Here is a 55543-nt window from a genome sequence, read left to right as displayed (position 1 = left end):
GACACCCCGAGCTCACTCCCCGCCTCCATCTCGATCGGCGCGGCACCGTCGTACTCGCCGGAGAAGGTGAGGCTCACGTACGGGTCGGTGACCCCGCCGCCGTCGCTCGCCCACGAGCCGCTGACCGTGAGCCCGCTGCCCAGGAGGAACTCCTCGATCTCTGCCGGGGTCCCCTCGTAGCAGGTGAGGTCGAAGACCGAGCCGCCGATCTCGTCACCCACGACGGCGTCGGGGCCGGAATCGGGGTCGGAGCCAGAGCCGCCGCCGAGGGCGCCGAGCCCCTCACCGAAGCCCTCGATTTCGACGTTCTTGGAAGGCTCCTCGCGCGTGGCGGGGTCACCCGCGCTACCGCCCGACGAACTGCCCATGAAGAGCACCGCCACCACAATGAGGGCAACCACCACGAAGCCGGCGACGATGATGCCGACGATCGCCCCGGTTCCGAGCCCCTTCTTGGGCTTGCCGCCCTCCTGGAACGGGCTCTGGGCCGACCCTTCGGGCCACTCCTGGGGCGGGACCTCGGTCACGGGCTCACCCCAGGATTCGGGCGGCTCAGGCGCGGAGACGGGTGAGGCAGGCTCGGGCGCCGGCTCGGGCTCGGGCTCGGGCTCGGGCTCGGAAACATCCTCGGACGCGGGCGTAGGCTCGACCTCGGGCTCGGGCGTAGGCTCGACCTCGGGCTCCGAGACGGTCGGGGCCTCGGTCTGAGGCGCCTCCTCGGCGGGAGGCTCGGGGTCCTGCTCGCGAACGGTCCAGGTGACGTCGGTCAGAGACGCCCCGCACTGGCTGCAGAACTTGGCACTGTCATCGTTTCGGGCGCCGCATCTCGTGCAGAACATCGCCCCTCCCTCCGCGTTCTTCTCGCCCGCTTGGCGAGATTTCTGAAAAGACGCTAGCACACGCAACGAACGCCGGAGGGCGAGAAGCCCCTTTTCTCCCCCGACCGGTCGCCCTATCATCGGTCGGAAGGCCAAGGAAGGGGACGCGATGCCACGAGAGACCAAGCAGGCCAAGGTCGAGCGGGCCGTTGAGGTCTGCCGACGCCTTGACGAGAAGTACGGGCCGGTCGAGTGCTTCCTCGACCACGCGAACCCGTTTCGCCTGACGATCGCCGTCCTGCTCTCGGCACAGACGACCGACGCTCAGGTCAACAAGGTGACGCCCGCGCTCTTCGAGCGCTTCCCCACGCCGGAGGCCATGGCGGCCGCCTCGCCCGAGGAGGTCTCCGAGTACATCCACAGCCTGGGCTTCTACAAGTCCAAGGCGCGGCACTGCGTGGAGTGCGCGCAGATGATCGTCTCCGATTTTGGCGGGGAGGTCCCGCACACGATGGAGGAGCTCACGCGTCTGCCCGGCGTGGGGCGCAAGACGGCCAACATCGTGATGAACGTGGGGTTTGGCATCGTGGAGGGCATCGCGGTGGACACGCACGTCAACCGCATCGCGCACCGGCTGGCGCTCTCGCCCAAGACGCACGAGAAGGAGCCGCTCAAGACCGAGCAGGACCTGCTGCACCTGCTGCCGCGCGAGCTCTGGGGACCGGTGAACCACCAGTGGATCAAGCACGGGCGCGACACCTGCGTGGCGCGCGGCCCGCGCTGTGACGGCTGCGTCCTCGAGGACATCTGCCCCAGCGCCCACCGCTGCTGAGTCGTGAGACAAAGGGGACGGGTTCATTTGTCTCACAGGTAGCGGCCGGTGACGCTGTCGGAGCAGGCGGCAACCTCCTCGGGAGTGCCGGCGCACACGATGCGGCCGCCCGCCTCGCCGCCGCCGGGGCCCATGTCGATCACGTAGTCCGCGTTGCGAATGACGTCCAGGTCGTGCTCGATCACGATGACGGTGGCGCCGGCATCCACGAGCCGCTGGAACACCGCGAGCAGCGTCTGCACGTCGAGCGGGTGCAGACCGATCGTGGGCTCGTCAAAGACGAAGACGGCGTCATCCTGCGCGCGGCCCATCTCGCTCGCGAGCTTGAGACGCTGCGCCTCGCCGCCGGAGAGTGCCGGCGTGGCCTCGCCGAGCGTGAGGTATCCCAGGCCAAGGTCATGCAGCACCTGCAGCCGTGTGGCAACGCGACGCAGGTCAGAGCAGGCGTCGAGCGCCTCGTCCACGGAGAGCGCCATGAGCTGCGGGAGCGTGAGGCCCGTGTCCGTCGGCTCGCCCTTGCGCGGGCGGTGCACGCCGTCCGCCGCCGCAGCGTAGCGCGACCCGCGGCAGTCCGGGCACGGGATGTCCACGTCCGGGAGGAACTGCACGTCGAGCGAGACCTCGCCCGTGCCGTCGCAGGTGGGGCAGCGCAGGCGCCCGGTGTTGTACGAGAAGTCCCCGGCCTTGTAGCCGGCGGCGCGCGCCTCGTCGGTGCGGGCATAGGCGCGCCGCAGCTCGTCGTGGACGCCGGCGTACGTCGCCACCGTGGAACGCACGTTGATCCCGATCGGCGTCGCGTCGATGAGGTTCGCGCGCCGCACGCCCTCGGCGTCCACCCAGCGCACGTGCGCGGGCAGCGTCTCCCCCGCCGCCGCAGCGGCGAGCGCCGGCACCAGCGTCTCCAGCACGAGCGTCGTCTTGCCCGAGCCCGAGACGCCCGTCACCACCACGAGCCGCCCGCGCGGGACCTCCACGTGGAGCGGGCGCACCGTATGCAGCGCCTCGGTCTCCATCGAGATGGTGCCGAGGTCGAACATCTCGTCCGCAGCGGCGCGCGGCCGAGAGAGCACGTCCTTCTCGCCCGTGAGGAAGCCGCCGACGCGCGATGCGGGATCGGCCGCCACCTCGGCGACGGTACCCTGGCAGATCACGCGCCCGCCGTCCGCCCCCGCGCCGGGGCCCAGCTCGATGAGGTGGTCCGTCTCGGCGAGAATGCGTGCGTCGTGATCCACCATCACGACGGAGTTGCCGTCGGCCAAAAGGTCGCGCATGACGCCGAGAAGACCATCCACGTTGGCGGGGTGCAGGCCGATGGACGGCTCGTCGAGCACGTAGAGCACGCCCGTCGTGCGGTTGCGGACCGCGCGGGCCAGCTGCACGCGCTGGCGCTCGCCCGTGGAGAGCGTGGCGGCCGCACGGTTGAGCGAGAGGTAGCCAAGGCCCAGGTCAAGCAGGCGCTGCGCCGTGTGACGGAAGGAGTCGCAGATGCTCTGAGCCATGGGACGAAGCTCCTCGGTCAGGCTCGCGGGGACCGCGGCGACCCAGGCAACGACGTCGTCGAGCGTCATCGCCGTGGCGTCGGCGAGACCGATTCCCGCCACGCGCGGGGCACGCGCCGCCTCGGAGAGGCGCGTGCCGCCGCAGTCGGGGCAGGACCCCTCGGTGAGGAAGCGGCTCACGCGCTTGAGGCCCTTCTCGTCCTTGACCTTGGCGAGCGCGTTCTCCACGGTGTAGACCGCGTTGAAGTAGGTGAAGTCCAGCTCGGCGAAGTCGTCGCCCTTCTTGGGGTGGTAGAGAATGTGCTTCTTGACGGCGGGGCCATAGAAGACGATGTCGCGCTCCTCGGGCGTGAGCTCGCAGAAGGGTACGTTGGTGCGCACGCCCATGGCGCCGCAGACCTGCTTCATGAGGTCCCACATGAGGCTGCCCCAGGGCAGCACCGCCCCGTCGTCGATGGAGATGGACTCGTCGGGCACGAGCGATGCCTCGTTCACCGTGCGCACGATACCCGTGCCGCCGCAGGCAGGACACGCGCCGGTGCTGTTGAACGCCAGGTCCTCGGCACCGGGGCCAAAGAACTCTTGCCCGCAGGTAGGGCAGGTGATGGGCTGGTCCGTCGCCACCGCCATCGAGGGCGGGGCGTAGGCGCCACAGTGCGGGCACCGATGGCTCGCCACGCGCGAGAAGAGCAGACGTAGGCTGTTGAGCAGCTCGGACATGGTGCCAAAGGTACTACGCACGCCCGGCACCGCCGGACGCTGGTGAAGCGCCAGGGCCGCTGGCACGTAACGCACGTCATCCACCGCGGCGTGGCTCGCCTGCGTCATGCGGCGACGCGTGTACGTGGAGAGCGACTCCAGATAGCGACGACTACCCTCGGCGTAGAGTACGCCCAGGGCGAGCGAGCTCTTGCCAGAGCCGGAGACCCCGGCCACGCCCACGAGCTCGTTCAGCGGGATGTCGACGTCGACGTTCTTGAGGTTGTGCACGCGGGCGCCGCGCACCTCGATATGGTCGGGCGCCGCGGCACCGCCGCGCGCGGGCATGCTAGACCAGCTTGCCCTTGCAGTGGTCGGCCATGTGCTGGATCATCTGCGCCGTCCAGCCCGTGTAGTCGCGACGACGCGGCCTGAGCTCGCCGTCCACCAGCTCGTCGAAGGACACCTTGATCTTGGCAAAGCGCGTGATGCGCACCGGCTCCTCGTGGGTGAGGCAGCTCTCCTCGACCTTGGCCGCGGCAAAGCCCGCGAGCACTTTGGGGTTGTACATCACGTGCGGCTGGCCGTTGTCGTCCTGGTACACGACGACGGCCTTGGTCACGCCGATCTGGTTGGCGGCGAGGCAGACGGCATCGTCGATGGAGGCGAGGGTGTCGATGAGGTCCTGCGCCAGGTCGGCGTCCTCGGCGGTGGCGGGCTCGCACGGGGTGGAGAGGATGGCCTCGTCGTGGACCAGTTCCTTGATCATGGGGTTCCCTTCAAAAGTCGCCGTTTGTTGCACCCACATAGTATAGCGGGCCCCGCAGAATCGTCTCTGGTGCATAAAACGCTCTCTCGTGCGGCATTATCTGAGTATGGTGCATAAAAGTGACTCTCGTGCTGCGTCATTTTTCGCCAAAAGACGCTGGATAATGTCTTGTATTATTTTTCACCTGCGGAAACGTGACTCGGGACATTGTAATTTGAATCAGATGCGCCACAGAGCCAAAATCCGTGTTGCACGAGCGAGCATTTTGATCTGAAAGTCGTCAGAATGTAGCACGAGACGCCGTTTTATGCGGCGTCAACCCGCTTCTGGAGACAATTCTCGCGACAGGGCTTGCATCATGTTCAACGTCGTGCTGGTGGCACCGGAGATTCCGGCCAACACAGGCAATATCGGGCGCACCTGCGTCGTCACGGGCTCGCGGCTGCACCTCGTGGGACCGCTCGGCTTCTCGCTGGACGAGAAGAGCCTGCATCGCGCGGGGCTCGGCTACTGGGAGAGCCTGGATGTCACGGTCCACGAGAACTGGGAAGCGTTTCTTGTCGCGGCGGGTCCCAAAGCCCGCCTGCACCTCCTCACCAAGAAGGCACGGCGCACCTATGCCGAGGCGCACTATCAAGACGGTGACTACCTCGTCTTTGGCTGCGAGAGCGTGGGGCTGCCGGAGGAGCTGCTCGCCGCACACGCGAACCTCTGCGAACGCATTCCCATGCTGCCGGACGCCGCGTCGCTCAAAAACGCCTCGACCTGGGGCTCGTCGGGCAACCATGACACCATCTTGGCTCAGGACGTCTGCGGCAACTTCGTGAACCCGGACGATTACCGAATCAGCGCGCTCAACCTTTCCAATGCAGCCGCCGTCGTGCTCTACGAAGCCCTGCGCCAGACCGACTTCAAGGGAATGTGAGGCCTCATGGCAAGCCTCAGCACCGTTTCCGACCGTACACCCGAGCTCATCGAGCGGCTCGTGGCCGTGTGGGAGCGCTCCGTGCGCGCTACCCACGAGTTTCTCTCCGAGGCAGAAATCGCCGAGATCAAGCCCTTTGTCCCCCAGGCGGTCGCGGGCGTGGAGACGCTCGTCGTGGCAGAGCGCGACGACGAGCCCGTGGGCTTCATGGGCGTACAGGACGGCCGTCTCGAGATGCTCCTCCTCGACCCGGAGGCGCGCGGGCGCGGCCTCGGCCGCCAGCTTCTCGAGCACGGCATCTCGCACCTCGACGTGACCGAGCTCACCGTCAACGAGCAGAATCCGCAGGCGGTGGGGTTCTACGAGCATCTGGGCTTCAAGACGTATCGCCGCACCGAGCTCGACGAGGAGGGGCGCCCCTATCCACTGCTCTACATGCGGCTCTAGAACAGAATTTATGTCAACAATTTACTTGAATCAGTCGTCGGTCAGAACAGCGTCGAGGGAGACAAGGCCCGCGGCGAGGCGCTCGGTCACGTGCTGCATGTGACTGCCTGGCCCCAACGCCACGTCCACCTCGCAGCCGCGGTCGCGGAGGATCTCCGCGCAGGCGGCGAGGTCCTCCTCCACGTGACGAAACGGCAGGCCCGCGCGCTTCTCTTTCTTCCCAACCGAGAGGTACGCGTAGCGCCCAGCGCAGTCTGGTGCGTTATTGCGCAGCCAGTCGACCCAGCCCTCGTACCAGACCGAGCCAGAGAGACATGCGCAAGCCGCGAGGCGCGGCTCCCGCACGAACGCATAGAGCGCGAAGAGCCCGCCGAGCGAATAGCCGCAGATGGCATGGGGTCCAGGAGCTTGGTCGAGCGCGGCGGCGAGCAAAGCGAGCGTCTCGTCCGCATGCCCACCGAAGTCCCGCTCTCCCGGACGCAGCGCAGGGGCGGGCCACGGCGTGAGCGCATCGCCCCACCCGGCCACCGGTACGCTCACCACGCGTGAGCGCAGCCCCTTCGCGGCCGGCACCACGTCGAGCGGGTGTTCCTGCGAGTCAACGACGTAGATCATGTGACCTCCCCTCGTAGATTCTCGCACGAACGCACGCGAAGCGACCCGAGCCGTCGACCGAAGGGGCGTCATTCGCGCGGCGGGCGCCTCGGCACAATGGGCCACGACAAGCTCACGAGAAGGGAGCCCCTGATGCTCGACCACCTGATCATCCACGTGTCCGACCCCGAGGTCATGGTCCCCTACTACGAGCGCGTCATGGCAACGCTCGGCTACCACAAGGGCGTCGAGTACCCCGGCTACTACGCGTGCTTCGCCCTGGACCCCGAGGGCAACAACATCGAGGCCGTGCTCCACGACTACGAGGGTTAGCCACACGAAAAGGGGGCGGCAGCCGCACGGCCGCCGCCCCCGCTCAGAGCGATGTGCGTGAGGAGCTAGAACGTCACCTTGAGGATCGGGGCGCCCGCCTCGACCTTCTCACTGAAGCCCGCGGTGAGCTCCACACCAGCCAGCTCGTCGGAGTTGGAGATGGCGAGGACGACGCAGTCCTGGTAGCCCGCCTCGTTGATGACCTTGCGGTCCATCTTGATGATGGGCTGGCCCGCCACCACGCGGTCGCCGTCGGAGACGAAGTTGGTGAAACCCTTGCCCTTGAGGTTGACGGTGTTGACGCCCACGTGGACGAGGACCTCGGCGCCGCCGTCGGACTTGATGGTCACGACATGACCCATCGCGGTGCCGACCCAGCCGCTCGCCGGGGCGTAGACGACGTCGCTGTCCGGCCAGAGCGCGCAGCCCTTGCCGAGGACCTCGGTGCTAAAGACCTTGTCGGGGACGTCGGTCATGCGGATGACGCGGCCGGAGACCGGGGCGTAGCCGATGCCGGGCCGAGCGTCGATCTCAAGGCTCTCGGGGGTTTCGACCGGGGTGTCCTTCTTGGTGAACTTGTCGAAGATTGCCATTGCGCGTGGCTCCTCTCGTCTTGTTCCGATCTTTGTACGCGCCGATTGTATATTACTGAAATCGTTCTCACTTCGTTGTGCTAGGATGGCGCCACGCGACCATCGGAGGTTCTCCATGGATATCCTGTCCATCGTGCTCGGCGCGCTGTCCCTCGTAACGGCCTTCACGCCGCTCATCTGGCTCCAGGTCGTCGGCGGCTTCGTGGGCATCGCCGGCATCGTGCTGGCGCGGCGCGCGAAGAAGGCCGACTACCGCAAGAGCCTCACCACCGCGATCGGCATGCTGTGCTCGATCACGGGAACGCTGCTGTGCTTTCTCACGCCGGCGCTCTCGCTCCTGAGCAACATCGCGCTGTTCTTCATGACTCGATAGCAGCACTTCTGGGTATCCTAGTTAGTGACGTTACGTCACCTATTGGAAGGAGACCCTCATGAGCACGCTGGTAGCCTACTTCTCCGCAACCGGAACAACCGCGCGAGCCGCCAAGGCCCTCGCCGAGGCCATCGGTGCGGACCTCTTTGAGATCGCGCCCGAGCATCCCTACTCCTCGGCGGACCTCAACTGGAACGACAAGAACAGCCGCAGCTCGCGTGAGATGGCGGACGAGAAGTGCCGTCCAGCCGTTACGGGCGACGCTCCCGACATGAGCGCCTACGACACCGTCTTCGTGGGCTTCCCGATCTGGTGGTACGTGGAGCCGCGCATCGTCGACACCTTCCTCGAGGCGCACGACTTCTCCGGCAAGACCATCGTGCCGTTTGCCACGAGCGGCGGCTCCGGTCTGGGCAAGGCGCCGCAGCGCATGGCAAGCCTCGCGCCCGGCGCGACGGTAACGGAGGGCCGCCTGCTCAACGGTCGCCTGGACGCCAACGACCTGCGCGCCTGGGCTGAGGGGTCGGCGCGATAGTCTCGCAGGGCGGATTCAAGTTTGAATCCGCCGGCCTTCCGAGAAACGCGCGGGACCGAGAAACCCAAAACCTGTCGTTTGGCGAGACGGCGCTTCATGCAGGCCCGCCGTACAATGGGGCCTCTGGCAACGTGCGAAGGGAGCTCCCCATGAGGCCCATGCGTCGAAGCAAGCAGCAGCTCAACGAGGCCGCGTGCCGCGAGATCCTCGCGCAAGGCCGCGAGTGCGTGCTCGCGCTCGCGGCAAGCGCCTCCACGGACGGCTTCCCGTACGCCGTGCCCGTGAACTATGCGCTGCACGAGGACGCCAGCGGTGCCCTTCACCTGCTCATTCACTGCGCGCCCGCCGGGGCCAAGCTCGATGCGATCTCCGCCGACCCGCGCGTGAGCGTCTGCGTGATCGCGCAGGGAGACGTAGTCCCCGAGGAGTTCACCACACACTTCAAAAGCGTCATCGCCTTTGGGCGGGCATGCCTCGTCGAGGACGTCGAGGCCCGTCACGCCGCGCTGCGCGCCCTCGCAGCCAAGTACTGCCCCGAGCTTCCCGAGGAGTCGACCGAGGCGGAGATCGCTCGCTTCCCGCGCGTTGCGATCATCGATGTGACGCTGGAGCACATCACCGGAAAGCAGTGCGTCGAGCTCCTCTGACTCGCTTTTTCAAGTGGGGCGGACGCCTACCAGATCCCAAGCACGTGCTGCATGCCCAGGCTGACGCACGCAATGGCGACCCAGCAGCAGAGTCCCATGAGGATCGGCTTGCCGCCCGTACGCACGAGCTTGACGAGGTCGGTGTTGAATCCGATGGCTGCCATCGCCATGACGATGAGGAACTTGGAGAGTTCCTTGACGGGCGCGGTCACGGCGGCGGGCAGCGAGAAGACCGTGGTCACCACGCTCGCCAGCACGAAGAAGACGATGAAGGTCGGGAACGCGCGACGCAGACTGAAGGTGCTTCTCGCCTCGCCGCCCGAGCGACGGGCCTGACGCAGCTGCCAGAACGCGAGCGCCAGCGTGATGGGGATGATGGCCAGCGTCCGCGTGAGCTTCACGATGGTGGCCGCGTCGAGCGTGTTGGCGCCGGGATGCATGCCGTCCCAGGCGGCCGCCGCAGCGGTGACGGACGAGGTGTCGTTCACCGCCGTACCCGCGAAGAGGCCAAAGCCCTCGTTGGTGAGGCCGAGCGCGCCGCCCAGCGTGGGGAACACGAGCGCCGCGATCACGTTGAACAGGAAGATCACGCTGATGGCCTGGGCAACCTCCTCGTCGTCCGCCTCGATCACGGGAGCCGTGGCCGCGATGGCCGAGCCACCGCAGATGGAGGACCCCACCCCAATGAGCGTGGAGATCTTGCCCGGGATGTCGAGCGCGCGGCAGAGCGCGTAGGACACCACGAGCGACGTGGTGATGGTCGAGACGATGATCGGCAGCGACGTCATCCCGACCTGCGCGATCTGCGCGAGGTTGAGGCCAAAGCCCAGCAGGATCACCGCGTACTGGAGCACCTTCTTGGACGTGAACCTGACGCCGGCGGCAAGCGGCTCGCCCTTCTCGGCCGGCACCAGCAGGGCGAGCACCATGCCAATGAGGATGGCGAACACCGGGCCGCCCACGACCTCGAACTGCTTGCCCAGAAGCCACGCCGGAACGGCGATGGCCAGCGCAAACAGCACGCCTTTCCACATCTTCCCAAAGTCCTTAACGAGTTCCATTCGCATGAGCCCCTTCGCCGCATTTCATTTCTCATTCAGGCTACTCCCTGCGGTTATAATTGATTCCACCCTATTGCTTATGAAGTCATAAGCGATTCTTTTATCGAGAAGGACGAGGATGCTCGACTACCGCACGCACACGTTCCTCGCCGTGTACCGCACCGGCAGCTTCACGCGCGCCGCCGAGCAGCTGCATGTCACCCAGCCGGCGGTCTCGCAGCACATACGGCAACTCGAGGCACACTACGGCTGCTCGCTCTTCTCGAAGACCGGACGCGGCGTGGAGCCCACGTCGGCGGGGAAACTGCTCTACCGAGCCCTCGACGTGGCGGAGAACGACGAGGCCCGGCTGCGCGAGGAGCTCGTCGCCCTTGGAGGCGAGAAGGACGAGCGGCCTCCCCTGCGCCTCGGCTGCACGAGGACTATCGCCGACTACGTTGCCCCACGTCTGCTTTCCGAGCACCTGAGACGTCACCCGGACGACCACGTCTACCTGCGAACGGGGAACACGGCCGAGCTCGTGGAGCTCATCGAGGCCGGAGGGATCGACCTCGCCCTCGTGGAGGGCTCGTTCGATCGGGAGGTCTTCGAGAGCGAGGTGCTTTCGCGAGAGCCCTTCGTGGCGGTTGCCGCCAACGGGGAGCGCCCCTCGAGCATCACGGATCTTCTCGCCCGACGGCTCGTGCTCCGCGAGCCCGGATCGGGTACCCGAGAAATCCTCGAGCGTCACCTTGCGGCACGCGAGCTGTCCGTCGGCGACTTCGCCGGTGTCATTGAGCTCGCCAGCATACCCACGATCAAGGCCTGCGTCACCGCCGGCGCGGGGATGAGCTTCATGTACCGAGTCGCGGTGGAGTCGGAGCTCGCAGACGGCTCGCTGGCAGACGTCACGCCGGAGGACTTTGCCATAGAGCACGACTTCAGCCTCATCTGGCAGCGGGGGAGCCACTACGCCGCACGCTATCGCGCCCTTCTCTGCGAGTGGAGACGCTAAGACGGATACCATTGCAGGCGTTGGTCCCGATCACGTTACGGAGGGTCATGTCGCACAAGCTGCTCAAGATGGCGTCGCTGACGCTCGGCAACCTGCTCGTGGCGCTTGCCGTCACCTGCTTCATCGTCCCGCACGGCCTCGTACTCGGAGGGTCGACCGGCATCGCGCTGATCGTCACGCACGCCGTGCCCCTGCCCCTGTCGCTCGTGGTGCTCGTCATCAACGCGGCGCTCTTCCTGCTGGGCGCGGCCTTTCTGGGACGGTCGTTCGCGGCGTCGACCATCTTCAGCACGCTCGCCTACCCGCTCGCCATGTCCGTTCTCGAGGCGCTCCCCCTGGGCCAGCTCACCAGCGAGCCCATGCTCGCCGCCCTCTGCGCCGGCGCCCTCATGGGCGCGGGCGCGGGACTCATCCTGCGATCGGGCGGCTCGACGGGCGGAAGCGACGTTATTGCCCTCGTCACGCACAAGTATCTGCACGTCAGCGTCTCGGCACTGCTCTGGATCATCGACGGGTGCGTCATCGCCGGGCAGATCCCCTTCTCCAACTTCGACCAGGTGCTGCTGGGCATACTCACGCTCACCCTGCTCACCATCGTCATGAACCGAGTCATGATCATGGGTAGCTCGCAGGTCCAGCTGCTCATCTTCTCCGCCGAGCACGAGGCGATCCGCGAGAACATCCTGCACGAGCAGGACGCGGGCGTCACCGTGATCCCCGTTGAGCAGGGCTACACGCGCCAGGAGGGCAGGGCGCTGCTCAGCGTGATTCCCAGGCGCAAGCTCTGGTCGATCCGCGAGATGATAACGTCCACCGACCCAACGGCGTTCTGGGTTATCTCCGAGGTGAGCGAGATACGCGAGCGCCAGCTCAGGCGCCGCGCGTAGCCCATCTCCTAACGCCGGCGACCGCCGAAGAGGTTGCGGGTGATCTGGCGCGTGGCCTCGCGGCCGAAGGTGCCCAGAATCTGGCCGGCGAACTTGCTCACGCCCTTCATGAACTGCTGCTGTTGCTTCTCGGCCTCGCGCTCGGCCTTCCTGGCGGCCTTCTCGGCCTCCTTGGCCTTCTCCTTCTCGAGCTTGGCCTTCTCCTTCTCCAGCTCCGCGCGCTCCTCCTCGAGCTTCTTGGCCTCCTCGTCCTGCTTGGTAACCTCGCCCAGCTGCTCGAAGGCGCTCTCGCGGTCCACGGCCTCGCCGTACTTCTTCATGAGGTCGGACTGGGCGTCAAGCGCAGCCTTGAGGTCGGACTCGGGCGCCGCGGCCATGAGGCACTGCGGCGGCAGGATCTTGGCGCGCTCCACGATCTCAGGCTGGCCGTCGTCATTCAGGAACGAGACCAGCGCCTCGCCGGTGCCCAGCTCGAGGATCGCGTCCTCGCTCTTGAACGCCGGGTTCTCGCGGAACGACTGCGCGGCTGCGCGCACCGCCTTCTGCTCGGCCGGCGTGTAGGCGCGAAGGCCGTGCTGCACGCGGTTGGAGAGCTGGGCGAGCACCTCGTCGGGGATGTCGCTCGGGCTCTGGGTGATGAAGTAGACGCCCACGCCCTTGGAGCGGATGAGCTTGACCACCTGAACGATCTTGTCCAGGAGCTCGCTCGGCATGTCGTTGAAGAGCAGGTGCGCCTCGTCAAAGAAGAAGACGAACTTGGGCTTCTCGAGGTCGCCCTCCTCCGGCAGCGTGTCAAAGAGCTCCGAGAGCATCCACAGCAGGAACATCGCGTAGATCTGCGGGCTCTGGATGAGCTTGGCGGCGTTGAGGACGTTCACGTAGCCATGGCCGTTGGAGTCACAGGCAAACCACTCGGAGAGGTCAAGGTCCGGCTCGCCAAAGAAGACGTCGCCGCCCTGGTCCTCCACGGAGATGAGCTGGCGCAGGATCGCGCCCACGGACTGGCTGGAGACCTTGCCGTAGGTGGTCTCGTACTCCTTGGCGTTCTCGGCCACGTAGTTGAGCATCGAGCGCAGGTCCTTGAGGTCAATCAGCAGGAGGTTCTTGTCGTCCGCGATGCGGAAGACGATGTCGAGCACGCCCTCCTGGACCTCGGTGAGCTCGAGCAGGCGAGAGAGCAGCGTGGGGCCCATGTCGGAGACCGTGATGCGCACCGGGATGCCCTGGCCGCCGAGCATGTCCCAGAAGCGGCACGGGCAGCCCTCGTAGGTGAAGCCCTCGAGGCCAAACTTCTTGATGCGCTTCTGCATGTCCTCGGTGTCCTCGCCGGGCGAGCACATGCCGGTGATGTCGCCCTTGACGTCGGCCATGAAGACGGGGACGCCCGCCTTGGAGAAGCCCTCGGCCATGACCTTGAGCGTCACGGTCTTGCCCGTGCCGGACGCGCCGGCGATGAGGCCGTGGCGGTTGGCCTGGTCGAGCAGCAGGCTGACGGGCTTGCTCGTGGGCTCGGCGCCCACGCCCATCCAGATGGCGTTGTCCTTGAGCATGAGTCCCCCTTGCGTGGCGGTTGCGTGGTGAATATCCGCAGCTAGGGATACCAGCCGAGAAGAACGTTCGCCTTCAATCTCCAATTGACCGCGCGTCTGACAGCAAACGCCGAGGCGGAGGATTTGCGGAAAATCGGCCTCCCAGAGCACCTCTTTTCCGCAGTTCCTCCGCCTCGGCGAACGGCTGCCTGATAGAACGGCTAGCGACGGCGCCTCAGGAGGGTGCCAGCAGCCACCGCGGTCGCGCCGGCAAGGGCAGGCGCGGCCGAGAAGAGCGTGTTCGCGTCGCCCGTCGCGGGAATGGCGGCAGCGCCCTTCTCGGGCTCCACGTAGTCCGGGTCCTCGGCGCCACAGGTCACGCAGGTGCCGTCGACGAAGTCGTGGCCGGTCGCGGGGATCTCCGCAGTAGCGGTGGCCTCGTACCTCTCGCCGCCAAGCTCGACCGTTGCGCTGTAGAGCATCGTGCCCGGCTCCGTGCAGGACGGCTCTGCCTGGACGGACGCGGTCGGCTTGGCGGTCAGCACCTCAGTGTGAGTGGGGTCGTTGGCGCAGGTGAACGTCGCCACGAGCTCCGTGTGGTCGTCGCTCCAGCTCCACGCGGGCTCACCCCAGTCGTGGCCCAGGGAATCGCCGCTCGAGAACGTGTCCGTGCCCATCTCGCCGCACGAGCAGGAAAGGTAGTAGCTCGCCGCCTCCGTGCAGGTGGCTCCACTCGCCAGGTGAGCATCGTCCGCAATCTGCTCGGTGAACTCATGGGCATGCGGCGCACAGTGGAAGTAGTTACCGCTGGACGTTCCCAACGTCACCTTTTCCGTGAACGGAGACCCCACGATCTTGTCCGCATCCCCCTCGGCGTCCCCCGACCAAACGTCGATGTGAGCGCCCTGCGGGTCGAGCACAATGCTTCCCGTTGCAACAAGGGCGGGATAGGGGCCGCTCGCCGTAACGTTGGCGGCACCCGCGATGAGGATATCGCCAATCGCGTACACCGCATCGTGACCCGATGAAGTAGCCGTGACGTTGCTGTCCTCAATCTGGATGTCGCCCAGCATGGTAAATAGTGCCATTCCATCGCCGGAGGTTGCGTTTACGCGACTGTTGTTCTTGATATGGATGGTCCCTTCGCTGGGAGTCAGGTCGTTGCCCGCACGAATGCCGAAGTTATACGTAGCAGTCGTGCTGACCTCGACCTTCGAGCCGTCAATGACGACATCACCATCGGAAACGATGACGCCGCTTCCATACGCGCCATCAGCCAGAACACGTGCGCTTACGTTCGAACCTACGATCGAGACCCCTCCGTTGCCAACCACAGGCAGCGTTTCGGACGTTGACCCGGAGACGTCAACTGTCGCCCCGTCAACGATTGAGAGCTGTCCGCCCGCCTGAATTCCCGTGCCAATGAACGGGCTCCGCAGATCAACGTCAACGTCCACATAAGCTCCGGAGATCGTGACGTTACGGGCACCATCGGCGCTACCGATGCCAAAATACACGGCGTCAACCGTCAGGGAGTCGTCCGCTTCTCCCGTAATGGTAAGGCTACCCGCCCCAGCGCTCATGATGCCGCAGGTGGCGGACGTGATGCTGTTCTTACCCACAAGCTCGATGTTCAGGTCTCCATCAAAGCGAATCGCGCCCTTTGTGTTGTCCGTCTCGTCCTGCTGGTAGTTGATCTTGACGTTTTCTAAGGTGAGCGTATTCGTTGCCTTATCGTACGTCGCCTGCCCCTGACCGCAGACAATGGTGTAATCCGACGTGGCCAGGATATCCTGCCCACCCACGAGAATCTCCGTTGGAGTCGCCGCCCGTGCCGTAGCGGGCAGCGCGAACAGCACTGCCGCGAACATGCACGCGATCAGCGCCGCGAACTTCTTCCCCATAGCCCACCGTCCTTCTCGCCATGCCATCCCACCTGAGGGGAAGGCGCACGTAGTAGGGTTATTTTCAGCGAGGGGGGGGGTGGGCGCATCACCCGTTTGCCCGACATTTTGGGTGATGGGGCTCTATCGTCGAGGGCTTATCAACGCAGAGCGTGGCCCCGTCCCTTGAAAACGGGTTGAATCTCGGGTCAAATGGACAGGGCGACGGGAGGGAAACGCATGAGCGACATGACATCGCACGATGACGCAGCCGCGAGGGGCACACCCTTCGCCACCAAAACGCTCATGCCCCTCATGAACACGCCGTTCGCTCCCGGCACGCACCTCCAGGCGATCGAGTCCATGGCTCCGGGCGCCCAGCGCGACATCGCCCAGGCAGAGTATTTCTACTTCAGCGGCCAACCCGAGCAGGCCCTCGCGACCGCCGCCCCCTACCTCAGCTCGCAGGACATCGCCGCGCGGCTCTCCGCCTGCCTGATCTGCGCCTACGCCAACCTGCCCCTCGGCCAGGCGCACGAGGCCAAGGCCCTGCTCGACCAGATGAACGCCATCCTCACCAAGGCCGGCGAGCACTCGCCGCAGCTTGGCGCCGCCTCCGCCTTTGTCTCCGCGGCCGCCGCCGTCCTGCTCCACCTGCCGCTCCCCCAGGAGCTTCCCGACACCGACGCACTCCTGCCGCTTCTGCCCCGTGGCCTGCGCACCTTTGCGCTCTACGTGCAGGCGCACCTGCTCTACCTCAAGGGCGAGTATGCCATCAGCGCCGGCATCGTGGAGGCGACGCTGCTCATGGGCGCCACGGACTACCCCATTCCGACCATCTACCTGCGCCTCGTTGCCGTCATGGACTACATGAGCCTGAAGGACGTCGAGAAGGCGCGCGAGCACCTCCTCGCCGCATGGGAGCTCGCCCGCCCGGACGACCTCATCGAGGCCTTCGGCGAGCACCACGGTCTTCTCGGCGGCATGCTGGAGTCGGTCATCAAGCCGGAGTGGCCGGACGACTTCAGGCGGATCATAGACATAACCTACCGCTTCTCCGCTGGATGGCGTCGCGTGCACAACCCCGTCACCGGCGACGAGGTGGCCGACGACCTCACCACCACGGAGTTTGCCACGGCCATGCTCGCCGCGCGCGGATGGACCAATCAGGAGATCGCCGACCACCTGGACGTCTCGATCAACACGGTGAAGCGCCACCTCGCGCACGCCATGGACAAGCTCGGCGTGACGAGCCGCAAGGAGCTGCAGCGCTACATGCTACGTTAGCGAGAAGAACGTCGGATCGGCGAGGTCACTCGTCGAGCCAACGCTCCTCGACGGGCTTGTCGTGGTCGTACGTGCGCTCGTCCTTCTCTCCGATCTCGCGGAGCACGCGGCACGGGTTGCCCGCGGCCACCACGCCGGCGGGGACGTCGCGCGTGACCACGCTGCCCGCGCCCACGACCGAGCCCGCGCCCACCGTCACGCCAGCCAGCACCACGCAGCCGGCGCCCAGCCACGCGCCCCGGCAAATGCGAACGGGCTTGTTGTACTGCAGGCCTTTTGCGCGCAGGCGCGGCGAGACGGGGTGCGACGCCGTGCAGATGGTGACGTTGGGACCGATCATCACGTCATCCTCGACGAAGATGTCCGCGTCGTCCACCAGCGTGAGGCCCATGTTGGCGTAGACGTTGTTGCCCAGGTGCAGGTTGGCACCACCCCAGTTGGCGTGGAACGGCGGCTCGATCATGCAGCCCTCGCCCGCCTCGGCGACGAGCTGGCGCAGCAGTTCGTCACGCTCCTTCGAGCTGCTGAACGGCAGCGCGTTGTAGGCGTCCAGCACGTCGCGGCAGCGCTCCTGCTCCGCAAAGAGCTCCGGGCTGTTGCAGGTGTAAAGCCTGCCGTCGGCCATGCGCTGCCGCACTTCCGTGAGGTCCATCGAGCCTCCGTCCTTCTCGCTGGATAAGCGAGCGCCCCGCCGCCCTAAAACGATGGGACGCCCAGAGTTTGATTTAAATCTTTATTCCCACTCGATCGTGCCGACAGGCTTGGGAGTCAGATCGTACGTCACGCGGCAGATGCCCGGCACCTCGGCGAGGATGCGGTCGGTGATCTTCTTGAGCAGCGTCCAGTCCAGCTCGGGCACCGTGGCGGTCATGGCGTCGACGGTGTTGACGGCGCGGATGATGGCCGGCCAGTCGTAGGCGCGCTTGCCGTCGCGCACGCCGGTCGCGCGCATGTCGGGCACAACGACGAAGTACTGCCAGACCTTGCCGGCGAGCCCCGCCTCCGCGAACTCCTCACGCAGGATGGCGTCCGCCTCGCGCAGCGCCTCCAGGCGGTTGCGGGTGATGGCGCCGAGGCAGCGCACGCCCAGGCCCGGACCCGGGAACGGCTGACGCTCGACCATGCCCTCGGGCAGCCCGAGCGCGCGACCCACCACGCGGACCTCGTCCTTGAAGAGCAGACGCACGGGCTCGACGAGCTCAAACTGCAGGTCGTCGGGCAGGCCGCCCACGTTGTGGTGCGCCTTCACGCCGTCGGACTCGACGATATCCGGGTAGATGGTGCCCTGCGCCAAGAAGTCGACGTCATCGGCGACCTTGCGGGCCTCCTCCTCGAAGACGCGGATGAACTCGGCACCGATGATCTTGCGCTTGCGCTCGGGCTCGGCCACGCCGGCCAGCAGGTCGAGGAAGCGATCCGTGGCGTCAACGTAGACGAGGTTGGCGTCCATCTGGTTCTGGAAGACGTCGACGACCTGCTCGGACTCGCCCTTGCGCATGAGGCCATGGTTCACGTGCACGCAGATGAGCTGCTTGCCGATGGCCTTGATCAGCAGCGCGGCAACAACGGAGGAGTCGACGCCGCCGGAAAGGGCAAGCAGGACCTTCTTGTCGCCGACCTGCTGGCGGACGAGCTCAACCTGCTCGTCGATGAAAGCCTGCGCAAGCTCGGGGGTGGTGATGCGCGCCGTGTCGTCGGGGCGCTTGTTCGGGAGGTCCATGCGCGGCTCCTTTGAACGGGGGATCGATGCCCCGATTCTACCGTGAGCTGGGCGGCAGGACGATGACGTCGTAGCGGACGGCCTTTCCAGCCAGCGAGTGGCTCGGCTTGACGCCCGCGAGCCATGGGCCCTTGGGCGGCCGCTTGACCACGACCTTGCGCGGGCGCGCGGAGAGCGCGGCGGCAAGCAGCCCCTCCTCGTCCTCGCACGGGCGTTCCAGGTGGTGCAGCAGCTGGAACTTCTTCTTCACCGCAGCGCTCTTCGTGCGCTCGGGGAACATGGGATCGAGGAACACGACGTCGGGCGGGACGCTCAGCTCGCGCAGGCCCGCCACGGAGTCGCCCTCGACGAGCGTCATGCGCTCGACGATGCCTGCGAGCTGTGGTTCGTCTGCCGCACGCTCGAGCGCGTCTCGCAGGAGCGCCGCGATGGCCGAATCTCTCTCGAACATCGTGACGGTGAATCCGGCGGCAGCCAGCAGAAGCGAGTCCTCCCCCAGCCCGGCGGTGGCGTCCACCACGGTCGGAGACTCAGCGCCCCGAACACGCGCCGCGCGCACCAGGAGTTCGCGCGCGAGCCGATCCGGCCGCAGCCGGGGCAGCATCCGCGCGAAATCCGCCCGCAGAACCATACCGTCACCCACGAGCTCGAGACCCTCGTCACCGTGCCGCAGCTCAAGCTCGGCGGGAAGCGCGACCCTGTAATCCGTCTCGGCCATCCCGCTCCTGTCCAAAACTTCCCTCCGTGCTACATTAACGCGATTTTCAAAACAAAAGTCGCGTTCGTGTAGCACGATTTCGCCGTCTTCGGCGCCTGCCGAACCCCGCGCGGAGACATTCTCCCAGATAGTAATATCAATCCAGAAATCTGTTTTCGAAAATCGGCGAAAAATACGCTACACGAACGCGACTTTTGGTCTTCCAAACGCGCTTAATGCTACATGAAAGGCATTTTTATGCATTTCGCAGCGGACGCCCGTCGCGTGAGCTAGCATGACGCTCGGTCAGACGCGGCAAAGCTGAAAAGGAGGCGCCGCATGGTCCAACCGAGCGCAATCGGCACGCCCAAGGTTCCCGTGAGGCTGGGACTCACCGTCATCTGTGCGGGCGGGTTCATGGACGCATACTCGTACCTGCTGCACGACCATGTCTTTGCCACGGGCCAGACGGGCAACATCGTGCTGCTCTGCATGAATCTCTCCGAGGGGGCGTGGCTGGGCGTGGTTCGCTACCTCGTCTCCATCCTCGCGTTCGTGGCCGGCATCATGCTCTCGCGCCACGTGCTGGTACGCGTTCACGGCAGGGCGACGCATCGCATGCAGCGCTGGGTCGCCGTCTTCGAGGCGGTCGCGTTCGCCGCGATAGCGCTGCTCCCCGCGTGGACGCCCGACCTCCTGGTCAACAGCGCCATCTCATTCTGCGCCGCTGTCTCCTACGAGAACTTCCGCCAGTTTGGCACCAAGTCCGCCTACGCCAGCGTTTTCTGCACCGGAAACCTGCGCTCCCTCGGCGAGACGCTCTACGACGGCCTCTTCGAGGGCGACCGTCACGAGCTGCACCGCTCGCAGCGCTACGCCGGCCTCATCCTCTCGTTCTGCGTCGGCGCCGTCGCCTGCAAGCTCCTCATCGACCTGACGGGCCAGTTCGCGTGCCTGGCGATCAGCGCCCTCTTCCTGCTGTCGCTACGTTTCATCGCGGAGCCGACAGCAGCGGCGGCGCGCTAGCGTCACACCCGCGGGGAGCGCGCGTCCGCGAGAAACACCTCGGCCCGGGCGCCAAACTCGTTGCGCAGCACCTCGGCGAGCTCCTCGCACGCGGCCCTGACCTCCGCCTCGTTCTCGTCGATGAAGCCGTCGATGGGAAACGCCACGCGCGTCGCGGCGGGATCGACCTTACCGTTCTCGCTCTGTCGCCAGGTCCAGCGACGCGTGTGGACGAGCTCACCCACGGCATAGACGAGCTCGCCCGGAGCCAGCGTCGGATCCGGCTCTCCCTCACCAAGCGCCACGAAGACGTCCCCCGGTCGCGAGAACCGCAGCTCGAGCACCTCCCCCTCCTCCAGCGCATGGGCGCCGAGGGGGAGGCCGTACTTGATCGAGATGGCGTTGCCCAGGTCCACGACCGGGTTCACGCGCCAGAGCCCCTTGCCCTTGGCGATGCGCCTGAGCAGCGCGATGTTGGACGAGGGGTAGCGACTGGGGCTCATCCCCAGCTCGTGGAAGGCAGCGCGGTAGGGCTGGACGCGCGGGTCGTCGCTGGCGTGGGCGCCGTCGAGGCGCGCCTCGGCGTCTCGGACGGCGGCGTCGAGCATCCCGTCCACGCCGGGATGAGGGCCAGCGCCACGAACCCCCTCCGCCAGGACGACGCCCACGCAGAGCCTCGGCAGGGTCTCGAACACCCGCCCGTCTATCGAGAAGAACAGCATCGCTTCAACCAGGGTCGACTCGCCGCGCCCTACTCGTTGGAGATCTGGTCCATCAGCTGCTTGAGCATGGAGAGCAGCTCCTCCTTGGAGGGCGTGTCCTCCCCCTCATCCTTCTCGATGACGGCGTCGAGCTGCTTGAAGGCCTCGTCGATGATGTTGGCGGCGCGGAAGCAGATCTCCGTGCACTCGTCGCCGACGGTGCCCGGGAAGACCTTGGCGTCGGAGTCGGCGGTGATCTCGAGGCTGTTCACGTCGATGTAGAACTTGAGCCAACGCCAGTTCATGTTGAGCTCGTTCACGATCAGCAGCGCCTTGGGCAGGAGGTCCTGGGACTTGACCTTCGCGAAGTTCTGCACGCAGAAGTGGACGGAGCTCGCGTTGTCGGACTCGTCAAAGTCCACGAAGACGCGGGTGCTCTCGTCCTCGCTGCGCGAGAAGGAGAGAAGGACGACATTCTCCGCCTCGTTGACGACCGTGTACTTCACGTTGTGCTCATCCATGTACCGCTCGAACTCGGTCCTCAGCGTCTCGGTGGTAGCCATGCAAAAGTCCCCTTCCTAGCAGGGCGGGCGGAGTCGCCCGCCGCCTACGCCTGACTCGCGTTGTCGTTCGCGTTCACCTCTGCCTCGCATGCGCGAAGCCTCTCCAGGAATTCTCTCTCGGCCCCGTCGTCCGCGGGACCGGAATCCCCGGTTTTGGGCGAGCTGCCCAATAGTTCGGCGAGCGCCCTCTCCAGGTCCGCCGGATCAGCCTTGCTCATGCGGAGCCTCCTTCTCGCTCAGCTCGTTCCACAGCGCCATTATGCGCTCGCCGGAAATCGTCTGCTCGGCGAGAAGAACTTCGACGAGCCGGTCGAAGACCGGACGATGGGCCTCGATGACCTCCTTGGCCCGCTCGAAGGAGGAGGCCATGACCCGGTTCATCTCGTCCCTCACCTCGCGGGGCAGCTCCACGATCTCCGCCTGGTCGACGGAGGCCCGCGCGTCTCCGACGTACTGCACGTAGCCCGCCGGCGACATGCCGTAACGGGCGACGTAGTCGCGGGCGAGCGCGGTGGCCTGCTGGAGGTCGGACGAGTTGCCCGCCGAGTAGTCTCCGAAGTACAGGCTCTCGGCAGCCATGCCACCCATGAGCTCGGCGATGCGGTTCTCGAAGTGCGACGCGGTGGGCATGGCGGCGCCGCCCGCCTTGTGCTGGACGTAGCCGAGCGACCCGCTCGCCTCCCGCTCCACGGTCACCACGACGATGTTCGTCTCGCCCACGAGCGCGAGCCTGCAGGTCGCATGGCCCATCTCGTGGATGGCGACCCGGCGCAGAGAGTCATCGGAGAAGTCGTCGTCCGGGCTCAGGACCGGCATGGAGACGATCTCGCAGAGGTCCTTGATGGCGGGGACGTCGTGGGCCGTGATCGCGGCGAGGTCGTCAGAGTCGCCCTCCGAGCGCTTGGCGATGACCTCCTGGACCACCTTGTCGACGAAGCGGCCGTTGCCGAAGTTCTCCACGTTGTGGAAGTACTGGAAGATCTTGCGCGTCGCCGCCTTGGCCTCGTCGTCGAGGGAGAAGCCGTAGCCCGCCATCTTCCGCTCGAAGATCTCCTCCAGCTCGTCGGTGTCGTAGTCGTCGAAGTGGAAGGTGTAGCCGACGCGCGAGGCGAGGCCGGGGTTGAGTTCGATGAAGCGCTGCATCTCCGTCTTGTACCCCGCGAACATCACCGACAGCTCGCCCTTGTGGTCCTCCATCGCCTTCACCAGCTGCGCGATGACCTCCGCCCCGTCGTGGGTCTCGAGGAGGCCATATGCCTCGTCGATGAAGAGCACGCCGCCCACAGCCTCCTCGATCTTCTCCTCCGTGGCCCCGGAGCTTCCGCCCACGATCGAGGAGGTGAGGTCCTTGGCCTCCACCTCGACGAAGCGGTTCGTGGGGATGACGCCCACGTTGTAGAGGATCTGGCCGATGATGCGCGCCACGGTGGTCTTGCCCGTGCCCGGGTTGCCGGTGAAGACCATGTGCAGGTTCATGGGCGGCATCCTGAGGCCGGAGCGGTTGCCGCGCTCATGGAACGAGACGACGCGCTCGAACTCGCAGACCCGCTCCTTGAGCTCCTCCATGCCCACGAGCGGCTCGAGGAGCTCCTCGGCGGCCCGCGGCTCCCAGTCCTGGATGTCAAAGAGCTCCTGGCGGGTGGGAATGTCCTCGAGGGAGAGCCTCATGGCGCCCTCCGCCGACGCCCCCTCCCGGGCGGCACGGTCCGCACGCTTGATGATGGCCTTCTGCACGAGGGTGCCCACGAAGCGCCCGTTGCCAAAGCTGCGGAAGCGCCGGTGGTAGTCGAACGTCCTCCTCAGGACCGGGTCCACCTCGTCGCGGTCGTAGTCGAAGCCCGACGCCGCCAGGTTCTTGCGGAAGATCTGGAGGAGCTCGTCGGTGGAGTAGTCCTCGAAGCGGAACTTGTAGCCGATGCGCGACGAGATCCCGGGGTTGGAGTCGATGAAGTCGGCCATCTCCCGCTCGTATCCCGCGAAGATGACGACGAGGTCGTCCCGGTGGTCCTCCATGATCTTGATGAGTTCGGCGACCGCCTCGGCGCCGTAGTCCGCCCCGGTCATCCTCCCCTTGCCGCCGGCGAGGGCGTAGGCCTCGTCGATGAAGAGCACGCCGCCGATGGCCTCGCCGACCACCGCCGCGGTCTTGGGCGCGGTATGCCCCACGTACTCGCCGATGAGGTCCTTGGCGGTGACCTCCTTGAAGAGGTTCTGCTTGGTGATGCCGATCTTGTAGAGCATCGTCGCCACCATGCGGGCCACGGTGGTCTTTCCGGTGCCGGGATTGCCGGTGAAGAGCATGTGGAAGTTCGCGGGCGGGAGCTTGGCGCCGCGACCCTCCGCGGTCTTGCGGAAGACGGCGAAGCGCTCGAGCTTGCGAACCGTCTCCTTCACGTCCTCGAGACCCACGATCTCGTCGAGCATCTCCTCGAGCGACGAGCTCTGATAGCGGCTGCGCGGGAGCTCGAGGCGACCGGCGGCGTTGGACCCCTTGGCGAGGTAGTCCGCGAGCTCGCGCCCCTTGAAGGGCAGCGCGTCGGCGTTGAAGCCAACGAACGAGCAGAACCGCTCCCTGAAGCCCGGGTCGGCCGCGGCCTCGAGGCGCAGCGGCTCGTCGAGGTTGGCGAGGTAGTGCTCGAACACCCGCTCGGACGTCATGTAGCCGAGCTCGATGCAGTTCTGCTCGTAGGTGAAGTGGAAGGCGGCGGAGAGGCCGGCGAAGCGCATGAGCTCGGCGCGCGTGCCCACCAGCAGGACGTAGCGGTCGTTGACGATGCGGCTCAGGCGCTCGACGACGTAGTCCTTGAGCATGCGGGCGCCCTCGTAGGAGACGAAGTCGCCCAGACGGTCGATCACGTAGAGCACGCGCGGCTCGAGGTTCTCGTCGCCCGTCGCCTTGAAGGTGAACTTCTCCTGGTCGACGCGCTGCATCAGCGAGACCGCGCGGACGTGGCGTATCGACCCGCGGTCGATCTTGCCCAGCGCGGCGAGAAGGGCGGCGACGTCGGAGACAAAGTCGGCACGGTACGAGTCGTCGTCGGCAACGACCATGCCGGCGAAGTCGTTCTCCTGCTCGCTCACGAGGAGCCTGAGCGCGCGTTCGGAGTCGACGGTCCGCTCCGACCACTTCTCGACGAACTCCCTGCCGCGCCGCTCCCTGTCGAGCCGGCGCCTCTCCTCGCGCCCGAAGAGCGGCACCTCCCTCTTGGGGAGCAGGGCCTCGTGCAGCGAGAAGCACGCGGCGAGCGCCACAGGGCACACGGAGAAGCCGCAGCTGCGATACGAGCACCTGAGGTCGCGGTGGCCCGATCCCATGACGACGCCGTTGCGGCGTGCGAGCGAGCCGTCGAGCAGGGCGCACTCCCCGAGACGCCTCGAGGCTGCGGCGTCCTTGAGGTGGTAGGCGAACGACCCCGCGGGGGCATCCGACAGCTCGGCGCCGAGGGGCTCGACCTCGCGGGCGCGATGCAGTTCGCATGCCAGCTCGAGGGCCGTCTCGTCGGAGACATCGAGCGACGAGAGGAGCTCCGCGATCTGATTGCCGGTGACAGCCATGACTCGCACCCTCCCATGGACGGGGCAACGCGCCTGTGAACAGCGACTTTTTAACTATATCACAGGCCGCGCGGGCCTCCCGGGCCCTAGCAGCGAGCACGTCTGGCGCGACGACGAGCGGTCGCTGGGTATAGTACCCTCAGCATCGCGAGCATCGAACAGGGGAGCCGCATGACAGATGTCCTCGAGCCATACCGCATGACGTACGGGAAGGTTGCCCTCGACGGGCTGCACAACACCCGCGACCTGGGAGGGCTGCCCGCAGAGGCGGGCCACGTCCTCCCGCGTCGCCTGCTGCGCTCCGGATCACTCGCCTCGGCGACGCCCGGGGACCTCGACGTCCTTCGCAACGCATACGACGTGCGCCTCGTCATCGACCTGCGCACCGACGAGGAGGCCGCGCGCTGGCCCGACCCCATGGACTCCATGCCGGACGCACGTCTCGTCCGCCTGCCCGTGTTCCGCGCGCCCGGCGGGGCTGACGCCCGGGAGGCCATGACGGCGCTGGGCGAGAAGCTCGCGAGCGGCGAGCTCGACGTCGCGGGGCTGTTTGCCGACCTCTACCCGCGCTTCGTGCTCGGCGAGGACGGCGTCGCCGCTTACCGAGGCTTCTTCCGGGAGCTCCTCGAGCTCGAGGAGGGAGCAGCGCTCTGGCACTGCTCCGCCGGCAAGGACCGCTGCGGGATGGCCTCCGTCCTGGTGGAGACGGCGCTCGGCGTCCCCCGCGACCTCGTCGAGCGGGACTATCTCGCCACCAACGAGCTGATCGAGGCCAAGGGGAGCGCCCGGAACATGTTTGACGTCGGGGGCGTCGACGCGCACTACCTCCATGCGGCGCTCGACGCGATCGATGGGGCGTACGGCTCGCTCGACGGCTACCTCGCGAACGCCCTCGGCGTCGACGACGCCGCACGCGCCGAGCTGCGCCACAGGTTCGTCTCGGCCTGAGGCCTCTCGCCCGTTCAGAGGCTCGCCGGCTCTCCCCCCTCAACCGGCGTTATCCCAAACCAAACGCCCACCCCTCCCCGATCAACGATTTATACCCCTATACCTAGCAAACTTCCTACTCCCATTCAGTAATCAAATCGTGCATTTCCGCAGCCTTTCGTCTACGTGGTGCACCACAGTCTTCCCATTTACCGGAATCAAGCAGTTTTCGGATACCTGAGTTGAACTCAACAGAGCCGCTTCTTCTCATTGTCTTGCGGAGTTGGGACCACCGAGTGACGTGTCAATCGGCGTGATACAATAATTTTATTGTGAAAAGCCTCTGGGCTTTTAGCGGTCGCGGGCGCCTGCGCCCTCGACCGCATTTTTGCGGCATCCAGGAGCTTTTCCTACTCGATCTGAAAGGCAGAGTAGGCAAAAGCAGGTCCGAGTAGGTAAGAATAACTTCCTAGTAATCTGCCCCCGCTGAAACGCTCGGTTGCGCCAACCCGAACGTCCGTCCCTCCCCGATCAGCTCCGTCACGTTTTCGTGCACGATGCCGCTACGGTGCTGGATGGGGTCGCTACGCGTGATGACGAACTTGGGCCAGTTGTCACGAATCTGTTCGAGCGGGCGGTACTCGCGGTCCTCGGTCTTCCGGCCACCCATGATGGTCATCGCCACCTGCACGTAGGCGTACCCCATCTCGGGCGAGCGCATGACGAAGTCGCACTCGAGCTTGCCGATGCGCCCCACGCTCACCTCGTAGCCCAGGCTCCGTGCGTAGCTATAGACGATGTTCTCGAGTACGGGCCCGTAGTTGATACGATTGTCGGTGTTGAGCGCAAAATAGAAACTCAAGTCGGCGAGGTAGTACTTCTGCTCGCCCCGAAGCGACTTGCGCGACTTCATGTCGAAGCGCGTGCACCTGCTGATGATCTTGGCATCCTCGAGTATCTGGAGGTAGCGGTTGAGCGTCTCGCGCTTGATGCGCACGCCCTGACGCTCGAGGTCCGAGAGGATGTTCGTGAGCGAGGTCGTCGCCCCGAAGTTGTTGATGACGTAGTCGCGCACCTGGTTGAAGACCGAGGCGTTCTTCACCTTCACGCGCCGGCGGATGTCCTTCTCGAAAATCTCCCTGATGACGGAGCTCACGTAGGCGCGCTTGTCGGCCATCCTGGGGTAGTCGAGCGCCTTGGGGAAGCCCCCCTCGAGGATGTAGCGGTCGAGCTCGGCCACGGGGTTGGGGTCGACCGCCTGCCCGAGGAAGCGCTTCATCTCGCGGTACTCCTTGAAGCTGAGCGTCTGCACCTCGAACTCGACGTAGCGCCCCGTCAGCTTGGTGGCAAGCTCGCCGGAGAGCAGGTAGGAGTTCGAGCCGGTGATGAAGATGGAGAATCCGCCCTCGGCGCGGAACTCGTTCACGACCCCCTCGAACCCCTCGACGTTCTGGACCTCGTCGATGAAGAGGTACTTCATGCCACCGATCTTGAGCGCGGGCTCGATCAGCGCCTCGAGCTGGTCGGGCGTCTTCACCGAGCGGAAGCCGTACCGGTCGAGGTCGAGGTAGATGATGTGGTCCCCCTCAATGCCCTCAGCCCTGAGCTCCTCGGCTATGGTCTGCATGAGGCATGACTTGCCGCACCGGCGGACGCCGGTGAGCACTTTGATCACGCCGTCGTCGTGGTAGAACCCGCGGATCTTCTCGAGGTAGTCCTCGCGCTCGAACAGACGCATACTGGCCCCAATCTCCCGACTGAGGCCAGTATAGCAAATATCATATTTATTGGGGTATTTTTATCAAGACTAACGTCTTATACCCCCATAACTGCCCAAATTCTTACTCCCACTCAGTAATCAGATCGTGCATTCCCATGACCTCTCGTCTACGTGGTGCGTCGTTGTCTCACTCATCGCCGAAATGGCACGAATGTCGAGCCCTCGGATAAACTCAATAATGAACTCAACTATTCCAGACTAGCATCAGATGTCAGGCGCTCTTCCGGAGCAACCTGAGTCACCGTCTTCATCACATTCCGACGCATCAACCAAATCCTGGCTTTGATATTGCACGTTTAGCCAATCTATCACCCATGATTTAAAATGAGAACGCTCAAGCTCACACCTGATTTGTGTTGGGCACATGCCAAGCAGTTGCCATAGTATGACATAGCAAAGCAATGCGGTCCCCATCGTTAGCCGATATAAATAAGATGGATCGACCGCGGCGGCCGCAGACCCATGCGAGTATGTATTTCGAGCAGCCTGTTGTTCAGACACAAACTTATCTATATCAGGGACAAGCCACCCGACAGCATCCTTATGTCTGTCCATAAGTTCATTTATCAGACGCTTTGCGCCTTTTGAATTCTGCCCTATTCGAGACTGGATCCATGCCACAAATTCTTCTGGCATTCCTTCGATTCGCTTCAAGAGCTCTTTTCGATTTTGCTTCAACTCAGCTTTTGGCCAAGATTGTAGGTCGGCTCTGTATCTTGAAATCGCTTCCAAAGCCTGAGATGCGGACACGCACTGCAACTCAACTGGCATTTTCCAGTCATAGGTAAGTATTGAAACAATTAAGTCGCCGGCACGTTTAAGAAGCGGGTAGTCTTCCTTGTCTCTCCTTTCGATGCCATAGTCGAACCAGCTAGAAAGATAGTTGCCGATTTCTCTTTCTAGTGCGCGATAAGGGAATGGCATCGCACGTATAGCATTTTTTGACGGGGCGGGAGAATCGATCAATGGTGCGTAGTATTGAATTGCGCTCTCTTCACCATCAAAATACAAAGTGAGCCTTTGGATGGCTGCATGAAAGCCCATGCACAAGCTAAGGAACTTTGACAGTTTGACAGCGAAATCACGAGCCTCCTCGAGAGCCTTTCCGGCCGAGAAACATACTCTCAAACAGCACTGGTGACGAAAAGTCATCTCGTTTACATTCATCCCGGGAATGATGTACTTGCTGAACAGCGTAATACTGCATTGCCCACTCTCTAGCAAGACCGTGGCCTCGTCATTTTCTTTTTTATATTCGAGCGCTCTGAAGCGCATATTATCTTGATCATCAGACTCAAAAGTCATGCAATAAGCTGATTTCCCGTACCAGTCAGCCAGATTCCTTACCTCGATATCCGTCCTTTTAATTACGCTAGACGGGTCGAATTCACGGCATCCCTTTGCTGCCATAAGATAATCTGCACGGATGGCCTGATGGACCATGCCCGGATAGCGCGTTTCACCGCCACTGTACGCAGCGTTTCCAAGCACCAACGCATACCCGTCTTGAGAGAACCCGTATAAGTACTCCGCAGCAGAGAGCTCTTTTTCACCGTTTATGACAACGCTTGGGGAACCGAACAGCTTTCCGCAGGGGATGTCGAGAACAACACCCTCGTCGCCAAGGTTTGCCGTCCCTTGAACCGCGTTGTCCCCACGCGCCTCTTCCCAGCTCTTTCCCCATACTCCCTGGGTAAAACTTGAAGGAAGCATAGCATGTCCTCCAGTCAATCAACGAAGGCTCTCTCGACCTATCCCCACAGTCCCATGTTCGACATCGCGTACAGTGGGACGTTCCTCATCCAGTCCTGCTCACGATAGCCAGACAGGCTAAAGCGAACGGAATTAATCTCCGGATGGGATTCCTTGAATGCTCGCAGACTCTTGGCACGCAGGTTTTCTTCAGCCTTTACCTCTATGGCATACACTCCATTCGCCTTCTGCACAAGAAAGTCAATCTCTCCCGAAGAGTTTTCAGCGGACCAGTAATACGGTGTGAGCCCGCAATCGGAGACAAGCTGCTGGCAGACGTACTGCTCGGTGAGGGAGCCCTTGAACTCCTCGAAGATATCGCTGCCCCCGACGACCGTCTCCCTGTCGAGCCCCGCCATCGCGCCCAGCAGGCCGACGTCCACCAGAAAGAGCTTGAACGCCGCGTCGTCGGCGTAGGGAGCCAGGGGGATACCGGGCTTCGAGATCCTGCGGACGAGGGTCGTGATGCCAGCCTGCGTGAGCCACGTGATCCCCGCCTGGTAGTTCCGTGCCCGCGCCCCCTGCGCGATGTGGCTGAACACGAACTTTTTGTTTTCTCGACCGAGATGGGACGGGATCGACCGCCACGCGGCGAGCGCGTACTCAGTCTCGACCCTACCGAGGTGCTTCGAGATGTCGCGCTCGTAACCGCGCAGAATATCGAGCTGCACCTCGCGCGCATCCTCCAAGAGACCTCGCTCAAGAAAGGCGCTCACCGCCTCGGGCATGCCCCCGACGTAGTAGTACTGGCGAAGGAGCGGAACGAGTTTGCTTGAGAAGCCGTTGATGAGGCTCGCGCCACCCGTGTCGATGAGGTCGCAGAGCGCCCGATTCCCCGTCGCGACGAGAAACTCCCTAAAGCTGAGGGGATGGAGGTCGAGCGTGTTCACCTTCCCGACGGGGTACCCGCTGCCCTCGTGCACAGTGATGCCCAGCAGCGAGCCGGCCGCAGCCACCGCGTACCCGGGCGCATCCTCGCAGAAGTACTTGAGGGAGGTGAGCGCCTTTGGGCATGCCTGGATCTCGTCGAGGACGATGAGGGTGCCTCCCTCGGACACGACCTGCCCCGTCTCGAACTGGATGGCCGAGACGATGCGGGGGATGTCGTAGCCCAGCTCGAACTGCTCGCACATTTGAGGATTGTCGTCGAGATTCACGTACGCAACGTTCTCGAACTGCGTCCTACCAAACTCCTTGAGCAGCCATGTTTTACCAACCTGACGCGCGCCGTTGAGAATAAGAGGCTTGCGGCGAGGCTTGGTCTTCCAAGCGATGAGCTCGTCCGTAAGGAAGCGTTCCATGCAGTCCCTCCAAAATAGGCTACGGCCTTATTTTCGCATAATATGGCGAAAATAAGGCCGTAAAAAAGCCAAAGCTGGAGAAAATCAGGTGGAAGTTACTCCCACTCGATCGTGGCGGGAGGCTTGGGCGTGACGTCGTAGACCACGCGGTTCACGCCCGGCACCTCGGCCACGATGCGGCTGGAGATCTTGCCCAGCACGTCGTAGGGCAGCTTCGCCCAGTCGGCGGTCATCGCGTCGCTCGACTCCACCGCGCGCACGATCACCGGGCGCGCGTAGGTGCGCTCGTCGCCCATCACGCCCACGGAGCGGATGTCGGGCAGCACGGCGAAGTACTGCCAGCAGCTGTGCTCGGAGTTGCGCTCCCCCGTCTCCTCGAAGAGACGCTCGTTGTAGGCGTCCAGCTCCTCGCGCACGATGGCGTCGGCGTTCTTGAGGATCTCCAGCTTCTCGGAGGTCACCTCTCCGATGATGCGGATCGCCAGGCCCGGGCCCGGGAACGGCTGGCGGTAGACCATGCGGTCGGGCAGGCCGAGCGCCACGCCCAGCTCGCGCACCTCGTCCTTGAAGAAGTGGTCGAGAGGCTCGATGAGGTCAAAGTGCACACCCTCGGGGAACGGAATCAGGTTGTGGTGGCTCTTGATCGTGGAGGCCTTGCCGCCGGTCTTGCGGGCACCGGACTCGATGATGTCGGGGTAGATGGTGCCCTGCGCGAGCATCTCCACGCCGCCGATGCGCTGGGCCTCGTCGAAGAAGACCTTCCAGAACTCGGAGCCAATGCGACGGCGCTTCTCCTCCGGCTCGGTGACGCCGGCGAGCAGGCGCTCGTAGCGCTGCTCAGCGTGCACGTGCACGAGCGGCACCTGGAACTGGTCGCGGAAGACCTCCTCGACCATCTCGGGCTCACCCTTGCGGAGCATCCCGTGGTTCACGAAGACGCAGGTCAGCTGGTCGCCGATCGCGCGGTGCACGAGCGCGGCCACAACGGAGGAGTCAACGCCGCCGGAGAGACCCAGGATGACCTTGCGGTCGCCCACCTGCGCGCGGATCTCCGCGACCTTCTCGTCGATGATGTTGTCCATGGTCCACGTGGCGTCGAGCCCGCAGACGCCAAAGAGGAAGTTCTCCAGCAGCTTGCGACCGTACTCGGTGTGGCGCACCTCCGGGTGGAACTGCGTCGAGAAGAGCCTGCGCTCGGCGCACTCCATGGATGCGACGGGGCACACGTCGGTCGAGGAGGTGACGACAAAGCCCTCGGGCACGCGGCTCACGGCGTCGCGGTGGCTCATCCAGACGGTCTGCTCCTCGGGCGTGCCCGCAAACAGCGCGGACTCGCCGCTGCGCGTGATCGTGGCCGGGCCGTACTCGCCCACCTCGGAGTGCGCGACCTCGCCGCCCAGCGCCACGGCCATGGTCTGGTGGCCGTAGCAGAAGCCCAGGACCGGCAGGCCCAGGTCAAAGATCGCGGGGTCGACGGTCGGCGCGTCCTCGGCGTAGACGCTCGCCGGGCCGCCAGAGAGGATGAGCGCGGAGGGGCCCATGGCGGCGAGCTCGTCGGCGGGGATGTCGCACGGGACGATCTCGGAGTAGACGTGCAGGTCACGCACGCGACGCGCGATCAGCTGCCCGTACTGGGCGCCAAAGTCCAGAACCGCCACGAACTGCCTGGGGGTAGCCTCGCTCATGAATCCTCTTTCTTCACGTGTTGCCAAACAGTGACAGTTTATAGAGAATACCGCGTTTTTTGCCCACCTACACGCAGCGCACATCTGGCTTCCCTATCATTTGTGAGTCGGATTCAGTCAGCCGACAAGAGCACTCGTGCCAGACACGCAAGGAGGGCCCCTCGTGGCCGACAGGAAGACCCATCGACGCATGACCAGTGCCGAGCAGGTTCGCCGCTCGCAGAGCAACCACGGGGCGGCGCACGCCTCTCACGCGACTCCCGCCCCGGCCCCGCGCGCGACCTCGCGCACCTCCGCGCGGCACGTCGCATCGCGCTCCGAGGGCGCCCAGTCCTACTCGGCGCGCCTGAAGAAGAAGCGCCGCGGCCGCGTGCTGAAGGTCGTTCTCGCCGTGCTCCTCGTTGCCTTCGTGGGCGTGGGGGCCGCCGCTGCCGCCTACATCGTGAAGATCAACAGCGCCTTCCAGCAGGACGTCACCGACGACATCCGCGCCCAGCTCACCGAGCCCGTCGAGATGCAGGACCCGTTCTACATGCTGCTTCTGGGCGTCGATAAGAGCGAGGGGCGCGCGGAGGACTGGGGCGACTCCACGGTGAACTTCCGCTCCGACACCATCATCCTGACCCGCGTCGACGCACCCGCCCAGAAGGTCACGCTCGTCTCCATCCCGCGCGACACCCTCGTCGACATGGGCGCGAACGGCGAGCGCAAGATCAACGACGCCTACTCGATCGGCGGCGGCGCCTACATGATGGAGGTCGTCGAGGAGTTTGCCGGCGTGGACATCACCGCCTACGCCGAGGTCGACTTCGAGCAGTTCACCTCCATCGTCGACGCCATCGGCGGCGTCGAGGTCACGCTGCCCGTCGCCGTGAGCGACGTCCTCGCCGCGGTCGACCTGCCCGAGGGCACCCAGACCATCAACGGCGCGCAGGCGCTCGGCCTGTGCCGCGCGCGCCACGCCTACGACGAGTACGGCGGCGGAGACTTCTACCGCGCGGCCAACCAGCGCATGGTCATCGGCGCCATCATCAAGAAGGTCCTGACGCTCGACCCCGTGAGCATGCTCAACGCCGTCGCCTCGATGGCGGAGAGTGTCGCGGTCTACCCCCTCACGGCCAACGACATCATGGGCCTCGCGATGCAGTTCAAGAGCTTCGACGTGGACACGGGCTTCTATTCCGGCCAGACGCCCACCATCTCCACGTACACGAACAACGTCTGGTACGAGCTCCCCGACGAGGACGGCTGGCGTGAGATGATGGAGCGCGTGGACTCCGGTCTGCCGCCCTACTCCGACGAGAGCCAGGACTTCACCCACGGCGTGGCCGGATCGATCGGCGTGAGCTCGGGCGACGGCACCTCCACGGGCGACGACGACTCGAGCTCCTCCGACGGCGGGGCCACCTTCTCGGGCAACGTCCTCGTCCTCAACGGGACCACGGTGAGCGGCCTGGCCGCCAGCAAGTCCACGACCCTCGAGGGCGCGGGCTTCTCGCCCTACGCGGACAGCGACAGCTCCACGGACCACACCACCTCGGCTGTCTACTACAACGGCGACGCCCGCTCCGCCGCCCTCGGCGTCGCTCAGACGCTCGGGATCGACGAGGCCAACGTCTCCGAGAACACCGCGGGCTACTCGACCGAGTACGACGTCGTCGTGGTGCTGGGAACCGACCAGGCGGAGTAGCCAGGCGGGCGACAAGGACGCGCCCTCGCGCCACGCTCACCGGTCGCGGCCCCCTTCTCCTCCTCCCCGGAGGCGTGACAGTGGCACAATCGGACCCGTAAAGGGAGCCACGTCACGGGGGAAGTCATGGCAGAACTGCTCGCAAGCGGCACGCTCGCCGCAAATCTCGCAGGCTTTCTGATCGCCGCAGGACTCTTCCTGCTGTTTGTCTTTCTCGCCTACCGGATCTCCGAGCACGTCTCCCGCGGCGTCGTGTTCGCGGCGGTCTTCGCGCTCCTGTTTGTCGTCGCGTGGGCCCAGGAGCTGGCCGCCGCGACGAGCGACGTCGCGGTCTCGGTCATGATGGTCCTCGCCGCGCTCGGCCGCGCCGCGCTCGCCTTCATCGGCGGCAACGGGTTCTCGCTGCTCCCCGAGGGCGGCGGCTCCTTCGAGCTCCACGTCGTCTTTGAGTTTCTGAGCCTGCTGGCGCTCGCGCTCACCGCGGAGGGCGTCCTCAGCGTCTTCACCAGCGCGTCCACCTGGCTGAGCACCCAATTCGACCACTTCGAGCAGGTCGTGGTTGTCACCTCCTCGAGCGACATGGCCCCCTACGCCCGCTCGTTCGTCATCGACGCCGCACGCGGCGACGGCTGTCCGCGCGCGGTCTTCTCGATTGCGAGGGACGCGTCGGGCGAGAAGACGTATCGCCTGTGCACGGGGGACACGACGAGGGAGCTCTCGTACGAGTCGTTCCGCCACCGCCTGAGCGACGCCGTGAGTTCGAGGTCAACGAACCGCGTGGACGACGAGCAGCTCGCGCTCGTTGCCCTCAGGAACGGGCGCGTCACCGTCACGAGCTACGGGGACGAGCCTCTCTCGCGCGAGGAGCGCGCGAGCCTCGTCGAGTTCCTCATGAGCGGCGAGACGGAGAACAGCCCGGTCAAGCCCGAGGACGTCTACTCCTACAGCGTCGAGGAGATCAGGGTCCGGCAGCTCGTCCGCCGCCTGCTGCCCCCGGTCGACCGGCTCGGCGACCCGGGCTTTGGCCTGGGGCTCAGGCCGCTCAACGCCATGGTCATAGGGAACGACGTCGAGCGCGTGGTCCTGATGGTCGCCTATCTCATCCGCAACGGGCAGGCGCTGACGAACGCCCGCTCGGACGGCTCGATCGAGGCCGCCATCCCGCGCATCGCCATCGCGAGCCCCCAGGCGTCCCGCATCAACCGGCGCCTGCGCTGCGCCTACCCCGCCCTCTTCCCGGGCGGCTCGGCGACGGGACAAGAGCCCGGTCTCACGCCCCCCGCCATCGTCGGCGATGCCTTCGAGAGCAAGTTCGAGATGCTGGACGCCGTCGAGATCGACCGCAACGACCTCGTGCTCGTGATCAACACCGAGCCGGACCTCGGCCGCGCCCCCACCCAGCGGCAGCTCTGGCAGCAGCGCCTGCAGAAGAAGCTGGGGGGTGCCCAGGCGGTCTACGTCCAGTACAGCGGGGACGAGGACTCCTGCCTCGTGTTCGAGGACTCCTACGGCGGCAGGGCGCCCGAGGCGTCGAGCGGGACCAAGCAGGTGCTCCTGTACGGGGGCACCTCCGAGTCCATGCGCGCGTCGCTTTTGCTCCACAAGAACCTCGACCGCGCCGCCATGCTCGTGAACCTCCGCTACCGCCTCGGTCCGGACGCCTCCAAGCCAAGCCTCTTCGACCCCGCGGGCAACCAGGAGTTCATCCCCGAGGCCCAGAAGCGCTGGGCCGAGTGCAGCGCCTACGATCGCGACTCCAGCCGCGCGACCGCTGACTTCGCCACCGTGGAGCGCTTCCTCTGGCAGAACGGCGTGGGCGAGGTCCCCGGCGCCGGCCAGAGCGACAGCGAGCGCGACGACGAGGCGATGCGCGAGGCCATCGGCCATCTGGAGCACCTGCGCTGGAACGCGTACATGGTGACGACGGGCTTCACGCTCAAGCCCTGGGGCGAGCTCCCCGCCGCCTACGCCCGCGCGCTGAGGGAGAACGAGACGCTCGACCAGCCCCTGCCCGCGAAGAAGGTCTTCAAGGCCGTCACCGCGGATCAGGTCAACCGCGAGCACGCCGCGCTCGTCGACTGGGAGCTCCTGCCCGAGCTCGACGAGCTCTTCGTCCGGATGGGTCGCGAGACGGGAACCTACGACGAGCTCCTCGCCTCAGACTGCCTCAAGCCCAACCAGCAGAAGGACCGCGACATCATCGACGACCTGATCGTCTAGGCCCTTCTCGTCCGCCCCACCGCAACGCCCGAGCCGCTGCGCACGAGCTCCGCAAGGTGCTCCGGCGTGTCCCCGAGCGCGTCCGCCCCCTCGAACATGGCGCCCATGCGGACCTCGTCCGCCCGTGCCGGGTCGATCCCGGGCATCCTGAGCGCGGCAAGCGACGAGCAGCCGCGAAACAGGAAGAACAGGCTCGTGACGCGTGAGAGGTCAAAGCCGGCGAGGTCGAGCTCGCGCAGCGAGGAGCATCCCCAGAACATCCCGGACATCTGCTCCACGCACGAGGTGTCAAAGCCGGAGACGTCCAGCTCCGCGAGCGCGGAGCAGCCGCAGAACAGGTTCGTCATCGACGTGACCCGCGAGGTGTCAAAGCCGGAGACATCCAAGTTCGCGAGTGACGAGCAGCCGTGGAACATGCCGCCCATGGTCTCCACGCGCGCGGTGTCGAACCCGGAGACGTCAAGCGCCAAGAGGGACGAGCAGCCCCAGAACAGGTTGCGCATGTCCTCGACCCGCGAGGTGTCAAAGCCCGAGACGTCCAGCTCCGCGAGTGCCTCGCACCCCAGGAACGTCCCCCGCATGCTTCGGGCGCACGAGGTGTCGAGAAGGCCGAGCCCGCGGACCTCGCGCAGGTTCCAGCAGCCGGCAAACCAGTGGTCGAGCCTCTCCGGGGCGATGGGGGCGGCAACCACCGCGAGCGACGCGTCCGTCCACGGCACGCGGTAGCTCACGCTGCGCATGCCCATCTCGTCCGGCTCGCTCACGACCTCGGCAAAGCCCTCGGGCGGCACCTCGACCATCTCGCCGGCAAGCGAGAGCCGCCAGGTGCGCCCGAACGCCTCGACCGAGCGCAGTCGGCAGTCCTCGGGGCGCGCGCCGAGCACCACGACGTCCTTCCAGCGGTCCGAGAACGCGGCGAGACGCTCGTCGTACATCTTGTAGGTCTCCGCGAAGACCCTGGTTGTCTCGCTCACGGCACCCCCCCCGCTAGAACCCGGCCCGGCGAACCTTGCTCTTCGTCAGGCACTGGGGAAGCGCGGCGAGAAGGTCCTTCTCGGTGATGACCGCCTCGTCGTGGTCGCACGAGGCCTCCACCACCGCATGGTCCACGAGCCTGCGCACCGAGCGCGCGTTGGAGAAGTCCTTCGAGGTCCGCAGGCGCTCGAGCACATCCGCCAGTGCCTCGTCGTTGCAGGCGACCGTGAAGCCCCGACGCCCCGCGATCGAGACCAGGATCTCTGCGAGCTCCTCGGGCGTGTAGTCGGGGAACTCCACGCGGTAGCCAAAGCGGTCGCGCAGGCCGGGGTTGAGGTCGAGCGTCTGGTCGACCTCCTTGGGGTAGCCGGCCACCACGCAGACGAGCTTGTCCTGGAGCGTGTCCAGACGCTCGGTGAGCGCGTCGATGGCCTCGTGACCGTAGCCGCCGGCGTCCTTGACGCTGAGGCCGTAGAACTCGTCGATGAAGAGCATCCCACCCACGGCCGAGTCGACGATCCGGCGAACCTTGTTGCCCGTCTGGCCCACGTAGTCCGCCATGAGCTCGCTGCCGCTGACCTTGACCATCTTGTGCGTCCCGTCCGTGACGCCCAGGCTGTCCAGGTATGAGACGAGCCGGCTCGCCAGCTCGGTCTTGCCGGTCCCGGGGTTGCCCACGAAGACGAAGTGGAAGCACTCGACGGCGGAGCGGCCGTGCTTGGCAAGCGCGGTCGAGAGCTTGATGAGCATCTCCTTCTGCTCGTCCATGCCCACCAGGCCGTCAAACACGCTCTCCGGGTCCGCGGCCTCGGGGTCCGGCCCCGGCGTCGGCTCCTCGGGCACGAGGGCCTTGGCGCGCACCGCGGGCGCCTCGCCCTTGGAGAGCAGGGTCATGACCTCCAGCTCGTCGACAGTCGCCGTGGGAACGTCCACGCGCTCCGCCCCCAGGGCCTCGTAGGGGGTATACCTCTCGAGCATGACGTCTGCGGCATCCGGGTGCCGCTCGCTCTCCGCGGAGAGGAACGGGACGACCCAGGAGTCGCCCTCGCGGCGGGCGCGCTGGAAGCACACGGGCACGCCGCAGACCTCGCGCACGAAGTCGAGTCGCGCGGCGACCTCATCCCAGTTGGGCTCGACGCCCTCGGTGAGTCGGACGGTTCCTCGCTTGAAGCTGCAGTCCATGCGATCCCCCGATCGTCGAGCCGCCTAGGGGCGGGTTCTTCTCGCCCTACACGTTGAAGCGGAAGTGCATGACGTCGCCGTCCTGGACGACGTAGTCCTTGCCCTCGATGCGGAGCTTGCCGGCGGTCTTGCAGCCGGCCTCGCCGCCGAGCTCGACGTAGTCGGCGTAGCTGGCGACCTCGGCCTTGATGAAGCCGCGCTCAAAGTCGGAGTGGATGACGCCGGCGGCCTCGGGGGCCTTGGCGCCCACGCGCACGGTCCAGGCCTTGACCTCCATCTCGCCCGCGGTGAAGTAGCTCTGCAGGCCGAGCAGCCTATACGCCGCCTGCGCGAGCGTCTCCAGGCCGCTCTTCTCGAGGCCCAGGTCGGCCAGGTACTCGGCCGCCTCCTCGGGCTCGAGCTCGGAGAGCTCGGCCTCCACCTTGGCGCAGATCGGGATCGGGGTGACGCCGTCGATGGGAGCGAGCTCCTCGCCCAGCTGGTCCTCGTCGACGTTGGCCACGTAGAGGATCGGCTTCATCGTGAGGAGGAAGAGCCCCTTGGTCTCGGCGCGCTCCTCGTCGGTCATCTCCATCGTCCCGGCGCGGTTGCCGTCGTTGAGCCAGTCGAGCAGGCGGCGCGCCACCTCGAACTTGGGCATGAGCTCCTTGTCGCGCTTGGCGTCCTTCTCGAGGCGCGGCAGCTGCTTCTCCAGGGACTGGATGTCGGCGAGGATGAGCTCGGTCATGATGGTCTCGGCGTCGCCCGCGGGGTCCACGAACTCGCCCACGCGCCCGACCTCGCGCATGACGTTGGGGTCGGAGAAGTAGCGCACGACCTCGCAGATGGCGTCGGTCTCGCGGATGTTTGCCAGGAACTGGTTGCCCAGGCCCTCGCCCTCGTTGGCGCCCTTCACCAGGCCGGCGATGTCGACGAACTCCACCGTCGCGGGCACGATGCGCCCGGGGTGGACGATCTCGGCCAGCTTGCCGAGGCGCTCGTCGGGCACGTCGACGATGCCCACGTTGGGGTCGATCGTCGCGAAGGGGTAGTTGGCCGCGAGGCCGCCCTTCTTGGTGAGCGCGGTGAAAAGCGTCGACTTGCCCACGTTGGGCAGGCCCACGATGCCAATGGAAAGCGACACGTCCTTCTCCTTACTATGACGCCGACAAGAACGGGGTTCTTGTCGCCCTAGTGCCTCCCGGCGTCCGCCGGGTCGTCGTCGAGCCTCTCCAGCGCGTCGGCGACGCGGTTCAGCTGCTTCTTGCCCTGCGCCACGTACTCGGACGCCTTGGCCTTGGCCTGCTCCTTCTTGCGGGCGACCTCCTCGGCGACCTTGTCGGGGATCACGAGCTCGCGCACGTCCATGCGCTCCATGGCGAGCGCCCCCTCCTCGCACACCCTGACGCAGGCGCCGCAGCTCACGCAGTAGGCGCTCTGCACCGTCACCTGGCCGCTGCGGTCGAGGTCGAGCGCGTGCGTGGTGCAGACCTGGGCGCAGTCGCCGCACATGGTGCACAGCGCGTGGTCGCACACGGGGACCTCGAGCCTCACGAGGTCGGCAAGAGACTCGTCGTGCTGCAGGGCGCCCATCATGAGCTTGCGCCCCTGGGTGAGCAGGCGCACGTGGTTGTTGGTCGTCTTGGAGCCCACCGCGTTCTCGAGCTCCTTCTGCAGGCGGTTCAGGCGGGAGGAGTGGTCGGAGATCTTCTTGGCCACCGCCTTGGCGCCGGCGAGCGCCGGGTTGGTGCGCGTGACCAGACGCTCCACGGACGTCACCGCCCCGCTCACAAACTGGCTTCGCTTGTAGGCCCGCGTGAGCTCGTGGGTCATCGCCGACTCCTCGACCTCCAGGCCGACGGCGGCGTCGGCCCACTCCTCGGCGGTCGCGATGGCGTCGGCGTAGGTCTCCTCGCCGGTGGTGGTGCGACAGCGGTCGCAGATGCCCACGGGCAGGTAGACGTTGATGTTGTCGTAGTCGGCGAGCAGCGAGAACCACAGGTCGCGCGAGATCGAGCCCACGCAGGCGAGCACGACCTCGTTGCCGTGCGGCAGGCGCTTCAGCGCGCGGGTGCACGTCACGTAGCACTGCTCGTAGGAGGACGCCACGCGGGCGATCTGGTCGTAGAGCTGGCGCGGCATGTGGCGGCGGTTGGCAAAGGCCTCGGTCGGGCAGACCGCGCCGCACAGGCCGCACTTCCGGCAGTCGTCGGCCACCGAGACCGACTTGTTGTGGATGGTGATCGAGTGCGTGGGGCACACGTCCAGGCAGCGCGAGCAGACGTCGGTGCGCTGGCTGGCCACGCGCAGGCAGCGCCCCGAGTTGGCGAAGGGCTTCTCCTTGTAGTCGGCGGGGTTGAAGACCTTCTGCTCCCCGTCGTCCATGAGGGAGCCCACCATCTGGTTGGGCATCTCCTTGAGGGAGCGCCAGTCGCTCTGCAGGTCTATGAGCTCATCGAGAAAGTCTCTCTTCTCGGCCACGTGCGTCGTTCCTCTCCTCGCGTCACGGTCTTCCATTGTACGCCCGCGCTACGCGAGCGGCGGCATCGGCTCCCAGCTGGGGTCGTGCAGGATCTTGCGCGCGTCGCGGTGCCCGGCGACGAGCCGGCGCATGCCCGAGACCAGGTGCTCGCGGTCCACGACGGCGATCCTTATCAGCTCCTTGGCAAAGGTGAGCGCCGTGCCCAGCGCAAAGCCGAGCGGGCTGTACTCGCCGTGGAGCATGAAGTAGCGGGCCAGGTGGCCACGGTTGCGCGTGATGTAGTAGCGGGTCATGTCGGACGTCGAGTTGAGCTGGCGGACCGACCCGACCGACTGGTTGGCGACCTCGCGCCGGCGCGACAGGACGTAGTCGGGGACGTAGTAGACGGGCGTCACCTTGCTCGCCAGGTACCCGTAGATCGCGTCGTCGAGGTAGATGAAGAAGCGGGCGTCGGGGAGGCCGATCTTCTCGACCACCCCGCGCGAGAAGAACCCGCCCTCAAAGCAGAGCGCGTTTGCGAGCTTGTAGCGCTCCCCCGGGCGCCATGCGTCGCGCGAGAGCGGGTTGTAGATCGCGAGGCGCGGCCAGAAGCGGTGCTGCCAGAAGAAGTGGCCGCCGTCGAAGTCGCGGCGCTGGCCCATGACGGCCTCGGCCTCCTCGCTCCAGCGCGCGAGCGTCTCCAGGCCGTCCGGCTCCACGGCGACGTCGTCGTCCATGACCCAGAACCACTCGGCACCCAGGTCAAAGGCGCGGCGGACGCCCTCGGAGAAGCCGCCCGACCCGCCGGTGTTGGTCTCCATGCCCACGTAGACGGCACGCGAGGTGCCGCCCGCTGCGTCGGGGTCGTCCTCGCAGACGCCCCAGAGGGCGTCCGAGCGCGCCGCGAAGTCGGCCACGATGCGGGCGGTCTCCGCGGAGTTCTCGTTGTCCACGACCACCACGCGCCAGGGCGCCACGGTGAGCCCGAGCACGGAGTCGAGAAGCTCGGCGAGAAGGCCCTGTCGCCGGTAGGTCACGATGACGATCGCGGCTCGCCTCATGCTTTCCCCTCCCCCGTCGCGGTCCGGACCCGATGCTGCCCTAGTATTATAGGGTACGCCGCAGGGAGCCCCCGACCCAGGGAGGGTCATGAGCGCCATAAACCCATCCGGTAACCACGAGCTGGTGTCCGTGGTCATCCCGATCTACAACGCGGAGGGCACGCTCGACGAGTGCCTGGCCAGCATCGAGGCGCAGACGCACCGCGAGCTCGAGGTGGTCTGCGTGAACGACGGCTCGACCGACGCGTCCGCGCGGATCGCGCGCGAGCACGCGGCGCGCGACGGCCGCATCGTCGTCGTGGACAAGCCCAACGAGGGCTACGGGGCGTCATGCAACCGGGGCGTCGCCACCGCGCGGGGCACGTGGGTCGCGATCGTGGAGCCGGACGACGTGCTCCCCGAGACCGCCTACGAGGACCTGCTCGCCTGCGCCGACGCCGCGGGCGGCAGCGCCGCCGTGGACGTGGTGCGCGGCGCCTACTGGCGGACCTTCCCCGACGAGCGGGGCAACGAGGTCCGCGTGAGCTGTCCCTACCGAGGGCGCGTGAGGCCGCGGCGCCAGCCCTTCGCGGTCGGCGACGGCGTCGAGCTCCTGCGCCATCACCCTGCGATCTGGGCGGGCTGCTACCGCCGCTCGTACCTCGTCGAGCAGGGCATACGCTTCCCGGAGGTGCCGGGTGCCGGATGGGCGGACAACCCCTTCCTCGTGGAGACGCTCTGCCGCACCCACCGGATCGCCTACACCGACGACTGCGTCTACGTCTACCGGGAGCGGGACCTCCGCGAGGCGGAGTCGCTCGCGGGCCGCGCGCCCACGACGCCGCTCGAGCGCTGGAACGACATGATGGACGTCGTGGAGTTCGCCGGGGTCACCGACCGCCGCGTCCTCTCGGCACTCGCGCTGCGCGGCGTGAACTACGCCCTCATCACCCTCGAGGGGGCCGGCGAGGACGCCCCCGGCGTGCGGGAGCTCCTGGAGCGCTCGATGGGGAGGCTCGAGCCCGAGTTGGTCTTCTCGGAGCCGGGGATCTCGTCGGCGGGCCGCGCCCTCTACGCACGCGTACGCGGCGTCGACGAGCCGCGCGGCGGCGGCCTCGCCCATCTCGCCTACCTCGTGCGCGAGGGGCTGTATCGCGTGCGGACCAACGGTCTGGGATTCTCGGTCAGGACGGCGCTGAGCCGTCGCGGGGGCAGGCTCGTCTGAGCTAGACGTAGGCGTCGGGCATGGCCCAGACGGCATGGCCGCTGCCGAGCAGCGAGAGGAGCCGGGCCTGCGCGCAGACGAGACGCACGCTGCGGCCGCGTATGGGCGCGAGCATCGAGCGGGCGGCATTGCTCGCCGGACGCGCCACCGAGGCCGCGAGGCGGGCCTGGTCCGTCCCGATCATCGCCTCCACGGCCCTGCGCTGCTCCGCGGGCGGCAGTTCGCTCCCGCACATGCTCTCGATGCAGGCCACGAGCCGCTCGACGTAGCGACCCTGCAGCATCCCCATGCTCGCGGCGTCGCCCTCCAGCCCCCAGTGGCGGTACAGGCCCAGGAGCGCCGCGTGCTCGCGCTCGAGGAGCCGGTAGCCCTCGGCGCGACCCAGGCCGCGGTCGACGGGCGCCGTGCGGCGGTCGACGCGGCAGCAGGCGCCCCCCGCCACGCCCACGCGCTCGACGTCCGCGAGGTAGTCGAGCACGAGAAGGTGTCCGAGCGGGTCGCCGGAGGAGAAGGACAGGCCGAGCTCGCGCAGGCGGTCGAGCAGGAGGAGCTTGCCGCCGACGGGCATCAGCTGGCCGGACGAGAAGAGCTGCCAGGCGGAGGTCCTGAAGTCGTGCTGCGTGGGAAAGACCGCGGCATCGGAGGAGAGCTCGACCTCGGTGGTCCGACCGCCGGCCCCCACGAGGCCAAGGTCCATGCCGCCCACGACGAGCTCGAGCGAGCGCTCCTCGGCGAGCGAGACGAGGTCGGAGAGCATGTCCGCGCGTGCGTAGCCGTCCGCGTCCGCGACCACCACGTAGCGGCCTCCCGCACGCTCCAGGGCGACGTCGAGGGCCTCCTGGCGGGTGCAGGCGTCGGCACGGACGAGCTCAACGCGCAGGTCGCGCTCTGCCACGGCTTCGACGATCCGGGCGGTCGCGTCGGTCGATCCGGCGTCGACGACAATCAGCTCGAGGTCGCGCAGGGACTGGTTCTGGACGCTCTCGACGGCGCGGCGGACGGACCCCTCGGCGTCATGGGCCACCATGAGCACCGAGACGACTGGCCCTCTGGTTGTGCCGTGCGCCATCTCCGCATCCTCCCGCCCCGGCGTGGGTTCGCGGCCGGGGACACTCCCTAGGGTATCAGCGCGGCACGACGGCGCCGTCGGCGCAGAAAAACGACAGAGTTGCGGCAGACGCGGTCCTTCTCGGCAGCCTACGCGGCGGCGAAGCGCCCGATGGCGACGCCGAGCTGCGTGCGGTCGATGACCTGACGTCCCGTCTCGGAGACGTTGCCCGCCTCGTCGGTCGTCGTCTCCGCCACGAGCGGGGCGTCGGAGACCGCGAGGTTGGCGACGCCGATCGACGAGAGCGTCTCGGCGAAGGAGAGGAGCCCGGTCGCATCCATGTTCGTCCTGATCTTGGAGAGGAAGCCCGAGGCCGAACGCACGAGGTTCTCCGTCCCCGACCCGGCGAGCTGGGCCGCCTCCTCCAGGACGTCCCCGGTCGCGAGGATGGCGTTGTCAAAGCCGATGCCCGCGGCGCTCCCGAGCGGGGCCACGCAGGCGGCGTAGCCCTGGGACGAGAAGAGCTCCCCCAGGGTGGTCGGCTGGTCGTCGACCGTGAGGGCGAGGTCCGTCGGCACGTTGACGAGCGCGGCGGTTCCGGCGGTGGCATTGACGGAGAGGATCCGCGCGCTCGTGAGCGAGCCTCCGTCCTCGAGGCTGTCGGAGGTCAGCAGCAGCGTGCTGTGGACCTCGTTGCCCGTGTCAACGTAGCCCTCGGACGGGCCCGCGGAGCCCGCCTGGGAGAGGAGCGCGTCCCCGAGCGCGTTGTCGCCCATGCGGCTCTCGAGGTTCGCCCGGTTCCAGGCGAACATGACCACGGCCACGGTCGCCGCGATGGCGACCACGGCCACGACGGCGCCGATGACGTTGCGTCGGGGGCTCGGCTCGGGCACGTCGGTCCGCTCGAACCTCTCGCGCTTTCTGGGCATGTCACACCGTCCTTCTCGCTGGATAATCACTTACAACAGGATACCCGACGCGGAGGCGAGAAGTCCCGCCGCCACGGCGACGAGGTAGACGAAGACCGTGACGAGGGCGTTCTGGCGCGCGTCGGCGTTGGTGCGCCACAGCACGAGCAGGCCCACGCCCCCGGAGGCGAGAAGCCCCGCGAGCATGGGGCCGGTGGCGAGCACGCCGTCGAGGTAGAGCTCCGTGATGGCCACGCTGGCCCCGCAGTTGGGGATGAGGCCCACGAGGGCCGCGACGAAGGTGGCGCGCACGGGGTGGTTGGCGAGGAGCGCGCCCAGGGCGTCCTGTCCCACGTATTCGATGACCAGGCCAAACACGAACGTCACCGCCAGGATGAACAGGGTGACCTGCACCGTGTGCACGAGCGCCGACCGGACGATCGCCCAGCGTCCGTGACTATGGCCGTGGTCGTGATCGTGATCGTGGTCGTCGTCGCAGTGGCAGTGCTCGCGCTCGCAGAGCTCGCGAATGTGGACGTGGCCGTCGCCGGCGCGGTGCCAGGCGCGCAGGAGCGCGTCGACGACGAGGCCCACCACGAGGCCGATCGCCACCTTGACGCCCATGATCGCCGCAAGCCGGCCGAGCGGCTCCTGGTGGGCCAGGAAGACGGGCACCATCTCGTCGGATGTGGAGAGCACAACCGCGACGAGCGTGCCGACCGTGACCACGCGGCCCGCGTAGAGCGTCGCCGCCATGGCGGAGAAACCGCACTGGGGCAGCGCCCCCAGGAGGGCGCCCACGACCGGGCCCGCCTTGCCCGAGCGCTCCACGGCGGTGCGCACGTGGGCGCTCGCGGAGTGCTCGATCGCCTCCATGGCGAGATAGGTCGCAAAGAGCAGCGGAACGAGCTCAAGGGTGTCGAGTACGCTGTGCTCGAGGACGTGCAGGACAAAATCCAAGACGATGCCTTCCAAACGAAAGTTAGCTCAGGCTATTCTACCCCGACGGTGCGCGGGTCTTTCTCGCCCGCGCGGGTCTTTCTCGCCTGCGCCGGCCGTTCCGAGAAGGTTATGCGGCCCCTCCGAGGTTATGCGGCATCCTGGAGGTTATGCGACATCGCTCTCGTCGACGAAGCGGCAGGTAAAGCGCTTGGCGAGAATAACCTCACCTCAGCGCATGTCGCATAACCTCAGACGTGTTGCATAACCTCACGGGCGGATGGGTCGGTCGGCGTGGGGCCGGCCGTCATGCCCAGGGCTCGAGCGCGCCGTCGGGGTACTCAACCCCCACGAAGGTCAGACCCTTGGCGGGGGCGCAGGGCCCGGCGGCGGCGCGGTCGCGCGCCTCGAGGACGTCCGCGAGCCAGCCCTCCGGACGGTGCCCGCGGCCCACCTCCACGAGCGAGCCGGCGATCGTGCGAACCATGTTGTGCAGAAACGCATTGCCCGTGATGTCTATGACCACGAGCTCCTCCCCCGCCTCCGCGATGCGCGTCACGTCGAGCGCGCCCACGTAGCGGCAGGTGGGCTTGCCCTCGGCGGAGGTCGCCTTGCAGAAGCTCTTGAAGTCGTGCTCGCCCAGGAGCGGGCGGGCGGCGCGGGCCATGGCGCTGGCATCGAGCTCCCCGCGGTACCACCAGCTGTGGTCCCACGCGAGCACGGGACGCGCCTGCGATGCCGCGATGCGATAGCGGTAGCTGCGGCTGAGCGCGTCAAAGCGTGCCGAGAAGCCCGCGGGCGCGCGGTAGAGCGCCTGCACGGAGAGGTCGTCCGGCGTGAGGGCGCAGAGGCTGCGCATGAGGCGGCTGCCGGGGAGGGCGAGCTCGGCCTCGCTCACGGGCAGGCTCACGTACTGCGCGATCGCGTGGACCCCGGCGTCGGTGCGCCCGGCGCAGGTGAGCTCGCAGGGTCGGCGCAGCGTGGTCTCGAGCGCGCGTCGCAGCTCGCCGGCCACGGTTCGCACGCTCGGCTGCTCCGCGAAGCCGGCAAAGTCGGCGCCGCGATAGCCCAGCCGTATGACCAGCGTCCCGTCCTCGGACATGACTCTCCCTTCGACGATGCCTAGGGTAGCACACGGCGTCACGCCAGCGCGACGGCCAGCGCGGCCCAGGCGACGCCCACCGCCAGCGCCACCACGTCGCGCCCCGGGAGCGGGCCGAGAAGGACCGTCTGCTCGCCGGTGTAGCAGCGGTCGCACATGGCGCTCGCGAGCTCGTCCGCGCGACGGAAGAGCCCCACCACGAGCGGAACCAGGACCTGGCCCCAGCCCCGCAGGCGCTCGAGGGGGCCGCCCTCGTCCAGGCGGGCGCCGCGGGCCCGCTGCGCGCACCTGATGCGGTCCACCTCCTCGACCGTGAGCGGGATGAACCTGAGCGCGATGGAGGAGGACGTCGCGATCGCCCCCACCGGCACGCCCACGCGCCGCAGCGGCGCCAGGAGGGCAGCGAGGGCGTCGGCGATCGCGGGAGGGGGCGTCGTCGACGAGAAGGACAGGGCAAACCCCACCACGAGGGCGATCCGGCACACCACCGTGACGCTCCTCGCCAGGCCGTCGAGCGAGACTCCCGGCTGACCCACGAGCACGACGGCGTTGGAGACGACGGAGAGCGCGAGGACGATCGCCGCGGGGCGAAGGCCCATGAGGACCGTCGCCGGCGACGTCCTGCTCGCCGCGAGCGCGGCGACGAGCCCGAGCGCGGCGACGGCGAGCCCCCAGGGCGCCCCGGACGCGAACGAGGCGACCGTCGCCGCGAGCAGCAGCACGAGCTTGGCGCGCGGGTCCATCCGGTGCAGGGGCGTCTCCCCCGGGGCGTAGGCGCCCGGGACGCGCACGCTACGCATGCTCCCCCACCCCCTCGACCCGTCCGTCCCGGAGCCGGACGAGCGAGTCCGCGCACGACGCCCACTCCTCCGGGTCGTGCGTGATGACGACGACGGCAGCCCCCTCGTCCGCCAGGCGGCAGAGAAGCGCTTGGAGCTCGCGGACGCCGTCGGCGTCCAGGCCCGCCGTGGGCTCGTCGAGCACGTAGGCGCCCGGTCGCCCGGCGACAACGCCCGCGAGCGCGACGCGGCGCATCTGCCCGCCCGAGAGCTCGAAGGGCGAGCGGTCGAGCAGGTCCTCGCCCACGCCGATCGCCCCCGCGGCGTCGCGGGCCGCCCCGAGCGCGTCGGGGACTCCCCGCATGCGCGGGCCGTAGGCGATGTCCTCGAGGACCGTGTCGCAGAACAGCTGGTCCTCGGGCCGCTGGAACGCGAGCCCGACGTCGCCGGGGCGCACCGCACGCCCGTCGAGCGTCACCTCCCCGCTATCCTGCGCGAGCACGCCGGCCAGCACGCGGGCCAGCGTGCTCTTGCCCGCGCCGGAGGGCCCGGTGACGAGGGTGAGGCCCCTCAACTCCAGGGACACGTCGCTCAGCGCCGGGCGCGAACCATACACAGCTGTCAGTTTTGACCCCCTGAGGGTGTGATTTGACCTAGGTGTGCATGGTTGCCTCGAGTAGGCGGGCGCCTCGCGGGGCAGCTCCCCCTCGGTGAGACGCCCGCCCCTCATGGCCAGAACCCTGTCGGGCCTGAGAACCGGCTTGTGCGAGATCTCGATCACGCCCACGCCCCTCGCGGCGACCTCGTCCACGACACGGGCCACGTGTGCGCGCGTCGCTTTGTCGAGCATGGAGGTTGCCTCGTCGAGCACGAGGTAGCGCGGGCGCATCGCCAGGACGCCGGCGAGCGCGACGAGCTGCTGCTGACCGCCGGAGAGCTCGGAGGTCATGCGGTCGCGCAGCCGCGAGATGCCACAGGCGTCGAGCGCCTCGTCCGCGCGCGCGACGACCTCCTCGCGCGGGAGGCCGAGGTTGCGCGGGCCAAAGGCGACCTCGTCGGACACGACGGCGCTCACCAGCTGGTTGCGCGGGTCCTGGCGGACGTAGCCCACCAGGCGAGCCAGGCCGTCGACCGCCCCGTCGACGCTCACGGTGCCGGAGGAGGGAGGGAGCGAGCCGTTGAGCAGACGTGCGAGCGTGGACTTGCCGGAACCGTTGGAGCCGAGCAGCAGCACGCGCTCGCCGGCGCCCACGGTGAGCGAGACATGGTCCAGCACGCTGCTCTCCCCGTCAAACGAGAAGCAGACGTCCCTCAGCTCGATCATGTCCCACCTCCTCATGAAAAAGGCCCCGGCACGTGGCCGGGGCCCGAACGTACGATGAGCGGCGCGAGGTTACTCGGCCTTCTCCACCTCGGCGGGAGCCTCCTCGACGGCGGTCTCCTCGGCCTCGGCGGCCTCCTCGACGACCTCGGTCTCCTCGGCCTTGGGCTCCTCGACGGGGGCCTCCTCGACCTTGGTCACCTTGGCGACGGGGGCGGCCTTCTTGGCCTTGGCCTTCACGGGCTCGGTCACGAGCTCCATGATGACGATCTCGGCGCCGTCACCCTTGCGGGGGCCGAGCTTCATGATGCGGGTGTAGCCGCCGTTGCGGTCGGCCCACATGCCCTGCTGGGCCTTCTCGAAGACCTCGCGGACGATGTCCTTGTCGCCCACGGTCGCGATGGCGAGACGACGGCTCGCGACATCGCCCTTCTTGGCCCAGGTGATGACGTGGTCGACGTCGGCGCGGATGGCCTTGGCACGAACGTCGATCGTCTTGATACGGTCGTTCTCGAACAGGGCGCGAACCAGGCTGCGCTTCATGGCCTTGGTGTGGCTGGCGTCGGTGCCGAGCTTCATGCCCTTCTTCTTGTTGTGTCGCATTTCTCGCTTCTCCTAAATCCGGCGCGCCTAGGCCTTGAGGGACAGACCCATGGTCTCGAGCTTGTCCTTGACTTCCTCGATGGACTTGACGCCAAAGTTCCTGATGTTCAGAAGGTCGTTCTCGGAGAACTCCACGAGCTGGCGCACCGAGTGGATGCCGGCGCGCTTGAGGCAGTTGTAGGAGCGGACCGAGAGGTCCAGGTCCTCGATCTGCTTGTCGAGCTCGACGTTGTCCTCGACGGTGCCCGTGGCGAAGATGGAGGCATCCTCGACGGGCTCGTCCTCCTCAGCCAGGCCCATGAACGCGGTCATGTGCTGGTTGATGATGTTGGCAGCCTCGACGACGGCGTCACGCGGGGAGATGGCCCCGTTGGTCTCGACCTCGAGGACGAGACGGTCGTAGTCGGTGTGGCGGCCGACGCGGCAGGCCTCGACGGCCTTGGCGCAGCGGCGGACGGGCGAGTAGAGCGAGTCCACGTGGATGATCCCGATCGGGTCGTTCTCGCGCTCGTTGTCCTCGCCGGAGACGTAGCCGCGACCCACGCCGATGCGCATGCGCATGGTGAGGTGGGCGCCGGCACCCAGCGTGCAGATGGTCTGCTCGGGGTTGACCAGCTCGAACTCGGCGGGAACGTCGAAGTCGCCGCCGGTCACCGTGGCGGGGCCGTCGATGGAGATGGAGGCCTCCGCCTCGTCGCCGGTGCCCATGGAGCGGAAGACGAGCTTCTTGACGTTGAGCACGATGTCGGTGACGTCCTCGTAGACGCCCTCGACGGTGGTGAACTCGTGCTGGATGCCATCGATCTGGATGGCCTCGACGGCAGCGCCGGAGAGCGACGACAGGAGCACGCGGCGCAGGGAGTTGCCGAGCGTGTCACCATAGCCGCGCTCGAGCGGCTCTGCGCTCACGCGGGCGAGGTTGTCGTTGATCTCCTCGACCGACACCTGGGGTCGGATGAATTCGGACATTGCTACCTCCAAATCTGGTCGGGCCTACTTGGAGTAGAGCTCGACGATCAGCTGCGCGTCGATGTCGAGGTCGATCTGATCGCGCGTGGGGAGCTGGAGGACGGTGCCCTTGAGCTTCTCGATGTCAACCTCGAGCCAGGCGGGAACCGCCATGTGCTCGGAGGAGATGAGGGCCTCCTTGATGGGGAGCAGGTCGCGGGCCTTCTCGGCAACGGCGACGACGTCGCCGGCCTTGACCTGGTAGGAGGGGATGTCCACGCGGCGGCCGTTCACGGTGATGTGGCCGTGACGGACGGTCTGACGGGCCTCCTTGCGCGTGCGGGCAAAGCCGAGACGGAAGACCACGTTGTCCAGGCGGCACTCGAGCAGGCTCATCAGGTTGTCACCGGTGATGCCCTCGCGCTTCATGGCGAGGACGTAGTAGTGACGGAACTGCTTCTCGAGAACGCCGTAGATGAACTTGGCCTTCTGCTTCTCGCGGAGCTGCATGCCGTACTCGCTCTCCTGGCGACGACGGCGACGGGGCTCGCGGTTGGAGGTCTTGTTGATGCCCATCACAACGGGGTCGATGCCGAGCTGACGGCACCTCTTGAGGACGGGAGTCCTATCGATAGCCATTGATATTCCTCCTAGCTACACGCGGCGACGCTTGCTCAGACGGCAACCGTTGTGCGCGATGGGGGTCTTGTCCTGGATACCCGACACCTCGAGGCCGGCGGCCTGCAGGGAGCGGATGGCGGTCTCGCGGCCGGAGCCGGGACCCTTGACGAACACGGCGACCTTGTGCAGGCCGTGCTCCATGGCCGCCTTGGCAGCGGCCTCGGCGGCGAGCTGGGCGGCGAACGGCGTGGACTTGCGGGAGCCCTTGAAGCCGACGGTGCCACCGGACTGCCAGGAGATCACGTTGCCCTGGGGGTCGGTGATGGAGACGATCGTGTTGTTGAACGTGCTCTTGATGTGGGCCTGGCCCACGGCGATGTTCTTGCGCTCGGAGCGGCGCACGCGGGTGGTGCGCTGGTTCTTCTTCTGCGGCATTGTCTACTCCCTAGCCCCTCTTCTTGGCACCGATCTGACGCTTCTTGCCCTTGCGGGTGCGAGCGTTGGTGTGGGTGCGCTGACCGTGGACAGGAAGGCCCTTGCGGTGACGGAGGCCGCGGTAGCAGCCGATCTCCATCAGGCGGGCGGTGTTCTGACGCACCTCGCGGCGAAGGTCGCCCTCGGTGGTGTAGTTCGCGTCGATGAAGTCACGAATCTTGGTGACCTCGTCCTCGGTGAGGTCCTTGACGCGGGTATCGGGGTTGACACCGGTCTCCGCGCAGATCTTGGTGGCGCGGGTCTGGCCGATGCCGAAGATGTAGGTGAGTCCGACCTCAACGCGCTTGTCGCGCGGCAGGTCGACGCCGTTGATACGGGCCAACTTGGAGCTCCTTCCTTAGCCCTGACGCTGCTTGTGGCGCGGGTTCTCGCAGATGACGTAAACCTTGCCATGGCGACGGATGATCTTGCACTTGTCGCACATCTTCTTGACCGAAGGACGTACCTTCATGCGTCTTCCTTCCGGTAGTGCTGATACGAACTATCTACTCGCCCAGCCGCTGGCGTGAATATCCACAGCTGAAGAGCGGGCGCCTCCCCTACTTGTAGCGGTAGGTGATGCGTCCCCTCGTGAGGTCGTACGGGGAGATCTCCACGACGACCTTGTCGCCCGGGAGGATGCGGATGTAGTTCATCCGGATCTTGCCCGAGATGGTGCAGAGAATGGTCTTGCCGTTCTCAAGCTCAACGTTGAACATCGCGTTGGGCAGGGGCTCGACGACCTTGCCCTCAAGCTCGATTGCGTCCTGCTTGCTCAAATTGACACCCTCTCCACTCCGACAGCGACCAAATATCATACCTAAAATTCACGTACGTTCCACACGGCACTTCTCGCGCTGCATGAGACGCACACAAGCGACGTCTACTCGTCGACGCCGCCCTGCATCGGGCACCAGGGGCCCTTCTCGTCCTGCGTGAGAATGACCGGACCGTCCTCGGTGACGGCAACGGTGTTCTCGTAGTGCGCGGCGGGCAGGCCGTCGTCGGTGACGACCGTCCAGCCGTTGCCGAGCGTGTGGCAGCGATAGGTACCGAGGCAGATCATGGGCTCGATGGCGATGACCATGCCCGCCTGGAGCTTGACGCCGCGCCCGCGCCTGCCGTAGTTGCGGACCTCGGGCTCCTCGTGCATGACGCTGCCGACGCCGTGACCCACGTAGTCGCGGACCACGCCGTAGCCGTTGCCCTCGGCCAGCTCCTGGACAGCCGCGCCGATGTCACCGAGGTGGTTGCCGGGAACGGCCTGCTCGATGGCAGCCTTGAGGCAGTCACGCGTGCACTCGCAGAGCGCCTGCCACTCCTCGGGGGGCGTGCCGACATAGAACGTCCAGGCGTTGTCGCCGACCCAGCCCCGGTAGGTGGCGCCGGTGTCGATGGAGACGATGTCGCCCTCCTGCAGGACCACGCCCTGGGAGGGGATGCCGTGGACGATCTGCTCGTTGACCGAGGAGCAGATGCTCCCCGGGAAGCCGCCGTACCCCTTGAAGGTGGGGACGGCGCCGTGCAGCCTGATGAAGCCCTCCACGACCTGGTCGATCTCCAGGGTCGTGGCGCCGGGCCTCACCAGGCTGCCAGCACGACGAAGGGCCGCCTTGGACAGAGCCCCGGCGGCCTTCATCTGCTCGATCTGTTCGGGAGTCTTGATCTTGATCATAGACCGAGAAGGACCTTGACGTCGGCATAGACCTCGTCGACCGGACGGTCCCCGTCAACCTCCTTGAGGATAGAGTGGCCGCGGTAGTACTCCACCAGCGGCGCGGTCTGGGACTCGTAGACGTCGAGGCGGTGCTGAATCGTCTCGGGCTTGTCGTCGTCACGCTGGTACATCTCGCCACCGCAGCGCGGGCAGGTGTCCACGCCGGCAGGGGCGGTGTAGCCGCAGGAGCGGCAGGTACGACGGGAGCTCAGGCGCTCGACGATGACCGCGGGCTCCACGGAGACGAGAAGCGCGGCGTCGAGCGTGCGGCCCATGGCGCCGAGCTCGGAGTCGAGCGTGACCGCCTGGGCGGTGTTGCGCGGGAAGCCGTCGAGGATGAAGCCCTTCTGGGCGTCGTCGGCCTCGAGGCGCTCCTTGACCAGGTCGATGACCAGGTCATCGGGGACGAGCTTGCCCTCGTCCATGTAGCCCTTGGCCTTCTTGCCGAGCTTGGAGCCCTCCTTGATGGCGGCGCGCAGCAGGTCGCCGGTGGAGATGTGGGCCAGGCCGTACTCTGCGACGAGCTTCTGGGCCTGGGTGCCCTTACCTGCGCCGGGGGCGCCGAGAAGAACGATGTTCATGATGCGGACCGCCTTTCCTAGCTGCTTACCTTACCTAAACCACTCGGGCTACTTGAAGAAGCCGTCGTAGTTGTGCATCTTGAGCTGGCTCTCGATGGAGGAGAGCGTGTCCATGGCGACGCCGACCATGATCAGGACGGAGGTGCCGCCGAACGCCTGGATGAGCGAGTTGCCCGTGAACCAGAAGATGATCGTGGGCACCACGGCGAGAACGGCCATGAACAGCGCGCCCGGGAGCGTCACGTGGTCAATGGCGCTCTTGATGTAGGCCGCGGTGGCGGCACCCGGGCGGACGCCGGGGATGAAGCCACCCTGCTTGCGCAGCTGGTCGGCCGTCTCGGTGGGGTTGAACACCATCGAGGAGTAGAAGTACGCGAAGGCGACGATCAGCACGACCGAGAGCACCCAGTTGATCCAGCCGGTGGAGAGGGCGTTGGCAAAGCCCTGGACCCACTCGACCGACGGGAAGAAGACCGCCAGCTGAGCCGGCAGGTACAGGATCGCGGACGCGAAGATGATCGGCACGACGCCCGCCGTGTTGACCTTGATCGGCAGGTAGGTGGACTGACCACCCATCATGCGACGGCCCACGACGCGCTTGGCGTACTGGATGGGGATGCGGCGCTGGCCGCGCTCCACGAAGACGATCAACGGGATGATGGCCACGATGACCAGCATCGTCACCACGGTGAGCACGATGTTGCCCGTGCCCGTGACCGAGGAGATCAGCGAGGTGGGCAGGCCCGACATGATGTTCGCGAAGATGATGAGCGACATGCCGTTGCCGACGCCGCGCTGGGTGATGATCTCGCCGAGCCACATGATGAGCATCGCGCCGACGACCATCGTGAAGACGATCATGACGTCGAGCAGAAGCTCGGGGACGCCGGCGCTCGCCAGGCTCACGCCGTAGCTACGGAACATGAACAGGTAGCCGATGGCGTTGAGCAGGGCGAGACCGATCGTGAGGTAACGCGTGTACTGCGTGATCCTGCGCTGACCGGCCTCGCCCTCGCGGGCAAGCTCGCCGAGGGACGGAATCACGGCCTGCAGCAGCTGCAGAATGATCTGCGCCGTGATGTAGGGCATGATTCCGAGGCTGAACACCGACATGCGGGAGAGTGCTCCGCCCGAGAACAGGTTGAGCACCGCCATGGCGCCGCTCTCGGAGAGCCCGCTCTGGTAGGCACCGAGCAGGTCCTGGAACGGCGCGCCCGGAACGGGCAGATAGGCGCCGAAGCGATACAGCAGCAGAATCGCCGCCGTAAGGAGCAGCTTCTGCCTGAGCTCCGGAACGCGGAACGCGTTGGCGATTCCCTTTAGCACGCCTGCTCGACCT

General features: G+C 66.5%; 56 protein-coding genes (2 of these 56 only partly in view). 15 read left to right on the top strand and 41 right to left on the bottom strand.

The features are described 5' to 3' along the window. Positions 1-839, bottom strand: partial view of a zinc ribbon domain-containing protein gene (locus B5F73_RS06150; protein ID WP_158094774.1) — the 5' portion only. It extends 418 nt beyond the left edge of the window; 839 of the gene's 1257 nt are visible here — the first part of the coding sequence; its start codon is at positions 837-839; its stop codon lies beyond the left edge, outside the window. A gap of 148 nt (positions 840-987) precedes the next feature. On the opposite strand from B5F73_RS06150, the gene nth reads away from it, so the two are divergent. Beyond that, positions 988-1650 (top strand): endonuclease III, encoded by a 663-nt coding sequence (nth, locus tag B5F73_RS06145; protein WP_087227374.1) that lies wholly within the window; start codon positions 988-990, stop codon positions 1648-1650. A 32-nt stretch (positions 1651-1682) separates the two neighbouring features. Here the strand turns inward: nth and B5F73_RS06140 are convergent, their stop codons facing one another. Continuing rightward, on the bottom strand, positions 1683-4196 hold the full coding sequence (locus B5F73_RS06140) for an excinuclease ABC subunit A (protein ID WP_087227373.1): 2514 nt from the start codon (positions 4194-4196) through the stop codon (positions 1683-1685). A gap of 1 nt (position 4197) precedes the next feature. Then, positions 4198-4617: a peptide deformylase gene (locus tag B5F73_RS06135; protein WP_087227372.1), complete on the bottom strand. Its 420-nt coding sequence runs from the start codon at positions 4615-4617 to the stop codon at positions 4198-4200. Positions 4618-4975: 358 nt separating this feature from the next. On the opposite strand from B5F73_RS06135, the gene B5F73_RS06130 reads away from it, so the two are divergent. Both B5F73_RS06130 and B5F73_RS06125 read left to right on the top strand, forming a co-directional pair. Then, positions 4976-5542: a tRNA (cytidine(34)-2'-O)-methyltransferase gene (locus B5F73_RS06130; RefSeq protein ID WP_087227371.1), complete on the top strand. Its 567-nt coding sequence runs from the start codon at positions 4976-4978 to the stop codon at positions 5540-5542. Between the two features lie 6 nt (positions 5543-5548). Beyond that, complete coding sequence (locus tag B5F73_RS06125; protein ID WP_087227370.1) at positions 5549-5989, top strand: acetyltransferase; 441 nt, start codon at positions 5549-5551, stop codon at positions 5987-5989. Positions 5990-6019: 30 nt separating this feature from the next. Here the strand turns inward: B5F73_RS06125 and B5F73_RS06120 are convergent, their stop codons facing one another. Next, positions 6020-6604: an alpha/beta hydrolase-fold protein gene (locus tag B5F73_RS06120; RefSeq protein ID WP_087227369.1), complete on the bottom strand. Its 585-nt coding sequence runs from the start codon at positions 6602-6604 to the stop codon at positions 6020-6022. 132 nt (positions 6605-6736) lie between these two features. Between B5F73_RS06120 and B5F73_RS06115 the strand changes: the two genes are divergently transcribed. Further along, positions 6737-6916, top strand: coding sequence for a hypothetical protein (locus B5F73_RS06115; RefSeq protein ID WP_087227413.1), 180 nt, complete (start codon positions 6737-6739; stop codon positions 6914-6916). Positions 6917-6981: 65 nt separating this feature from the next. Here B5F73_RS06115 and B5F73_RS06110 read toward each other — a convergent pair whose 3' ends face one another. Continuing rightward, complete coding sequence (locus B5F73_RS06110) at positions 6982-7509, bottom strand: PTS glucose transporter subunit IIA (protein WP_087227368.1); 528 nt, start codon at positions 7507-7509, stop codon at positions 6982-6984. 115 nt (positions 7510-7624) lie between these two features. On the opposite strand from B5F73_RS06110, the gene B5F73_RS06105 reads away from it, so the two are divergent. The 3 genes from B5F73_RS06105 to B5F73_RS06095 all read left to right on the top strand — a co-directional run bounded on the left by B5F73_RS06105 (position 7625) and on the right by B5F73_RS06095 (position 9064). Continuing rightward, positions 7625-7882, top strand: a complete 258-nt coding sequence (locus B5F73_RS06105) for a hypothetical protein (protein WP_087227367.1) — start codon at positions 7625-7627, stop codon at positions 7880-7882. 58 nt (positions 7883-7940) lie between these two features. Then, positions 7941-8417, top strand: a complete 477-nt coding sequence (locus B5F73_RS06100) for a flavodoxin (protein WP_087227366.1) — start codon at positions 7941-7943, stop codon at positions 8415-8417. Between the two features lie 149 nt (positions 8418-8566). Then, positions 8567-9064 (top strand): pyridoxamine 5'-phosphate oxidase family protein, encoded by a 498-nt coding sequence (locus B5F73_RS06095; protein WP_087227365.1) that lies wholly within the window; start codon positions 8567-8569, stop codon positions 9062-9064. 26 nt (positions 9065-9090) lie between these two features. Here the strand turns inward: B5F73_RS06095 and B5F73_RS06090 are convergent, their stop codons facing one another. Beyond that, positions 9091-10125, bottom strand: a complete 1035-nt coding sequence (locus B5F73_RS06090) for a YeiH family protein (RefSeq protein WP_087227364.1) — start codon at positions 10123-10125, stop codon at positions 9091-9093. 118 nt (positions 10126-10243) lie between these two features. Here B5F73_RS06090 and B5F73_RS06085 point away from each other — a divergent pair, with 118 nt between their 5' ends. Both B5F73_RS06085 and B5F73_RS06080 read left to right on the top strand, forming a co-directional pair. Next, complete coding sequence (locus B5F73_RS06085) at positions 10244-11119, top strand: LysR family transcriptional regulator (RefSeq protein WP_087227363.1); 876 nt, start codon at positions 10244-10246, stop codon at positions 11117-11119. 47 nt (positions 11120-11166) lie between these two features. Next, positions 11167-12006 carry a YitT family protein gene (locus B5F73_RS06080; protein ID WP_087227362.1) on the top strand — a complete coding sequence of 280 codons (840 nt, stop codon included), beginning with the start codon at positions 11167-11169 and terminating at the stop codon, positions 12004-12006. An 8-nt stretch (positions 12007-12014) separates the two neighbouring features. Here B5F73_RS06080 and B5F73_RS06075 read toward each other — a convergent pair whose 3' ends face one another. Together B5F73_RS06075 and B5F73_RS06070 are read right to left on the bottom strand one after the other, a co-directional pair. After that, positions 12015-13556 carry a helicase HerA-like domain-containing protein gene (locus B5F73_RS06075; protein WP_087227361.1) on the bottom strand — a complete coding sequence of 514 codons (1542 nt, stop codon included), beginning with the start codon at positions 13554-13556 and terminating at the stop codon, positions 12015-12017. 200 nt (positions 13557-13756) lie between these two features. After that, on the bottom strand, positions 13757-15439 hold the full coding sequence (locus B5F73_RS06070) for a hypothetical protein (RefSeq protein WP_087227360.1): 1683 nt from the start codon (positions 15437-15439) through the stop codon (positions 13757-13759). Positions 15440-15658: 219 nt separating this feature from the next. On the opposite strand from B5F73_RS06070, the gene B5F73_RS09515 reads away from it, so the two are divergent. Beyond that, positions 15659-16705, top strand: coding sequence for a LuxR C-terminal-related transcriptional regulator (locus B5F73_RS09515; RefSeq protein ID WP_143803152.1), 1047 nt, complete (start codon positions 15659-15661; stop codon positions 16703-16705). Positions 16706-16730: 25 nt separating this feature from the next. Here the strand turns inward: B5F73_RS09515 and B5F73_RS06060 are convergent, their stop codons facing one another. From B5F73_RS06060 to B5F73_RS06050, 3 genes are all read right to left on the bottom strand, one after another. Further along, complete coding sequence (locus tag B5F73_RS06060; protein ID WP_087227358.1) at positions 16731-17357, bottom strand: sugar O-acetyltransferase; 627 nt, start codon at positions 17355-17357, stop codon at positions 16731-16733. Between the two features lie 81 nt (positions 17358-17438). Then, on the bottom strand, positions 17439-18425 hold the full coding sequence (gene guaA, locus B5F73_RS06055; protein WP_087227357.1) for a glutamine-hydrolyzing GMP synthase: 987 nt from the start codon (positions 18423-18425) through the stop codon (positions 17439-17441). 37 nt (positions 18426-18462) lie between these two features. Further along, on the bottom strand, positions 18463-19143 hold the full coding sequence (locus B5F73_RS06050) for a class I SAM-dependent methyltransferase (RefSeq protein WP_087227412.1): 681 nt from the start codon (positions 19141-19143) through the stop codon (positions 18463-18465). Positions 19144-19461: 318 nt separating this feature from the next. Here B5F73_RS06050 and B5F73_RS06045 point away from each other — a divergent pair, with 318 nt between their 5' ends. Beyond that, positions 19462-20148 (top strand): YoaK family protein, encoded by a 687-nt coding sequence (locus B5F73_RS06045; RefSeq protein WP_087227356.1) that lies wholly within the window; start codon positions 19462-19464, stop codon positions 20146-20148. Between the two features lie 2 nt (positions 20149-20150). On the opposite strand, the gene B5F73_RS06040 is transcribed toward B5F73_RS06045, so the two are convergent. The 4 genes from B5F73_RS06040 to B5F73_RS06030 are packed head-to-tail and all read right to left on the bottom strand — an operon-like array spanning position 20151 to position 24946. Continuing rightward, entirely contained in the window at positions 20151-20849 is a 699-nt protein-coding gene (locus B5F73_RS06040) for a phenylalanine--tRNA ligase beta subunit-related protein (protein ID WP_087227355.1), read from the bottom strand. 29 nt (positions 20850-20878) lie between these two features. Beyond that, positions 20879-21391, bottom strand: a complete 513-nt coding sequence (locus tag B5F73_RS06035) for a YbjN domain-containing protein (RefSeq protein WP_087227354.1) — start codon at positions 21389-21391, stop codon at positions 20879-20881. Positions 21392-21435: 44 nt separating this feature from the next. After that, positions 21436-21609 carry a hypothetical protein gene (locus B5F73_RS09390; protein ID WP_158094773.1) on the bottom strand — a complete coding sequence of 58 codons (174 nt, stop codon included), beginning with the start codon at positions 21607-21609 and terminating at the stop codon, positions 21436-21438. After that, the gene (locus B5F73_RS06030) at positions 21596-24946 is read right to left on the bottom strand and encodes an AAA family ATPase (protein ID WP_087227353.1); all 3351 of its coding nucleotides are present in this window, start codon (positions 24944-24946) and stop codon (positions 21596-21598) included. Before B5F73_RS06030 ends, B5F73_RS09390 begins: the two co-directional genes overlap by 14 nt. 171 nt (positions 24947-25117) lie before the next feature. Here B5F73_RS06030 and B5F73_RS06025 point away from each other — a divergent pair, with 171 nt between their 5' ends. Next, positions 25118-25894, top strand: a complete 777-nt coding sequence (locus tag B5F73_RS06025; protein ID WP_087227352.1) for a tyrosine-protein phosphatase — start codon at positions 25118-25120, stop codon at positions 25892-25894. Positions 25895-26342: 448 nt separating this feature from the next. Here the strand turns inward: B5F73_RS06025 and B5F73_RS06020 are convergent, their stop codons facing one another. The 4 genes from B5F73_RS06020 to guaA (B5F73_RS06010) form a co-directional block, all read right to left on the bottom strand. Next, a complete protein-coding gene (locus B5F73_RS06020; protein WP_087227351.1) occupies positions 26343-27611 on the bottom strand; it encodes an ATP-binding protein in 1269 nt (422 codons plus the stop codon). Positions 27612-27857: 246 nt separating this feature from the next. Continuing rightward, complete coding sequence (locus B5F73_RS09295) at positions 27858-29366, bottom strand: HEPN domain-containing protein (protein ID WP_143803151.1); 1509 nt, start codon at positions 29364-29366, stop codon at positions 27858-27860. Positions 29367-29404: 38 nt separating this feature from the next. Continuing rightward, the gene (locus tag B5F73_RS06015) at positions 29405-30706 is read right to left on the bottom strand and encodes an ATP-binding protein (RefSeq protein WP_087227350.1); all 1302 of its coding nucleotides are present in this window, start codon (positions 30704-30706) and stop codon (positions 29405-29407) included. A 95-nt stretch (positions 30707-30801) separates the two neighbouring features. Beyond that, positions 30802-32391: a glutamine-hydrolyzing GMP synthase gene (gene guaA, locus B5F73_RS06010; RefSeq protein ID WP_087227349.1), complete on the bottom strand. Its 1590-nt coding sequence runs from the start codon at positions 32389-32391 to the stop codon at positions 30802-30804. 163 nt (positions 32392-32554) lie between these two features. Here guaA (B5F73_RS06010) and B5F73_RS06005 point away from each other — a divergent pair, with 163 nt between their 5' ends. Both B5F73_RS06005 and B5F73_RS06000 read left to right on the top strand, forming a co-directional pair. After that, positions 32555-34081 carry an LCP family protein gene (locus B5F73_RS06005; protein WP_143803150.1) on the top strand — a complete coding sequence of 509 codons (1527 nt, stop codon included), beginning with the start codon at positions 32555-32557 and terminating at the stop codon, positions 34079-34081. 126 nt (positions 34082-34207) lie between these two features. Continuing rightward, positions 34208-36301, top strand: coding sequence for a phage holin family protein (locus B5F73_RS06000; protein WP_087227347.1), 2094 nt, complete (start codon positions 34208-34210; stop codon positions 36299-36301). Here B5F73_RS06000 and B5F73_RS05995 read toward each other — a convergent pair. The 5 genes from B5F73_RS05995 to B5F73_RS05975 are packed head-to-tail and all read right to left on the bottom strand — an operon-like array spanning position 36298 to position 41959. After that, on the bottom strand, positions 36298-37275 hold the full coding sequence (locus B5F73_RS05995) for a BspA family leucine-rich repeat surface protein (protein ID WP_087227346.1): 978 nt from the start codon (positions 37273-37275) through the stop codon (positions 36298-36300). The two genes, B5F73_RS06000 and B5F73_RS05995, sit on opposite strands and share 4 nt — an antisense overlap. Before the next feature lie 13 nt (positions 37276-37288). Further along, positions 37289-38458 carry an AAA family ATPase gene (locus B5F73_RS05990; protein ID WP_087227345.1) on the bottom strand — a complete coding sequence of 390 codons (1170 nt, stop codon included), beginning with the start codon at positions 38456-38458 and terminating at the stop codon, positions 37289-37291. Positions 38459-38504: 46 nt separating this feature from the next. Then, on the bottom strand, positions 38505-39581 hold the full coding sequence (ychF, locus tag B5F73_RS05985) for a redox-regulated ATPase YchF (RefSeq protein WP_087227344.1): 1077 nt from the start codon (positions 39579-39581) through the stop codon (positions 38505-38507). 47 nt (positions 39582-39628) lie between these two features. Continuing rightward, positions 39629-40918: a 4Fe-4S dicluster domain-containing protein gene (locus B5F73_RS05980; RefSeq protein ID WP_087227343.1), complete on the bottom strand. Its 1290-nt coding sequence runs from the start codon at positions 40916-40918 to the stop codon at positions 39629-39631. A 48-nt stretch (positions 40919-40966) separates the two neighbouring features. Continuing rightward, on the bottom strand, positions 40967-41959 hold the full coding sequence (locus B5F73_RS05975; RefSeq protein ID WP_087227342.1) for a glycosyltransferase: 993 nt from the start codon (positions 41957-41959) through the stop codon (positions 40967-40969). An 88-nt stretch (positions 41960-42047) separates the two neighbouring features. Here B5F73_RS05975 and B5F73_RS05970 point away from each other — a divergent pair, with 88 nt between their 5' ends. Further along, a complete protein-coding gene (locus B5F73_RS05970) occupies positions 42048-43163 on the top strand; it encodes a glycosyltransferase (protein WP_087227341.1) in 1116 nt (371 codons plus the stop codon). A gap of 1 nt (position 43164) precedes the next feature. Here the strand turns inward: B5F73_RS05970 and B5F73_RS05965 are convergent, their stop codons facing one another. The 17 genes from B5F73_RS05965 to rplO form a co-directional block, all read right to left on the bottom strand. After that, positions 43165-44232 (bottom strand): glycosyltransferase family 2 protein, encoded by a 1068-nt coding sequence (locus tag B5F73_RS05965; protein ID WP_087227340.1) that lies wholly within the window; start codon positions 44230-44232, stop codon positions 43165-43167. Between the two features lie 128 nt (positions 44233-44360). Next, complete coding sequence (locus B5F73_RS05960) at positions 44361-45140, bottom strand: hypothetical protein (protein WP_087227339.1); 780 nt, start codon at positions 45138-45140, stop codon at positions 44361-44363. Between the two features lie 30 nt (positions 45141-45170). Next, positions 45171-46079 carry a putative manganese transporter gene (locus B5F73_RS05955; protein WP_204206269.1) on the bottom strand — a complete coding sequence of 303 codons (909 nt, stop codon included), beginning with the start codon at positions 46077-46079 and terminating at the stop codon, positions 45171-45173. 286 nt (positions 46080-46365) lie between these two features. Further along, positions 46366-47160: a tRNA pseudouridine(38-40) synthase TruA gene (gene truA / locus B5F73_RS05950; RefSeq protein ID WP_087227338.1), complete on the bottom strand. Its 795-nt coding sequence runs from the start codon at positions 47158-47160 to the stop codon at positions 46366-46368. Positions 47161-47198: 38 nt separating this feature from the next. After that, on the bottom strand, positions 47199-47960 hold the full coding sequence (locus B5F73_RS05945) for an energy-coupling factor transporter transmembrane protein EcfT (protein WP_087227337.1): 762 nt from the start codon (positions 47958-47960) through the stop codon (positions 47199-47201). Next, a complete protein-coding gene (locus B5F73_RS05940; protein WP_158094772.1) occupies positions 47953-49263 on the bottom strand; it encodes an ABC transporter ATP-binding protein in 1311 nt (436 codons plus the stop codon). The genes B5F73_RS05945 and B5F73_RS05940 overlap by 8 nt, the downstream gene beginning before the upstream one ends. A gap of 69 nt (positions 49264-49332) precedes the next feature. Beyond that, positions 49333-49863, bottom strand: coding sequence for a 50S ribosomal protein L17 (rplQ, locus tag B5F73_RS05935; protein ID WP_087227335.1), 531 nt, complete (start codon positions 49861-49863; stop codon positions 49333-49335). Between the two features lie 27 nt (positions 49864-49890). Continuing rightward, positions 49891-50832 carry a DNA-directed RNA polymerase subunit alpha gene (locus B5F73_RS05930; protein ID WP_087227334.1) on the bottom strand — a complete coding sequence of 314 codons (942 nt, stop codon included), beginning with the start codon at positions 50830-50832 and terminating at the stop codon, positions 49891-49893. A 24-nt stretch (positions 50833-50856) separates the two neighbouring features. Beyond that, complete coding sequence (rpsD, locus tag B5F73_RS05925; protein WP_087227333.1) at positions 50857-51450, bottom strand: 30S ribosomal protein S4; 594 nt, start codon at positions 51448-51450, stop codon at positions 50857-50859. Positions 51451-51465: 15 nt separating this feature from the next. Beyond that, positions 51466-51867 (bottom strand): 30S ribosomal protein S11, encoded by a 402-nt coding sequence (gene rpsK / locus B5F73_RS05920; protein WP_075279274.1) that lies wholly within the window; start codon positions 51865-51867, stop codon positions 51466-51468. A 10-nt stretch (positions 51868-51877) separates the two neighbouring features. After that, entirely contained in the window at positions 51878-52249 is a 372-nt protein-coding gene (gene rpsM, locus B5F73_RS05915; protein ID WP_087227332.1) for a 30S ribosomal protein S13, read from the bottom strand. A gap of 15 nt (positions 52250-52264) precedes the next feature. Continuing rightward, complete coding sequence (gene rpmJ, locus B5F73_RS05910) at positions 52265-52378, bottom strand: 50S ribosomal protein L36 (RefSeq protein ID WP_013252436.1); 114 nt, start codon at positions 52376-52378, stop codon at positions 52265-52267. A gap of 88 nt (positions 52379-52466) precedes the next feature. Beyond that, positions 52467-52685 (bottom strand): translation initiation factor IF-1, encoded by a 219-nt coding sequence (infA, locus tag B5F73_RS05905; protein WP_075575875.1) that lies wholly within the window; start codon positions 52683-52685, stop codon positions 52467-52469. Between the two features lie 104 nt (positions 52686-52789). Then, entirely contained in the window at positions 52790-53581 is a 792-nt protein-coding gene (map, locus tag B5F73_RS05900; RefSeq protein WP_087227331.1) for a type I methionyl aminopeptidase, read from the bottom strand. After that, positions 53578-54204: an adenylate kinase gene (locus tag B5F73_RS05895; protein ID WP_087227330.1), complete on the bottom strand. Its 627-nt coding sequence runs from the start codon at positions 54202-54204 to the stop codon at positions 53578-53580. Before B5F73_RS05895 ends, map begins: the two co-directional genes overlap by 4 nt. A 48-nt stretch (positions 54205-54252) precedes the next feature. Further along, positions 54253-55530, bottom strand: a complete 1278-nt coding sequence (gene secY / locus B5F73_RS05890; RefSeq protein ID WP_087227329.1) for a preprotein translocase subunit SecY — start codon at positions 55528-55530, stop codon at positions 54253-54255. Further along, positions 55524-55543, bottom strand: partial view of a 50S ribosomal protein L15 gene (gene rplO / locus B5F73_RS05885; RefSeq protein WP_087227328.1) — the end only. 430 nt of this gene lie beyond the right edge of the window; only the last 20 of its 450 coding nucleotides appear in the window; the start codon falls outside the window, past its right edge; the stop codon is at positions 55524-55526. Before rplO ends, secY begins: the two co-directional genes overlap by 7 nt.

It is taken from the genome of Olsenella sp. An270 (assembly GCF_002159735.1).
In the GTDB taxonomy this organism is placed as follows: domain Bacteria; phylum Actinomycetota; class Coriobacteriia; order Coriobacteriales; family Atopobiaceae; genus Thermophilibacter.
This window is presented reverse-complemented; position numbering and strand designations above follow the sequence as displayed.

Coding starts and splice junctions, on each gene's coding strand:
- B5F73_RS06020 (WP_087227351.1), bottom strand. CDS start 27,611: ATGCGTCTGTTCGAGCGCGAGGACTACCTCGAGAAGATCCGCGGGTTC.
- rpsK (WP_075279274.1), bottom strand. CDS start 51,867: ATGCCGCAGAAGAAGAACCAGCGCACCACCCGCGTGCGCCGCTCCGAG.
- B5F73_RS09390 (WP_158094773.1), bottom strand. CDS start 21,609: ATGAGCAAGGCTGATCCGGCGGACCTGGAGAGGGCGCTCGCCGAACTA.
- B5F73_RS06135 (WP_087227372.1), bottom strand. CDS start 4,617: ATGATCAAGGAACTGGTCCACGACGAGGCCATCCTCTCCACCCCGTGC.
- B5F73_RS06090 (WP_087227364.1), bottom strand. CDS start 10,125: ATGGAACTCGTTAAGGACTTTGGGAAGATGTGGAAAGGCGTGCTGTTT.
- truA (WP_087227338.1), bottom strand. CDS start 47,160: ATGTCCGAGGACGGGACGCTGGTCATACGGCTGGGCTATCGCGGCGCC.
- B5F73_RS06110 (WP_087227368.1), bottom strand. CDS start 7,509: ATGGCAATCTTCGACAAGTTCACCAAGAAGGACACCCCGGTCGAAACC.
- B5F73_RS05970 (WP_087227341.1), top strand. CDS start 42,048: ATGAGCGCCATAAACCCATCCGGTAACCACGAGCTGGTGTCCGTGGTC.
- rplQ (WP_087227335.1), bottom strand. CDS start 49,863: ATGCGACACAACAAGAAGAAGGGCATGAAGCTCGGCACCGACGCCAGC.
- map (WP_087227331.1), bottom strand. CDS start 53,581: ATGATCAAGATCAAGACTCCCGAACAGATCGAGCAGATGAAGGCCGCC.
- B5F73_RS06080 (WP_087227362.1), top strand. CDS start 11,167: ATGTCGCACAAGCTGCTCAAGATGGCGTCGCTGACGCTCGGCAACCTG.
- B5F73_RS06030 (WP_087227353.1), bottom strand. CDS start 24,946: ATGGCTGTCACCGGCAATCAGATCGCGGAGCTCCTCTCGTCGCTCGAT.
- B5F73_RS06045 (WP_087227356.1), top strand. CDS start 19,462: ATGGTCCAACCGAGCGCAATCGGCACGCCCAAGGTTCCCGTGAGGCTG.
- rpmJ (WP_013252436.1), bottom strand. CDS start 52,378: ATGAAGGTACGTCCTTCGGTCAAGAAGATGTGCGACAAGTGCAAGATC.
- B5F73_RS06105 (WP_087227367.1), top strand. CDS start 7,625: ATGGATATCCTGTCCATCGTGCTCGGCGCGCTGTCCCTCGTAACGGCC.
- B5F73_RS06000 (WP_087227347.1), top strand. CDS start 34,208: ATGGCAGAACTGCTCGCAAGCGGCACGCTCGCCGCAAATCTCGCAGGC.
- B5F73_RS06050 (WP_087227412.1), bottom strand. CDS start 19,143: ATGGCCGAGACGGATTACAGGGTCGCGCTTCCCGCCGAGCTTGAGCTG.
- B5F73_RS05940 (WP_158094772.1), bottom strand. CDS start 49,263: ATGATCGAGCTGAGGGACGTCTGCTTCTCGTTTGACGGGGAGAGCAGC.
- B5F73_RS06125 (WP_087227370.1), top strand. CDS start 5,549: ATGGCAAGCCTCAGCACCGTTTCCGACCGTACACCCGAGCTCATCGAG.
- B5F73_RS06140 (WP_087227373.1), bottom strand. CDS start 4,196: ATGCCCGCGCGCGGCGGTGCCGCGGCGCCCGACCATATCGAGGTGCGC.
- B5F73_RS06025 (WP_087227352.1), top strand. CDS start 25,118: ATGACAGATGTCCTCGAGCCATACCGCATGACGTACGGGAAGGTTGCC.
- B5F73_RS05965 (WP_087227340.1), bottom strand. CDS start 44,232: ATGGCGCACGGCACAACCAGAGGGCCAGTCGTCTCGGTGCTCATGGTG.
- B5F73_RS05975 (WP_087227342.1), bottom strand. CDS start 41,959: ATGAGGCGAGCCGCGATCGTCATCGTGACCTACCGGCGACAGGGCCTT.
- B5F73_RS06120 (WP_087227369.1), bottom strand. CDS start 6,604: ATGATCTACGTCGTTGACTCGCAGGAACACCCGCTCGACGTGGTGCCG.
- B5F73_RS05990 (WP_087227345.1), bottom strand. CDS start 38,458: ATGGACTGCAGCTTCAAGCGAGGAACCGTCCGACTCACCGAGGGCGTC.
- B5F73_RS06035 (WP_087227354.1), bottom strand. CDS start 21,391: ATGGCTACCACCGAGACGCTGAGGACCGAGTTCGAGCGGTACATGGAT.
- B5F73_RS09515 (WP_143803152.1), top strand. CDS start 15,659: ATGAGCGACATGACATCGCACGATGACGCAGCCGCGAGGGGCACACCC.
- guaA (WP_087227349.1), bottom strand. CDS start 32,391: ATGAGCGAGGCTACCCCCAGGCAGTTCGTGGCGGTTCTGGACTTTGGC.
- B5F73_RS06040 (WP_087227355.1), bottom strand. CDS start 20,849: ATGCTGTTCTTCTCGATAGACGGGCGGGTGTTCGAGACCCTGCCGAGG.
- B5F73_RS06075 (WP_087227361.1), bottom strand. CDS start 13,556: ATGCTCAAGGACAACGCCATCTGGATGGGCGTGGGCGCCGAGCCCACG.
- B5F73_RS06060 (WP_087227358.1), bottom strand. CDS start 17,357: ATGGACCTCACGGAAGTGCGGCAGCGCATGGCCGACGGCAGGCTTTAC.
- B5F73_RS06095 (WP_087227365.1), top strand. CDS start 8,567: ATGAGGCCCATGCGTCGAAGCAAGCAGCAGCTCAACGAGGCCGCGTGC.
- guaA (WP_087227357.1), bottom strand. CDS start 18,425: ATGGACCTCCCGAACAAGCGCCCCGACGACACGGCGCGCATCACCACC.
- B5F73_RS06130 (WP_087227371.1), top strand. CDS start 4,976: ATGTTCAACGTCGTGCTGGTGGCACCGGAGATTCCGGCCAACACAGGC.
- B5F73_RS05895 (WP_087227330.1), bottom strand. CDS start 54,204: ATGAACATCGTTCTTCTCGGCGCCCCCGGCGCAGGTAAGGGCACCCAG.
- B5F73_RS06100 (WP_087227366.1), top strand. CDS start 7,941: ATGAGCACGCTGGTAGCCTACTTCTCCGCAACCGGAACAACCGCGCGA.
- nth (WP_087227374.1), top strand. CDS start 988: ATGCCACGAGAGACCAAGCAGGCCAAGGTCGAGCGGGCCGTTGAGGTC.
- B5F73_RS05960 (WP_087227339.1), bottom strand. CDS start 45,140: ATGCCCAGAAAGCGCGAGAGGTTCGAGCGGACCGACGTGCCCGAGCCG.
- B5F73_RS06115 (WP_087227413.1), top strand. CDS start 6,737: ATGCTCGACCACCTGATCATCCACGTGTCCGACCCCGAGGTCATGGTC.
- B5F73_RS06070 (WP_087227360.1), bottom strand. CDS start 15,439: ATGGGGAAGAAGTTCGCGGCGCTGATCGCGTGCATGTTCGCGGCAGTG.
- rpsD (WP_087227333.1), bottom strand. CDS start 51,450: ATGGCTATCGATAGGACTCCCGTCCTCAAGAGGTGCCGTCAGCTCGGC.
- B5F73_RS05930 (WP_087227334.1), bottom strand. CDS start 50,832: ATGTCCGAATTCATCCGACCCCAGGTGTCGGTCGAGGAGATCAACGAC.
- B5F73_RS06085 (WP_087227363.1), top strand. CDS start 10,244: ATGCTCGACTACCGCACGCACACGTTCCTCGCCGTGTACCGCACCGGC.
- B5F73_RS09295 (WP_143803151.1), bottom strand. CDS start 29,366: ATGCTTCCTTCAAGTTTTACCCAGGGAGTATGGGGAAAGAGCTGGGAA.
- B5F73_RS05945 (WP_087227337.1), bottom strand. CDS start 47,960: ATGCGTAGCGTGCGCGTCCCGGGCGCCTACGCCCCGGGGGAGACGCCC.
- B5F73_RS06015 (WP_087227350.1), bottom strand. CDS start 30,706: ATGGAACGCTTCCTTACGGACGAGCTCATCGCTTGGAAGACCAAGCCT.